At 67.1% G+C, this 57,208-nt stretch carries 52 protein-coding genes and 3 tRNA genes (2 of these 55 cut by a window edge); 22 read left to right on the top strand and 33 right to left on the bottom strand.

The annotated features are described in order from the left end of the window. Positions 1-222 carry the 3' end of an acyl-CoA carboxylase subunit beta gene (locus tag ABZ942_RS08160; RefSeq protein WP_357380368.1) on the top strand. The gene continues 1,281 nt to the left of window position 1, outside the view, so the window shows 222 of its 1,503 coding nt (coding positions 1,282-1,503); its start codon lies off the left edge, out of view; it ends in the stop codon at positions 220-222. 59 nt (positions 223-281) lie between these two features. Here the strand turns inward: ABZ942_RS08160 and ABZ942_RS08155 are convergent, their stop codons facing one another. Beyond that, entirely contained in the window at positions 282-785 is a 504-nt protein-coding gene (locus tag ABZ942_RS08155; protein ID WP_357379996.1) for a peptidylprolyl isomerase, read from the bottom strand. A 364-nt stretch (positions 786-1,149) separates the two neighbouring features. On the opposite strand from ABZ942_RS08155, the gene ABZ942_RS08150 reads away from it, so the two are divergent. Together ABZ942_RS08150 and ABZ942_RS08145 are read left to right on the top strand one after the other, a co-directional pair. Next, positions 1,150-4,497 carry an arabinosyltransferase domain-containing protein gene (locus tag ABZ942_RS08150; RefSeq protein ID WP_357379995.1) on the top strand — a complete coding sequence of 1,116 codons (3,348 nt, stop codon included), beginning with the start codon at positions 1,150-1,152 and terminating at the stop codon, positions 4,495-4,497. A gap of 95 nt (positions 4,498-4,592) precedes the next feature. Beyond that, complete coding sequence (locus ABZ942_RS08145; protein ID WP_357379994.1) at positions 4,593-5,180, top strand: Uma2 family endonuclease; 588 nt, start codon at positions 4,593-4,595, stop codon at positions 5,178-5,180. A gap of 6 nt (positions 5,181-5,186) precedes the next feature. Here ABZ942_RS08145 and ABZ942_RS08140 read toward each other — a convergent pair whose 3' ends face one another. From ABZ942_RS08140 to ABZ942_RS08110, 7 genes are all read right to left on the bottom strand, one after another. After that, positions 5,187-5,369: a hypothetical protein gene (locus ABZ942_RS08140; RefSeq protein WP_357379993.1), complete on the bottom strand. Its 183-nt coding sequence runs from the start codon at positions 5,367-5,369 to the stop codon at positions 5,187-5,189. A 124-nt stretch (positions 5,370-5,493) separates the two neighbouring features. Continuing rightward, on the bottom strand, positions 5,494-5,655 hold the full coding sequence (locus ABZ942_RS08135; protein WP_191093775.1) for a hypothetical protein: 162 nt from the start codon (positions 5,653-5,655) through the stop codon (positions 5,494-5,496). A gap of 140 nt (positions 5,656-5,795) precedes the next feature. Further along, positions 5,796-9,167 (bottom strand): arabinosyltransferase domain-containing protein, encoded by a 3,372-nt coding sequence (locus tag ABZ942_RS08130; protein WP_357379992.1) that lies wholly within the window; start codon positions 9,165-9,167, stop codon positions 5,796-5,798. 47 nt (positions 9,168-9,214) lie between these two features. Then, the gene (locus ABZ942_RS08125) at positions 9,215-11,047 is read right to left on the bottom strand and encodes a glycosyl transferase (RefSeq protein WP_357380367.1); all 1,833 of its coding nucleotides are present in this window, start codon (positions 11,045-11,047) and stop codon (positions 9,215-9,217) included. 195 nt (positions 11,048-11,242) lie between these two features. After that, positions 11,243-13,249 carry an arabinofuranosyltransferase gene (locus ABZ942_RS08120; protein WP_357379991.1) on the bottom strand — a complete coding sequence of 669 codons (2,007 nt, stop codon included), beginning with the start codon at positions 13,247-13,249 and terminating at the stop codon, positions 11,243-11,245. Between the two features lie 234 nt (positions 13,250-13,483). Next, positions 13,484-14,245, bottom strand: coding sequence for a decaprenylphospho-beta-D-erythro-pentofuranosid-2-ulose 2-reductase (locus tag ABZ942_RS08115; protein WP_357379990.1), 762 nt, complete (start codon positions 14,243-14,245; stop codon positions 13,484-13,486). Further along, complete coding sequence (locus tag ABZ942_RS08110; RefSeq protein ID WP_357379989.1) at positions 14,242-15,729, bottom strand: FAD-binding oxidoreductase; 1,488 nt, start codon at positions 15,727-15,729, stop codon at positions 14,242-14,244. The genes ABZ942_RS08115 and ABZ942_RS08110 overlap by 4 nt, the downstream gene beginning before the upstream one ends. 93 nt (positions 15,730-15,822) lie before the next feature. On the opposite strand from ABZ942_RS08110, the gene ABZ942_RS08105 reads away from it, so the two are divergent. Beyond that, positions 15,823-16,278, top strand: a complete 456-nt coding sequence (locus ABZ942_RS08105) for a GtrA family protein (protein ID WP_357379988.1) — start codon at positions 15,823-15,825, stop codon at positions 16,276-16,278. A 6-nt stretch (positions 16,279-16,284) separates the two neighbouring features. Here ABZ942_RS08105 and ABZ942_RS08100 read toward each other — a convergent pair whose 3' ends face one another. From ABZ942_RS08100 to ABZ942_RS08090, 3 genes are all read right to left on the bottom strand, one after another. Beyond that, entirely contained in the window at positions 16,285-16,914 is a 630-nt protein-coding gene (locus ABZ942_RS08100; RefSeq protein ID WP_357379987.1) for a pyridoxamine 5'-phosphate oxidase family protein, read from the bottom strand. Between the two features lie 223 nt (positions 16,915-17,137). Continuing rightward, positions 17,138-19,351, bottom strand: a complete 2,214-nt coding sequence (locus ABZ942_RS08095) for a molybdopterin-dependent oxidoreductase (protein ID WP_357379986.1) — start codon at positions 19,349-19,351, stop codon at positions 17,138-17,140. Positions 19,352-19,590: 239 nt separating this feature from the next. Further along, complete coding sequence (locus tag ABZ942_RS08090; protein WP_357379985.1) at positions 19,591-20,073, bottom strand: hypothetical protein; 483 nt, start codon at positions 20,071-20,073, stop codon at positions 19,591-19,593. Positions 20,074-20,388: 315 nt separating this feature from the next. On the opposite strand from ABZ942_RS08090, the gene ABZ942_RS08085 reads away from it, so the two are divergent. Together ABZ942_RS08085 and ABZ942_RS08080 are read left to right on the top strand one after the other, a co-directional pair. Then, on the top strand, positions 20,389-20,964 hold the full coding sequence (locus tag ABZ942_RS08085; RefSeq protein WP_357379984.1) for a DUF4282 domain-containing protein: 576 nt from the start codon (positions 20,389-20,391) through the stop codon (positions 20,962-20,964). A gap of 245 nt (positions 20,965-21,209) precedes the next feature. Beyond that, a complete protein-coding gene (locus tag ABZ942_RS08080) occupies positions 21,210-22,058 on the top strand; it encodes a helix-turn-helix transcriptional regulator (RefSeq protein WP_357379983.1) in 849 nt (282 codons plus the stop codon). A 25-nt stretch (positions 22,059-22,083) separates the two neighbouring features. Here the strand turns inward: ABZ942_RS08080 and ABZ942_RS08075 are convergent, their stop codons facing one another. Continuing rightward, positions 22,084-22,509, bottom strand: coding sequence for a MarR family transcriptional regulator (locus tag ABZ942_RS08075; protein WP_357379982.1), 426 nt, complete (start codon positions 22,507-22,509; stop codon positions 22,084-22,086). An 85-nt stretch (positions 22,510-22,594) separates the two neighbouring features. Between ABZ942_RS08075 and ABZ942_RS08070 the strand changes: the two genes are divergently transcribed. Then, the gene (locus tag ABZ942_RS08070) at positions 22,595-24,061 is read left to right on the top strand and encodes an MFS transporter (RefSeq protein WP_357379981.1); all 1,467 of its coding nucleotides are present in this window, start codon (positions 22,595-22,597) and stop codon (positions 24,059-24,061) included. Positions 24,062-24,130: 69 nt separating this feature from the next. Here the strand turns inward: ABZ942_RS08070 and rfbC are convergent, their stop codons facing one another. Continuing rightward, on the bottom strand, positions 24,131-24,679 hold the full coding sequence (rfbC, locus tag ABZ942_RS08065; protein ID WP_357379980.1) for a dTDP-4-dehydrorhamnose 3,5-epimerase: 549 nt from the start codon (positions 24,677-24,679) through the stop codon (positions 24,131-24,133). A 2-nt stretch (positions 24,680-24,681) separates the two neighbouring features. Then, positions 24,682-25,554, bottom strand: a complete 873-nt coding sequence (gene rfbA / locus ABZ942_RS08060) for a glucose-1-phosphate thymidylyltransferase RfbA (RefSeq protein ID WP_357379979.1) — start codon at positions 25,552-25,554, stop codon at positions 24,682-24,684. A 237-nt stretch (positions 25,555-25,791) separates the two neighbouring features. On the opposite strand from rfbA, the gene ABZ942_RS08055 reads away from it, so the two are divergent. Further along, positions 25,792-26,784, top strand: a complete 993-nt coding sequence (locus ABZ942_RS08055) for an alpha/beta hydrolase (RefSeq protein ID WP_357379978.1) — start codon at positions 25,792-25,794, stop codon at positions 26,782-26,784. A 135-nt stretch (positions 26,785-26,919) separates the two neighbouring features. Here ABZ942_RS08055 and ABZ942_RS08050 read toward each other — a convergent pair whose 3' ends face one another. Together ABZ942_RS08050 and ABZ942_RS08045 are read right to left on the bottom strand one after the other, a co-directional pair. After that, positions 26,920-27,639, bottom strand: coding sequence for a hypothetical protein (locus tag ABZ942_RS08050; protein WP_357379977.1), 720 nt, complete (start codon positions 27,637-27,639; stop codon positions 26,920-26,922). Positions 27,640-27,813: 174 nt separating this feature from the next. After that, entirely contained in the window at positions 27,814-28,533 is a 720-nt protein-coding gene (locus ABZ942_RS08045; RefSeq protein WP_357379976.1) for a hypothetical protein, read from the bottom strand. Between the two features lie 308 nt (positions 28,534-28,841). Between ABZ942_RS08045 and rfbB the strand changes: the two genes are divergently transcribed. Then, on the top strand, positions 28,842-29,846 hold the full coding sequence (gene rfbB / locus ABZ942_RS08040; protein WP_357379975.1) for a dTDP-glucose 4,6-dehydratase: 1,005 nt from the start codon (positions 28,842-28,844) through the stop codon (positions 29,844-29,846). Here the strand turns inward: rfbB and ABZ942_RS08035 are convergent. Together ABZ942_RS08035 and ABZ942_RS08030 are read right to left on the bottom strand one after the other, a co-directional pair. Then, on the bottom strand, positions 29,843-31,423 hold the full coding sequence (locus tag ABZ942_RS08035) for a DUF2142 domain-containing protein (RefSeq protein WP_357379974.1): 1,581 nt from the start codon (positions 31,421-31,423) through the stop codon (positions 29,843-29,845). The two genes, rfbB and ABZ942_RS08035, sit on opposite strands and share 4 nt — an antisense overlap. Then, positions 31,420-32,412 carry a glycosyltransferase gene (locus tag ABZ942_RS08030; RefSeq protein ID WP_357379973.1) on the bottom strand — a complete coding sequence of 331 codons (993 nt, stop codon included), beginning with the start codon at positions 32,410-32,412 and terminating at the stop codon, positions 31,420-31,422. Before ABZ942_RS08030 ends, ABZ942_RS08035 begins: the two co-directional genes overlap by 4 nt. A 147-nt stretch (positions 32,413-32,559) precedes the next feature. On the opposite strand from ABZ942_RS08030, the gene ABZ942_RS08025 reads away from it, so the two are divergent. Both ABZ942_RS08025 and ABZ942_RS08020 read left to right on the top strand, forming a co-directional pair. Then, a complete protein-coding gene (locus tag ABZ942_RS08025; protein ID WP_357379972.1) occupies positions 32,560-33,105 on the top strand; it encodes a GtrA family protein in 546 nt (181 codons plus the stop codon). Positions 33,106-33,229: 124 nt separating this feature from the next. Further along, entirely contained in the window at positions 33,230-35,143 is a 1,914-nt protein-coding gene (locus ABZ942_RS08020; protein ID WP_357379971.1) for a glycosyltransferase, read from the top strand. A gap of 57 nt (positions 35,144-35,200) precedes the next feature. Here the strand turns inward: ABZ942_RS08020 and ABZ942_RS08015 are convergent, their stop codons facing one another. The 6 genes from ABZ942_RS08015 to ABZ942_RS07990 all read right to left on the bottom strand — a co-directional run bounded on the left by ABZ942_RS08015 (position 35,201) and on the right by ABZ942_RS07990 (position 41,189). After that, complete coding sequence (locus ABZ942_RS08015; RefSeq protein WP_357379970.1) at positions 35,201-36,073, bottom strand: NAD(P)-dependent oxidoreductase; 873 nt, start codon at positions 36,071-36,073, stop codon at positions 35,201-35,203. 175 nt (positions 36,074-36,248) lie between these two features. Beyond that, a complete protein-coding gene (gene rsgA, locus ABZ942_RS08010; RefSeq protein WP_357379969.1) occupies positions 36,249-37,295 on the bottom strand; it encodes a ribosome small subunit-dependent GTPase A in 1,047 nt (348 codons plus the stop codon). A 211-nt stretch (positions 37,296-37,506) separates the two neighbouring features. Next, the gene (locus tag ABZ942_RS08005; protein ID WP_357379968.1) at positions 37,507-38,604 is read right to left on the bottom strand and encodes a glycosyltransferase; all 1,098 of its coding nucleotides are present in this window, start codon (positions 38,602-38,604) and stop codon (positions 37,507-37,509) included. Continuing rightward, positions 38,601-39,458, bottom strand: coding sequence for an ABC transporter ATP-binding protein (locus ABZ942_RS08000; RefSeq protein WP_357379967.1), 858 nt, complete (start codon positions 39,456-39,458; stop codon positions 38,601-38,603). The genes ABZ942_RS08005 and ABZ942_RS08000 overlap by 4 nt, the downstream gene beginning before the upstream one ends. 10 nt (positions 39,459-39,468) lie before the next feature. Further along, positions 39,469-40,431, bottom strand: coding sequence for an ABC transporter permease (locus ABZ942_RS07995; protein ID WP_357379966.1), 963 nt, complete (start codon positions 40,429-40,431; stop codon positions 39,469-39,471). Positions 40,432-40,583: 152 nt separating this feature from the next. Further along, complete coding sequence (locus tag ABZ942_RS07990; protein ID WP_357379965.1) at positions 40,584-41,189, bottom strand: bacterial proteasome activator family protein; 606 nt, start codon at positions 41,187-41,189, stop codon at positions 40,584-40,586. Between the two features lie 285 nt (positions 41,190-41,474). Here ABZ942_RS07990 and ABZ942_RS07985 point away from each other — a divergent pair, with 285 nt between their 5' ends. After that, entirely contained in the window at positions 41,475-42,677 is a 1,203-nt protein-coding gene (locus tag ABZ942_RS07985) for a cysteine desulfurase-like protein (RefSeq protein ID WP_357379964.1), read from the top strand. Positions 42,678-43,016: 339 nt separating this feature from the next. Here the strand turns inward: ABZ942_RS07985 and ABZ942_RS07980 are convergent, their stop codons facing one another. Further along, complete coding sequence (locus ABZ942_RS07980; protein ID WP_357380366.1) at positions 43,017-44,003, bottom strand: NAD(P)H-quinone oxidoreductase; 987 nt, start codon at positions 44,001-44,003, stop codon at positions 43,017-43,019. A gap of 138 nt (positions 44,004-44,141) precedes the next feature. Between ABZ942_RS07980 and ABZ942_RS07975 the strand changes: the two genes are divergently transcribed. The 4 genes from ABZ942_RS07975 (at position 44,142) to ABZ942_RS07960 (ending at position 46,435) form a co-directional block, all read left to right on the top strand. After that, positions 44,142-44,642, top strand: coding sequence for a MarR family transcriptional regulator (locus ABZ942_RS07975; RefSeq protein ID WP_357379963.1), 501 nt, complete (start codon positions 44,142-44,144; stop codon positions 44,640-44,642). Between the two features lie 25 nt (positions 44,643-44,667). Beyond that, positions 44,668-44,752: transfer RNA gene (locus tag ABZ942_RS07970), tRNA-Ser, on the top strand. A gap of 129 nt (positions 44,753-44,881) precedes the next feature. Next, the gene (locus tag ABZ942_RS07965; RefSeq protein WP_357379962.1) at positions 44,882-45,316 is read left to right on the top strand and encodes a hypothetical protein; all 435 of its coding nucleotides are present in this window, start codon (positions 44,882-44,884) and stop codon (positions 45,314-45,316) included. Between the two features lie 198 nt (positions 45,317-45,514). Then, the gene (locus ABZ942_RS07960; protein WP_357379961.1) at positions 45,515-46,435 is read left to right on the top strand and encodes a hypothetical protein; all 921 of its coding nucleotides are present in this window, start codon (positions 45,515-45,517) and stop codon (positions 46,433-46,435) included. Positions 46,436-46,471: 36 nt separating this feature from the next. On the opposite strand, the gene ABZ942_RS07955 is transcribed toward ABZ942_RS07960, so the two are convergent. Both ABZ942_RS07955 and ABZ942_RS07950 read right to left on the bottom strand, forming a co-directional pair. Then, a complete protein-coding gene (locus ABZ942_RS07955) occupies positions 46,472-47,557 on the bottom strand; it encodes a nitric oxide synthase oxygenase (RefSeq protein ID WP_357380365.1) in 1,086 nt (361 codons plus the stop codon). 710 nt (positions 47,558-48,267) lie between these two features. Beyond that, positions 48,268-48,549, bottom strand: coding sequence for a hypothetical protein (locus ABZ942_RS07950; protein WP_357379960.1), 282 nt, complete (start codon positions 48,547-48,549; stop codon positions 48,268-48,270). On the opposite strand from ABZ942_RS07950, the gene ABZ942_RS07945 reads away from it, so the two are divergent. After that, the gene (locus tag ABZ942_RS07945) at positions 48,548-49,366 is read left to right on the top strand and encodes an alpha/beta hydrolase family protein (RefSeq protein WP_357379959.1); all 819 of its coding nucleotides are present in this window, start codon (positions 48,548-48,550) and stop codon (positions 49,364-49,366) included. The genes ABZ942_RS07950 and ABZ942_RS07945 overlap by 2 nt on opposite strands. 4 nt (positions 49,367-49,370) lie before the next feature. On the opposite strand, the gene hisC is transcribed toward ABZ942_RS07945, so the two are convergent. After that, positions 49,371-50,450, bottom strand: coding sequence for a histidinol-phosphate transaminase (hisC, locus tag ABZ942_RS07940; RefSeq protein WP_357379958.1), 1,080 nt, complete (start codon positions 50,448-50,450; stop codon positions 49,371-49,373). Between the two features lie 117 nt (positions 50,451-50,567). On the opposite strand from hisC, the gene ABZ942_RS07935 reads away from it, so the two are divergent. The 3 genes from ABZ942_RS07935 to ABZ942_RS07925 all read left to right on the top strand — a co-directional run bounded on the left by ABZ942_RS07935 (position 50,568) and on the right by ABZ942_RS07925 (position 51,580). Then, positions 50,568-51,293, top strand: coding sequence for a dienelactone hydrolase family protein (locus ABZ942_RS07935; RefSeq protein ID WP_357379957.1), 726 nt, complete (start codon positions 50,568-50,570; stop codon positions 51,291-51,293). A 91-nt stretch (positions 51,294-51,384) separates the two neighbouring features. After that, positions 51,385-51,474, top strand: a tRNA-Ser gene (locus tag ABZ942_RS07930). 33 nt (positions 51,475-51,507) lie between these two features. Beyond that, positions 51,508-51,580 (top strand) — tRNA-Arg (locus ABZ942_RS07925). A gap of 78 nt (positions 51,581-51,658) precedes the next feature. Here the strand turns inward: ABZ942_RS07925 and ABZ942_RS07920 are convergent. Continuing rightward, positions 51,659-51,886: a hypothetical protein gene (locus ABZ942_RS07920; RefSeq protein WP_357379956.1), complete on the bottom strand. Its 228-nt coding sequence runs from the start codon at positions 51,884-51,886 to the stop codon at positions 51,659-51,661. A gap of 277 nt (positions 51,887-52,163) precedes the next feature. Then, complete coding sequence (locus ABZ942_RS07915; protein ID WP_357379955.1) at positions 52,164-53,114, bottom strand: helix-turn-helix domain-containing protein; 951 nt, start codon at positions 53,112-53,114, stop codon at positions 52,164-52,166. Positions 53,115-53,202: 88 nt separating this feature from the next. On the opposite strand from ABZ942_RS07915, the gene ABZ942_RS07910 reads away from it, so the two are divergent. Then, positions 53,203-53,517, top strand: a complete 315-nt coding sequence (locus ABZ942_RS07910) for a cupin domain-containing protein (protein WP_357380364.1) — start codon at positions 53,203-53,205, stop codon at positions 53,515-53,517. Positions 53,518-53,631: 114 nt separating this feature from the next. Here ABZ942_RS07910 and ABZ942_RS07905 read toward each other — a convergent pair whose 3' ends face one another. Together ABZ942_RS07905 and ABZ942_RS07900 are read right to left on the bottom strand one after the other, a co-directional pair. Beyond that, positions 53,632-54,363, bottom strand: a complete 732-nt coding sequence (locus tag ABZ942_RS07905) for a maleylpyruvate isomerase family mycothiol-dependent enzyme (protein WP_357379954.1) — start codon at positions 54,361-54,363, stop codon at positions 53,632-53,634. Between the two features lie 71 nt (positions 54,364-54,434). Continuing rightward, complete coding sequence (locus ABZ942_RS07900) at positions 54,435-54,827, bottom strand: RidA family protein (RefSeq protein WP_357379953.1); 393 nt, start codon at positions 54,825-54,827, stop codon at positions 54,435-54,437. Between the two features lie 118 nt (positions 54,828-54,945). Here ABZ942_RS07900 and ABZ942_RS07895 point away from each other — a divergent pair, with 118 nt between their 5' ends. After that, positions 54,946-56,520, top strand: a complete 1,575-nt coding sequence (locus tag ABZ942_RS07895) for an esterase-like activity of phytase family protein (protein WP_357379952.1) — start codon at positions 54,946-54,948, stop codon at positions 56,518-56,520. Here ABZ942_RS07895 and ABZ942_RS07890 read toward each other — a convergent pair whose 3' ends face one another. Then, on the bottom strand, positions 56,521-57,208 hold the 3' portion of the coding sequence (locus tag ABZ942_RS07890) for a DUF998 domain-containing protein (protein ID WP_357379951.1). 14 nt of this gene lie beyond the right edge of the window; 688 of the gene's 702 nt are visible here — the last part of the coding sequence; the start codon falls outside the window, past its right edge; the stop codon is at positions 56,521-56,523. It lies immediately after the preceding gene.

Below are 57,208 nucleotides of genomic sequence, written 5' to 3'. Positions count from 1 at the left end.
ATCGAGGCCGCGCCGGAGGAACAGCGGGCGGCCATGCGCCAGCAGATGATCGACTTCTACAACGCCACCATGGCGACGCCGTGGGTGGCCGCCGAGCGCGGCTACATCGACGCGGTCATCGAGCCCGCCAACACCCGGCTGGAACTGCGCAAAGCATTGCAGCTGCTGCGCGACAAGTCTCTGGCGCGCAATCCGCGCAAGCACCACCTGCTGCCGCTGTAGAACCGGAATCGGGCCGCATCCCGTTGGGGCGCGGCCCGATTCACCCGAGTCGGGCTACCTCAGCCGAGGCTGGCGGATTCGATGATGACGTCGTCGGTGGGCACGTCCTGGTGCCCGCCCGCGCTGCCGGTGGACACGGCGGCGATCTTGTCGACCACCTCGGTGCCCTCGATCACCTTGCCGAACACCGTGTAACCCCAGCCGGACGGGGTCGGCGCGGAGTGGTTCAGGAACGCGTTGTCGGAGACGTTGACGAAGAACTGCGCGGTCGCCGAGTGCGGGTCGTTGGTGCGCGCCATGGCCACCGTGTACTTGTCGTTCTTCAGGCCGTTGTTGGCCTCGTTCTGGATCGGCGCCTGCACGCCCTTCTGCCGCAGGCCGCGCTCGAAGCCGCCGCCCTGAATCATGAAGCCCGGAATGACGCGGTGGAAGATGGTGCCGTTGTAGTGACCCGCGTTCACGTAATCCACGAAGTTCTGCACCGTGTTCGGCGCCTTCTGGTCGTCAAGTTCCAGGACGATCGGTCCGTAATTCGTCGAGAGATTCACCTTGGTCATACCCACACCTTGCCAGCCCGCCGTCGCGCGCCTTTTGCCGGTCTCGAGATGCAGCCCGACTAACGCTTGCGGCGCGTGTCCGGGAACAGTGGCCCATGCTGGGCGTGTCCGGCGAGTCGGCTGCCTTCGTACATGATCAACTGTGATGTTTGTCCAGGTCGGCGGGCCCAAAGTTCATTTCGCATTTCAATTGATCTAGAAACGGACAACTGATCTCGCGAGAACGCGGGCGCCCCCACAACGCGATTCGGCAGTTATGCGCCGGACGCCCTCGAAACTTACGGTGCACCTAAGTCGGCCTAAAGACTCGGAGCATCGGACCAGCCTGGCCTGAAGACGTGGGGAGGTGGGGGAGCTAGCATTGCCAATCGTGCCCGACGCCGCTACTGCTGTCCTGACGAAACCGCCCTCCGTGCCAGCGGCCTCTCCGGCCGATTTCCGGACGGCGCGAATAATCGCGCTGGTCGCCGGATTGCTCGGCGCGCTGTTCGCCTTGGCCACCCCGTTCCTGCCGGTGACACAGACCACCGCGGAGCTGAACTGGCCGCAGGGCGGGACGCTCGGCAATGTGCAGGCCCCCTTGATGTCTCAGGTCCCGATCGACCTGCGCGCCACCATCCCGTGCAGCGCGGTCGCGCAGCTGCCGGAGCGCGGCGGCATGCTGCTGGCCACCGCGCCGCCGCAGGGCGACCGGGCCGCGCTGGAGGCGTTGTTCATTCGGGTGTCGGACACCTCGGTGGACGTGGTCGACCGCAACGCGGTGGTGGTGTCGGCCCAGCGTTCGGACATGGACCGGTGCTCGGTGCTGGAGCTCACCTCCGACAACACGAGCACGCACGCGGAGTTCACCGGCCTCACCCGGATGGTCGACGATCCGAAGGTGCCGGGGCAGCAGGTCGAGGTGCCGGTCGAGGGCACGATGAACAGCGACCTGCGCCCGCAGGTGGTCGGCGTCTTCTCCGAGCTCAAGGGCGCGGTGCCGGCCGGGCTGTCGTTCAACATGACGGTCGATACCAGGTTCTCCAGCAGTCCCACCGCGATCAAGCTGATCGCGATGATCGCGGCGGTGCTGTGCACCCTGGTCGCGCTCGCGGCGCTGGCTCGGCTCGACGGTAGTGACGGGCGCGGGCACCGCCGGTTCCTGCCGTCGAACTGGCTGAAGCCGACCTGGGCCGACGGCGCGATCATCGGCACGCTGCTGGTGTGGCATTTCGTCGGCGCCAACACCTCCGACGACGGCTACATCCTGAGCATGGTGCGGGTCGCGCCGCACGCGGGTTACATGGCCAACTACTTCCGCTGGTACGGCGTGCCGGAGGCGCCGTTCGGCTGGTACTACTACGTCATCCAGCTCTTCGCGGAGTTCTCCACCGCGAGCGCGTGGGTCCGAGTCCCCGCACTGCTCTGCGCCATCCTCTGCTGGATGGTGATCAGCCGCGAGGTGGTGCCGCGCCTCGGTCGCGGTGTGCGCAACAGCAAGGTCGCGCTGTGGACCGGCGGGCTGGTGTTCCTCGCATTCTGGCTGCCGTTCGACAACGGCCTGCGGTCCGAGCCGATCGTCGCGCTGGGCGCGCTGCTCACCTGGGTGTCGATCGAGCGAGCCATCGCGACCGGCAGGCTGCTGCCCGCCGGTGTCGCGGTCTTGGTCGCGGCGTTCACCCTGGCCGCCGCGCCGACCGGATTGATGTGTGTCGCCGCGTTGCTCGCCGGTATCCGGCCGCTGGTGCGGATCGTGGTGCGCAGGCGACGGCAGTTCGGCTCCGAAGGGGCGAAGTGGTGGTCGACGCTGCCGCTGCTCGCGCCGATCGCCGCGGCCGGGCTGCTGGTGCTGATCGTCGTGTACACCGATCAGACCTTCGCGGGCATCCAGGAGGCCAACCGGGTGCGTCAGGTGACCGGGCCGAACCTCGCCTGGTACGAGGACTACTTGCGCTACTACTACCTGTTCGTGGAGACCGTCGATGGCTCGCTGGCCCGCCGGTTCGCCTTCCTGGTGATGCTGCTGTGCCTGTTCACCACCATGCTGGTGTTGTTGCGGCGCAGGCAGGTTCCAGGCATCGCGAGCGGGCCGACCTGGCGGTTGATGGGCGTCGTCTTCGGCACCATCTTCTTCATGATGTTCAACCCGACCAAGTGGACGCACCACTTCGGCGCGTACGCGGGCATCGCCGGTTCGCTGGCCGCGGTGACCGCGGTCGCGGTCTCGGCCTCGGCGTTGCGAGCGCGCAAGAATCGCGCGATCTTCCTCGCCGGGTTGTTGTTCGTGCTCGCGCTGTCGTTCTCCGGCATCAACGGCTACTGGTATGTGTCCAGCTTCGGCGTGCCGTGGTTCGACAAGCGGATCTCGCTGCACGGCTACCAGTCCAACACCCTGATGCTCGGGTTGTTCGGTCTCGCACTGGCTTTGGTCGCCTGGCACTCGTTGCGTGAGGGTTACGCGAAGCCGGAGGCCTCGCCGAAGTCGGCGCGCGGCAAGCGGATTCGCAAGTTCGCCGCGATCCCGCTGACCGTCGTCGCGGCGCTCATGGTGTTGCTCGAGGTGCTCTCACTGGTCAAGGGCGCGGTCGCGCAGTACCCGGCGTACTCCATCGCCCGGTCGAACCTCGACGCGATCGGCGGCAGCAGCTGCGGTCTCGCCAATGACGTGCTGGTGGAACCGAATCCGAACGGCGGCGCGTTGCAGCCGATCGCCGATCCGGCCCATCCGCTCACCGATCCGAACGACCCGCTGGCGGGCACCGACCCGGTCGGCTTCGATCCGAACGGGGTGCCGAACGACCTGTCCGCCGACAGCGTCGAGGTGAAGCCGGGCACCGGCAACACCTCTACCCAGTCGGTCGGCGCCGCGTTCGCCGAGGGGCAGAGCGCGGGCACCGGCGGCGGTCAGGGCGCGCGCGGCGTCAACGGCAGCACCGTGGCCCTGCCGTTCGGGCTCGACCCGGCGACCACGCCGATCCTCGGCAGCTACCAGAGCGGCGTGCAGCAGCCGGCGCACCTCACGTCCAGCTGGTACGGCCTCGCGCCGCGCTCGGCGGACAAGCCGCTCGTGGTGATCTCCGCGGCCGGTCGCATCCTGTCGGTCGACGACACCGGTGACACCAAGTACGGCCAGTCGCTCACCGTCGACTACGGCAAGCGGCTCCCGGACGGCAACATCGAGAAGCTCGGCACCTACCTGCCGCGCGACATCGGCCCGTTCCCGTCCTGGCGCAACCTGCGTGTCCCGCTCGCCGAGATCGCGCCGGACGCCGATGTGGTGCGCGTCGTCGCCAACGACCCGATCCTGATCGGCGACCAGTGGCTGGCGTTCACCCCGCCGCGGATGCCGAAACTGGAGTCGCTCAACAGCTTCATCGGCCCCGACCAGCCGGTCCTGGAGGACTGGGCAGTCGGCCTGCAGTTCCCCTGCCAGCGCCCGCTCTACCACAAGAACGGCGTCGCGGAGGTCCCCGGCTACCGCATCCTGCCGGACCGCCCGCTGGCCATCAGCTCCACCAACACCTGGCAGGCCGAGGAATTCGGTGGCCTCCTCGGCTTCTCCCAGATGCTGGCGAAGTCGGTAACGGTCCCGACCTACCTCAAGGACAACTGGGCCCGCGACTGGGGCTCCCTCGAGCGCTACGACCAGTACGACCGCAGCGCCACCCCCGCCCAGCTCGAAACCGGCACAACCACCCGCTCCGGCTTCTGGTCCCCAGGCCAACTCCGAGTGTTCTAAGTCATGCACTAGAGGCGGCGGTCGATGAGTTTCATCGACCGCCGCTTTGCTGTCGACCTGGAAAGAACTCGTTCGGCGCCCGGTAGGCTCACGGCATGACGAGCGGCGCTCCCAGCGACTGGTACCGGTGGATCCCGGAGCAGATCACCGCGCGGGACTATGAGCTTCTCCCAGAAGACTTCTGCCGCACGATCGAAGTCGTCGACGGCCATATCGTGAAATGCGAGCGCCCGTCACGCCTGCACAATCGGGTGGCGCGACGCATGGCCACGCACATGGAGGCCGGGCGTAAACCGGAGCCCTGCCTTATGGTCGACACCGATGTCGACGTCCGAATCAGCGATGTTCCGTTGAGCCTGCGCAGGACCGATGTGATCGTGTATCGCTGCCTCGATGACGATGCGAAGCTCTACGCGGGCGACACGGTCCTTGCTGTCGAGGTCGTATCGCCCGACAGTTCCTTCCACACCGACACCGTGGAGAAGAAGGCCGCTTACGCCACAGCCGGGATCCCGGTGTACCTCATAGTGTTTCTGACCGAAGCAGGCGACGGCATCGAGCTGATCGAGGAATATCGCCTGTCCGAAGGTCGATACCACCTCGTCTGCCTGCACACTCGCCGCCTGACATTGGATTCACCCATCCCGGTCGACGTCGCGTTCGGTGACCTGGTGGCAGGGTAAGGCGAGTCAAGAACAGTCGACGCCGCCGAGCTCACGCCTGAGCACCTCTTGTGAGGTGCCGGCGAAGTCGGTTGTCGCCTCGACTGTTCCGACGAAAGACAGGCCGACTGGCTCGGGCGGGTCCGTGTCGTCGAAGGCCACCGTCATGGTTTCGAGCCTATCGTTCGCGAACCCCGCGATGCTGGTCATTGTCGTGGCGGGCATAGTCCGCAAAGGTGTCGCCCCTGCGTGATTCTGCTCGGGTTCGGTGGACGGTTGACCGATTTGAGACCGTGGCTCAGTTCGGTCTGTAGACCGGTCGCCGAAGAGTTGCTCAGACCTTTGTCATACGCAGACCGAGTTCGCGGCGGAGGACCTCCTGGGAGGGGAGGCGGTCGAGTACGCGCAGCACGGCGGGGCGCAGTTCGCGTTGCTCATCTGCGGTGAGCAGACCGACGAGGTCGCGCAGATCCATGTGGTCGAAAGCCGACGTCATAGTGCACAGGTTACGGATTTCTGTGGGTTTCGTCCTGCGATCGTGCGGTGTTTTTGCCGTCCAACCGGTCTGTTTACAACATCTTTGCGGCACCGCAACACCGAACCGGCTGGTCCGGTGTCGCGGAACGGCAACGGAGTCTAGCGAACCCGGATCGGATCGTCCTTGGCCAGGCCGGTCCGGGTTTCGACCGTGACGCCGATCTCAGCGGGCCGGGCGTTCGTGTCATAGGGGGTGAACTTCTCCAGGGATCCCCAGTCGCGCGACCAGTCGTGATCGAGGTAGCTGGGGATGGTTTCCGACTTCAACAGCAGCCCGGTCCAGCCGAGCGGCCCGCCGCCGATATCGTCCTGCCAGGCGTTGGACGCGTCCGAGCCGACCCGGTCGGGCAGGATGCGCCAGTTCGGCACCTCGGCGACGCCGTCGTGGTGGTCGAACGGGCGCTGGCACGGGAAGGCGAGTCCGACGTGCCAGTCGAGCAGCACCGGATTCTTCGAGCCGACAACGGAATTCAGCGTGGCCAGCTTGGGCAGCCGGGGCGGGGTGACCGCGAGCCACTGCTTCTGCGTGATGTCGTTGTCCACCGCGACCAGCCGCACCGCGTTCGCCTCGGCCGGCAGCCGGTCCAGCGGCACCCGCAGGTTGCGCCAGGACGGCGCGGGCCCGATGTCGATCGGGTCGACCGAGCCGAGCTTGCGCACCGAGCCGTCCGCCTCGTGCACGCCGTATTCCAGGTGCAGTTCCTGGCCGTAGGTGACGACGCCGTCGGCGTCGACGTGCCGGATCCGGCCCGCCGCGGTGATGGTGAGCACCTGGTAGGCCGGGTCGTGGCGCATGCTGTCGGCCAGGTCCAGGTGGTACCACTGCGAGGTCAGCGAGGCCTGCCGCTGCTCGTCCTCCTGGTAGCTGCCCATGATCGGCGTGGTCGCCGGGTCGAGGCCGAACGGCAGCGCGACGGTGCTGCCGTTGCTGCCGGTCTGTGTGGTGGTGCCGCCGCCGGTGCCCGCCCCGGTGGTCTTGGTGGTCTTGTTCTTGGAGTCGGAGTTGACCGAGTTGGCTCCGCCGGATACCGTTTCGTCCGCGTCGGCGGTGAGGTCGCTCGCGACGCCGTTGGGCGTGAATCCCTTTGATTCGGCGGCCAATCCGTCAGCGGGCGAGCCGGAGTAGGGGAGCAGCAGCGAGTTACGCGTGTCGGTCTCCACCAGCACCTCGTTCGCCAGCGCGCACGAATCTCCCTTCAACGACTGGAGATTCGACTTTGCGACGGAGTACGCGGGGTACTGCGCGACCGCCGCCTTGGCCAGCGACGCGACTTCGAACAGCACGAGCAGCGCCACCGCGATGGTCAGCGGCGCGCTCGCGAACCGATCGAAACGCCGCGGCGCGGTGCGTGGCCGGCGATACGGCTCTCGATAGTGCAGCCACACCGCGGCCACCAGCGCGACCCCGCTGAGCCCGAGGAACAGCGTGGAGAAACCCTTGCCCGCGAACAGCGGCGCCTTGTCCCACCACGGCACGCCGTAGCTGGACACATACCACCAGCCGTTCGATCCGGTGAACGTCACCGCGAGCAGGAAGAGCACCGCCGCCGCGAACAGCGCCCGGTTGCGCGGCGAGCGAATTCCCTCGGTGCCCACCGCAACCGCCGCGAGCGCGGCCAGCGACCCGGCCAAGCCCGCGTACACGCCGAAGTGGTGCGTCCACTTGGTCGGCGTGAACATCATCAGCACCAGCGACGCGAACACGATGCCGAGAATCCGCACCGACGGCCCGCGCGAGGTGCCGGGGATGCGTCCCTTGCGCAGCACCTGCAGCACGCAGACCAGCAGGCACAGCAGCATGACCAGCACGCCGAACCGGCGGGCCAGCGACCCGTCCGGCGAGAGCATCAGCAGCGAATCCCACCGCGTGCGTTCATCGAACCAGGCCACGTTCGGCCCGACGATGGTGCGCACCCGGGTGGCTTCCAGCACGGTCGACAGCGTCTGATCGGCGAAAACCACCACCAGTACGAGGGTTCCGGCGGACAGGCCCGGTGCGAGCAGCGCCAAGTAACGGAAAAGCGTTGTCACCCACGACGGTCGCGCGTCGCTGGTGTCGTGTGCGCCGGACTTCGTAGCCGGAACAGCGTCCGCGGCATCATCGAGCCCCATTGCACCCGAAGGACTTTCGGCGACCCCACCACCGGCGGCAGGAACCACCCCGCGCGCCCGCTTGATGATGATCTGCAGCACCGGCCGCGATCCCGCGATCAGCGCGCCGATGCAGATGAGCCCGGTCGGTCCGGCGGCCAGCGAGAACCCGGCGATCAACACCGCGACGGCCGCGGGCAACAACCGCCCGGTGGCAATGGCGCGTTCGATCGAACACCAGGTGAGCAGCGCACCCGCCGCGATCAGCGGCTCGGGCCGCAGGCCGTTGTCGTAAGGCAACCAGAACGCGAGGAACACCAGCCCGGCCGTCCACAGCGCGACCTTGTTTCGTCGCACCCGGGCGCCCAAGCGCGGCAACACTTCCCGGCTGATCACCAACCAGCAGGTGACGCCCGCGAGCAGGGCGGGCAGCCGCATCCACGGGCTGGCGTCGGAGATCCGGGTCATCCAGGCCAGCACCTCGTACGACCAGCCGAACGGCGCCTCGGGCACCCCGAACCAGCGGTAGTAGTTGGCCATGTAGCCCGCGTGCCCGGAGGCGCGCGCCATGTTCAGGATGTAGCCGTCGTCAGAAGTGTTGGCGCCGATGAAGTGCCACAGCCCGAGCGTGCCGAGCACCACCGCGTCGGTCGCCGTGAACCGCCACCAGTGCGCTGGCAGGAACCGGCGCGCCCGGCGCCGGTCGCTGGTGTCCAGCAGGTGCAGTGCGAGCAGCGCGATGATGGTGCAGACGACGGCCGCGACGATCGCGGCAAGCTTCAGCACCGACGGCGACGAGGAGAAGCGCGAGTCGATGTCCGCGTGCAACCGGGCACCGTCCAGCCGCCCGGCTTCGAGATCGGTGAACACCCCGACCATTTGCGGCCGGATGTCCCGAGTCACGGTGTTGCGGAACGGCGTCCCGTCCTGCCGAGTCGCACCGGTGATCTCGGTGGACGTCGCGGCGGCCGTCGAATCGACGGTGAGCGCGGTACATCCGGCCGCGGTGATCTCGGCGACGGGCGCGGACAGCAGCGGCACGTCGCGCAGCACCACCGACAGCGTGCCGTCGGCGACCGACACCACCAGCCCGGTGGCGGTCGCCTGTCTCGACGAGACCGGCACGGTGGACACCACCGTGCCCGATCCCACCGCCTGGATCAGCGAGCACGGCAGCGTCGCGCTCAGTCGCAAGGGCTGATACGACACCAGCGGCGCCTCGACGCTGCTGAGGCCGGCTTGCGGCCAGTCCAGCGTGGCCTGGTCCTGCCGCACCGGCAACAGCGGTGTCAGCAGCGCCAGCACGAATCCGAGGAGCCCGGAGACGAGGGCGATCAGGCGGTAACGGGTGAACGCTCGAGTTGATCGGTCCGGTCGCACGGGGGTTGATGCTAGCCACCCGATGCGCCGGAGCCGGTGATCACCACCTATCGCATCGCGCGAACGTCCCAAACCCACACGTCGGCGACCCGGGTCGGCCCGAAGCCGAGCAGCTGCGTCATGGTGGTGCGCAGCGTGTCGACATTCCTGGTCGCGGGCAGCACGAACACGTCGGCCCGCCAGAAGTTCAGGTCGGCGCGGATCTGTTCGCGGGCCTCGTCGGTCAGCGGCGGCACGGTGCCGGTGTCCTGCGCCCGCACCAGCAGCGCGGTGGTCGGCCGGAACTCGGGGCCGTAGATGCCCTTCTTCTGCGTGCTGGTCGGGCCGACGAAATAGCCACCGGCGAGCGGGAAGTCGAAGTCCGTGTCGGCCTGCCAGCGCAGCGCGCCCGCGTCCATCGGCCGCGACGGCGGCACCATCACCACCGACCCGGTGTTGACGTAATCGCGCACCATCCCGTCCGCGAAGAACGCGGGCGTCGGCGGTCGCTGGACCACCGGGAGCACGGTCGGGATCAGCGGCAGCAACGCGAAAAGCAGTGCGCCGAACCAGGCCAGCGGCCGCCAGTCGACCGGCGACTCCCGCCACCAGCCGATCGCCCGCTGGGTCGCCAGGGCGAGCACCGCCGCGATGGCCGGGATCGCCGCCATGGTGAGCCGGGTTTCCAGCACTGTGCTCAGCAGCGGGACGTGTTCGGCCCAGCGCCACGGCAAGGCGAACCCGGTGTCCCGCTTGCCGAACATGGCGACCGCGCCGAGCGACAGCACACCGAACACCGCGATCACCACGGCGGCGGCCCGCACCACCCGCTCCCGCCGGAGCAGCACGACGGTGCCGGCCAGCACCAGCAGCAGCGGCCAGCCGAAGTAGGCGTTCTGCTCGGTGTCGTTGATCGCCACGTACTGTCCCGGCGAGAAGAGACCGCCGAGCGACTCGGACGGGAACTGCGTGATCGCCTTCAGATCGTTGCCCATCGGGCCGTGATCGATCGAGCGGTAGCTCTGCGGCCCGAAGAACTGGTACCACAGCGGTATCACGGTGCACAGCAAGGCGATTGCCCCGGCCAGCATGATCGCCGGGGTGATCCCGCGCAGCACGCGCAGGCCTTGTCGCGGTGTGTGCAAGTAGTACACAACTGTGAACAAGCCGAACGACAGCGCGAAGATCAGCAGCGGTTCCTCACCGAGCGCGATCTGTAGCGCCACCAGGAATCCCAAGAGAACGGCATCGCGAACACGCCGGCGCCGCCGGTCCGGATCATGGACCCCGGCTCGCCGCGCCATCCGGATCAGCAGCCCGGCCATGATCGGAAGTAGCAGCAGCACAACGAAATTCGGGTGCGCGTTGGCATGGGAGATCATCGCGGGCGCGAAACCACAGAACAGCCCGCCGATCCCGGCCGCGATCCTGGACTGGACCAGCTCACGGGAGAACAGCCAGTACCAGGCCAGCGCGGTGGTAGCCAGCCCGAGGGTCAGCACCAGCACGAACGTCACGGTGGGCCCGAACAACAGGGTGATCGGAGTCAGCGGCACCCCGACCCCGAACATGGCCGTGTTGGCCATCATGTTCACCCCGGCCGGGAAGTTCTGCAGCGTGGTGCCGAGCGGGTTCTCCAGATGCGCCACCGAATGCGCGGTGACCGCGAAGAACCATTCCCACATGGTCTGGTCCTGACCGCTCTTGATCAGGTATCCGCTCTGCGTGTTGCGCCACTGCCCGGACAGGACGACGACCGCCAACGCGAGGTAGCCGAACGCGGCGACCAGATCGATCGGGTTCACCCGGATGCGCGGGAGCCTGCGCTTGCGGACCGGCGTCGACGTCGCGGTGGTGCGCACGCCGGTCGCGACGGCTTCCCGTTCCGCGGCTCCTACCACCGACCCGTCCTGCGTGCCCAGATCGACCTGTCGTGCCCGTACCACCTGCAAACCGCTCCTGTAACTAGCTGCAACTCAGCCGCCCACGCTAACCGAACACGCTGTGTTGTGCCTGGCAACGGGAGCCGCGCGCAGCCGAAAACAGGGCGGAGGCGCAGGTCGAGACGCGCTTCTGCCCTGTTTTATTCGAGCTGGCTATCGGCGGACGGTGACCAAGGTGAAGGGGCCGATATCGGTGGTGGTGAAGTGCGGGTCGTTGAAGAGGTCCTTGGGGAACGCGACGGTGTAGCGCTGCACGTTGGGATCGTTCGGGTAGACGTCCCTGGCGAGGCGCAGCGTGTAGGTGTCGCCGCTGTCGCGGAACAGGAAGGCGTCCGGCGCCCGCCACGGGCTGGCCGCCAAGGCGTCGAGCAGCGCGCCGGAGGACTTCAGCTTGCTCCAGCTCTCGATGGTCGCGGCCCGGCCGGGGAAGTCGGCGAGCATGTTCGCGTAGTGCGAGGTGAGCGCCTGGAAGCCGTAGTACGGATAGAAGGACAGGAAGCTGGTGTCGGCGGTGAGCAGCACGGTGTCCGAGCGCGGCCGTCCGGTCTGCGCGAGCAGCGCCTCGTCGATGGCGCGGTAGTGCGCCACGGCCGAGGGCGGGCGCTTGTCGGCGCGCTCCCCGTTGCCGTCGGTGTCGGTGTAGGCGGTGGTGATCTCCGGCGCGAGGATGTGCGGGATGTTCTGGGTGAACGCGAGCGTGCCGACGATCGCGACCGCCACCGCGGCGAGCCGGAAGCCGCCCGGCTCGTTCAACGCCTGATAGATCGCCCTGGCGCCCTCGACGAAACCGAACGCGCCCGCCGCGGCGAGCAGCGCGAGCAGCACCGATTCCAGCCGGAACGACAGCAGCGTGGTGCCCGCCGCGGTCGCCGCCATGGACAGCAGCGACCACAGGTAAACCGCGAGCACGCCGATGCCGAGCGCCTGCGCGCGCCGCGACGAGGCGGCCCGCAGCACCAACCAGAGCAGGCCGACCAGGCACAGCGCGCCGCGCAGCGAGAATTCGGCCATCGGCAACGGCAGTTCGGAACCGGACTCCGGCAGATAGTGGAACGCGGAGCCCGAGGTCGCGACCTTTCCGCTCAGCGTCTTCAACAGATACGGCAGCCACACGATCAGCGCGACCAGCGCGGCGATCGCCGCGACCACCACCAGCCGCACCAGCGGCGGGACGGCCGCCCGCCACGGCCGGACGGTGTCGTCGTAGCCCCTGGCACGTCGCGGCTGCGCGGCGGCGTACTGTTCGCGCACCGCGAGTCCGGCCGCGATGAGGCCCATCAGCCCGACGGCGAAGGCCGCGAAGCCCGCGTACAGGGTGTAGAACGTGGCGGCCATCCCCAGGAACAAACCGGTGCCGAACACCGCACCCCAACCACCGAGGGTGTTCCCCCGTTCGCCCGGCCGGTGCAGCGCACCCCAGGCGAGCACCAGCGCCGGAGGCAGCAGGATCACGATCACCGCGCTGTACGCCTCCGGCGAGGCGTAGGCGACCGCGAGCGCGGTCACCGCCGCCGTGACGGCGATCGCCCAGTCCGCGCGAATCAGCTTGGACCACAGCACGAGTGAGATCACCGCCGCCACCGCGATCGATCCGATCGCGTACGGCTTGAACACCTCCCACCCGTCCATGCCGAGGACATTGGCGACCCGTCCGCCGATCCAGAACCACCCGGCCGGATAGAACGGCGGCAGATCCGCATAGGTCATGTCGTGCAGCGCCGCGGAATCGGTGAGCCGGGTCAGGTATTCGGTACGGAACTCCTGATCCACCGAGACGCCGAGCAGATACAGCTTGGTCGCGCCGAGCGGCATGCCGAGCGTGAACGTGACGAACGTCGAAATGCCAACCCAGGACAGCAGTTTCGCCACCCACGGCCGAGCGAACCACTTACCCGGCCGCAGCCGCGTCAGCGCGATCGCCGCCACCACGAAGACCGCGGCGACAACCTGCCCGACCGTCGTCAACGCGCGAGTCACATTGGAGGAGTTGAACGCGGGCCACTGCACCATCGAGAACGCATAGAGCCCGATCGCGGTCACCACTATGGCGACGAGCGCCGCCAGCGCAGCCTCACCGACACCCGATCCGATCTGCCTGGCGAACAGAGATCCTCGTCCGCGTAAGGGTGTCTCACCGCGCTCCACCACCGTGGCCGTCATCGACCGGCTCCAGCGACGTGCGAGAGGCACGCCGTGCTGCGACTTTGTCGGCTTACTCGCATGACATCTCCGGGTTCACTCGGCTGGGCATTCGCACGGACGATCGGCGATCATGCTGCCAGGTCCGGGTTCGGATGTGGCAACGCATGCCGTCGTGGCGAAACGAAAAAGCCGCACCTCCCGACCCACGCGATAGGTGCGGGTCGGATCGAGGTGCGGCTCAGGGAACAGCTCTCAGATGGGGAGCTTGCGGAAGATCGGGCGCGGGATGTGGCGCAGGATCATCATCACGTAGCGGAAGGCGCCCGGCGCCCAGATGAGCTCCTTGCCCTTCTGCGCGGCCGAAACCGCAAGCACCGCAATGTCTTCCTTGTCGACCGTGAGCGGCGCCTCTTTGACGTGCGCGGAGAACCGGGTCCGCACCATGCCGGGCCGGATCACCAGCACCCGCGGGCCGTGCGGGCGCAGCGCCTCGCCGAGTCCGAGGAAGAACCCGTCCAGGCCCGCCTTGGTGGACCCGTAGACGAAATTCGAGCGGCGGACCCGCTCACCGGCCACCGAGGACATGGCGATGATCCGCCCGAAGCCCTGCGCCTTCATCTTCTCGCCGACCAGCACGCCGACCGAAACCGATGCGGTGTAGTTGATTCCGGCCACCTGCACGGCCTTGCGCTGGTTCTGCCACAGCTCCTCAGGATCGCCGTCCAGCGCGAACGCGACGATGGCGATATCGATGTCGCCGCCGTCCCAGGCCGCGTCGATCACCTTCGGGTGGCTGTCGGTGTCGAGCGCGTCGAAGTCGATGACGTCGACCTGGCTCGCGCCGGCCGCCTTCAGCTGCGCGACCGCGTCTTCGCGTAGCGGATCGTTCGGCAGTGCGGCGAGCACGATGCGCGCGGGACCCTTCTTCAGGTATTCCGTGCAGATCGCCAGACCGATCTCGGAGGTCCCGCCCAGCAGCAGGATGGCCTGCGGGTTACCTACGGCATTGATCACTGCAGCTCCAGCCTTCTCGCCATGTCGGACATGAAAACGCCTGTGGGATCGACACTTCGGCGGATCTTGATCCACTCGTCGATCCGCGGGTACATCTGGTGGAACGTCTCGGCGGTGGTCCGCGAGTCCTTCGCGGTGTAGAGCCGCCCGCCGAACTCCAGCACTCGCCGGTCCAGCTCGCTGACCAGCTCGTTCAGGCCGGGCTTGATCGGGAAGTCGACGCAGATGTTCCAGCCCGGCATCGGGAAGCTCAGCGGCGCCGGGTTGCTCGCGCCGAACAGCTTGAACACGTTGAGCGCCGAGTAGTGGCCCGAGCCCTGGATGTCGATGATGATCCGCTTGAACTCCTCGACCGCCTCGGTCGGCACCACGAACTGGTACTGCAGGAATCCGTTGGAACCGTAGCCACGGTTCCACTCCGCGATCATGTCCAGCGGGTGATAGAACTGCGTCAGGTTCTGCACCTTGCCGGTGTAGTTGCCGCCCATCGCGTAGTACGCCTCGCCGATGGACCGCAGCGTCAGCTTGTTCATGGTCCAGTTCGGGAAGATGTCCGGCACCGTCATCAGTTGCGGCGCATCGAATTTCAGCGGCTTGGCGCGCAGCCGCTTGGGCAGCTCGTCGACCTTGGCCAGCCGGCCGCGGGTGATGGTGGCCCGGCCGAGCTTCGGCGCGGGGCTGATCACGTCGAACCAGGCGCTCGAGTAGGTGTAGTTCGCCTCGCTGCCGTCGCTGTGCGCCGCGATCGTCTCGTCGAGCGTCGTGGTCTTCACGCCGTCGTTGAGGAAGTAGGCCGATTCGGTCGGCGTCATCTCGATGGTCGCGCGCAGGATGATGCCGGTGAGCCCGTTGCCGCCGACAGTCGCCCAGAACAGCTTGGCGTTGCGCTTCGGCGTGAGGTGCTGCACCTGCCCATCGGCGGTCAGCAGATCGATCGAGCGCACGTGGTTGCCGAAGCTGCCCTCGCTGTGATGATTCTTACCGTGGATGTCGGAGGCGATGGCGCCGCCGATCGTCACCTGACGGGTGCCGGGCAGTACCGGGACCCACAGCCCGAACGGCAGTGCCGCCTTCATGAGCTGGTCCAGGCTGACGCCGCCGTCCACGTCGACGATCCGCGAGTCGCGGTCGATCCGATGGATGTTGTTCAGCGCGGTCATGTCGACGACCAGGCCGCCCGCGTTCTGCGCGTGGTCGCCATAGGAGCGGCCGAGCCCGCGCGCGATCACGCCGCGGCGCAGATGCGGGGGCTTCGAGTCATTGTCCTCGGCGACCATGGCGACAGCCTTGGCGATCAGTTCCGGATCGCTGGTCGAGAGCACTTCGGACGAGGTTGGTGCGGTGCGACCCCACCCGGTCAACGTGCGGGTGTGCGTCGGCAATGCGAACGCGTTCCCGGCGTCGGCCCCATCGTTTGTGACGGTGGCGCCGCTCTCGTTACCGGTTGTCGTGGTGGCGGTCGGAGCTTTCGTGGACATCGGCATAGAGGCTACAGGTATGACCCGACATCGGCGTCGATGTCTCTTACTCCGGAGTAGTGATCTACATATCGGTTTAGCGACCGCTACGCTCGTCGCGTGCATGCCGAACCCCACCTGCCGCTGCCGGCCGAGCTGCCGCTGGTCGACGAGCCGGGCGGTACCGACGTCGACCTGAAGACGCAGATCGTCCGGTTCACCCTGACCGGCGGGCTGTCGGCGATCGTCGACTTCGGGCTGTACAGCCTGCTGTTCAACCTGCTCGGGCTGCCGCGCGAGGTGGCCAAGTCGCTCAGCTTCATCGTCGGCACCACGACGGCGTATCTGATCAATCGCCGCTGGACCTTCCAGGCGCCGCCCAGCCGGGCCCGTTTCGTCGCGGTGGTGATCCTCTACGCGGTCACCTTCGCCGTCCAGGTCGGCATCAACGCGGTGCTCTACGACGCGCTGCCCGACGCCGCCTGGCGTCAGCTGCTGGCGTTCGTCGTCGCGCAGGGCACGGCCACGGTCATCAACTTCGTCGTGCAACGCCTGGTGATCTTCAAGATCCACTAGGCCGCGTCAGTGGTTGACCAGGGCTCCGGCCCGGTCGCTGCTCTCGGCCTTGGCGCCGAAGTAGTCGCCGCCCTTGGCGCGGACGTTGTCGGTGCCCCAGTCGCGCCGCTCGCGGTCGGCGGGCACCAGGTGGGGAATGTGCTTGCGGCAGTGGATGTATGCCTCTTCGATGTCGACGACCACCCAGCGTTCGGCGGTGCGGCCCTTGATGTTCTCCGGCAGGCCGGGGGTCGCGCTGCGCAGCGTGGCGTCGGGGACGATCCTGGCCGAGCCGTTGATGTGCAGGCCGATCAGATCGCGGACGAAATCGATGAGCAGGATGCCGACGTGCGGGTTCTCCAGAATGTTGCCCAGGCTGGCCAGCACGCCGTTGCCCCGGTATTCCGGGTACGCAATCGTGCGTTCGTCGATGACGTGCAGAAAGCCGGGCTCGCCCGCACGGAAGCTGGAATCGCATTCGCCGTGCTTGTCCGAGGTGGCGATGAAGGCCATCTCCATCCGGCCGATGAATTCGATCATCGTGGGATTCAGCTCTTCGAGCACCTGGTCGTTATAGAAGCGGGCGGCTCTGTCCTGGGTGCCGTACCGATCCTGTAGCTCGTGCTCACCGTCGCTGCCGCACTGTGTACCGGGCATCTTCGCCACCCTCTGGTCGCCGGAATCCGGGTCCTTCGAGGGTCGTCGTTGAGCCCGCGACTAAACCGAGATCCTGTCCATTTTAGTCCGTTCGGCCTGGCAAAAACTGGGAAATCAACGTTGAGAATGCACTGAATGCGTAGTTAGCGCAAGGGATTCCGAGGTTCGACAACAAGCCGACCGGCCGGGATGGTTGTCCCACTCCGGACCGCACCGGCCGCTGTCATGCCGGGGTCAGCGTCACCGGGACGCCGTTGAAGATCGCGTTGCCCGACGGCACATCGACCACCGAATCATCGGTCAGCACGTTGGCGCTGACACCGGCGTGTGCCCTGGCGACCGTCTGCGTGCTGTCGGCGTGGCCCCATCCGTGCGGCAGGCTCACCACCCCGGGCATGATCGTCTCGGTCGGCTCCAGCGGCACCGTCAGCGTGCCCGCGGCCGACTTCACCACCGCGTGCTCGCCGAGCCCGAGCCGGGCCACGTCGGCCGGATTGATATGCAGCGTGCAGCGATTGGACCCGCTCACCAGCTGGCCGATGTTGTGCATCCAGCTGTTATTGGACCGCAGCTGGCGCCGTCCGATCAACACCACGTCCGGCGCGATATCGGCCAGCCGCGCCCGCATCCTGGCCACGTCGTCGAGCAGCGGCTGCGGGGCCAGTTCCACCTGCTTCGACGCGGTCCGCAGCACGCCGGGCAGCCTCGGCTGCAACGGGCCCAGGTCGATGCCGTGCGGATTGTCCAGCAGCACTTGTAGATTCAGCGTGCCGCCGTTCCATTCGCCGAATGGGCCGAGTCGAAGCATCAGGTCGAGGCGTTGCTCGGTGGTGTCCGCACCGACCAATTCGCCGCGCCGGTCGGCCATTCCGGCCTTCTGCAGGGTGCCCGCCATGATCAATTCGTCCACGCCGGTGATCGGGTCGACCCCGTCCACCCCCTCGTGCGGCATGCCGGAGACCGCCGCGGCGAGGCGGACGAGCACCGCCGATTCCGAGGGCCGATCATCCAGTGGCACCAGGGGCCGGGAGTAGCGCGCGTAGTTGTGTACCGCGAACTGCAGCAGCGCGAAGTCGTAGTGCGGCGACTGCACCGGCCGCGGCGGCGGCAGGATCACGTCGGCGTGCCTGGTGGTTTCGTTGAGGTAGCGGTCGACGCTGACCATGAAGTCGAGTTGGGCGAAGGCGGCGTCCAAGCGGGGGCCGCTCGGCGCGGACAGCACCGGGTTTCCGGCGACCGTGACCAGCGCGCGGATCTGCCCGTCGCCCGGGGTGCGGATCTCGTCGGCCAGGGTCGCGACCGGCAGTTCGCCCATCGCCTCGGGCATTTCGCGGACCCGGCTGGTCCAGCGGCCGAGCCGGAACGGCTTGCTGCGCGTGATGCCGCCCGCCGCCGCGGTGGCGAACATCGCGCCGCCGGGTGCGTCCAGGTTGCCGGTGAGGGTGTTGATCGCGTCCACCAGCCACTGGGTGATGGTGCCGAATTCCGCTGTGCAGGTGCCGATTCTGGCGTACACCGCCGCCGTCGGCGCCGTGGCGAGTTCGCGCGCGAGCCGAATCACGGTTTCCGCGGGTACTCCGGTGCGCACCGCCACCGAGTCCGGGCTGAATGCCGCTGCGGCCGTCCGTAGTTCATCGAGTCCGGCAACCGCGACCCGAACGTCGGTCAGGTTCTCCGCGAACAGCGTGTGCACGATCCCGAACAGCAGATACGCGTCGCTGCCCGGCCGGATGAACAGATGCTCGTCGGCCAGCTTCGCAGTACGGGTGACCCGCGGGTCGACCACCACGAACCGGCCGCCCCGGCGCTGCAAAGCCTTCAACCGGCCGGGGAAGTCCGGTGCGGTGCACAGCGATCCGTTCGATTCGAGCGGATTCGCGCCGAGCATCAGCAGATAGTCGGTGCGATCGAGGTCCGGCACCGGCACGGTCAGCGGATCGCCGAACATCAGCCCGCTGGACACCTGCTTGGGCATCTGATCGGCGGTACTGGCCGAGAAGATGTTCTTGGTGCTCAGCGCACGCAGCAGCACCGGTACGTACAGCGCGCCCGCCACGGTGTGTGCGTTCGGATTGCCCAAATACACTGCCGCCGATTGTTTTCCATATTCGGCTATAACCGCAGGAAAACGCTCGGCGATCAGATCGAATGCCTCATTCCATGAGGCGGCCCGCCAGGTATCGGTCGCCCGATCCCGAATCATCGGCTCGGTCACCCGATCCGGATCTTCATCCAATCGGCCAAAGCTCGCCCCCTTCGGACAGATGAAGCCCTTGCTGAAGGGATCCGCTTTGTCACCACGGACCGAGGTCACGTGATCGTCGGGATCGAGAGTGATTTCGAGTCCACACACGGCCTCGCAAAGCGGGCAGGTGCGCAATAGGTTGCGGGATGCTTGTCCGCCTCTCCGCGTATTCAGGCCAGACTTCTCTGCCACGACTGTGACGTCGGCGGCCTGCGGTGATGTTGCTTGCGGGGCTGAGCCCGTACCCGGTGAGTTACCCATGTGCTCGCGAAATCAGTCCTCGCCTTGGGGAGTGCCTTATTTCACAGCGTAATCGAGACGGGCGCCGACTCTGCGGTATCGATCGGATCTACAACGACAAAACGACCGATACCGGCGATTCGGTATCGGTCGTGGTGGCCGGACGATCAGCCCGGCCGTCGTGCCTCAGTTCAGCAAGCGACGCTGGTGAGCGCCGAGCCCTTGCGGGCGGTCGCGGCGCGGACGGCGGCGCTGATCGCGACGACCGGCGGTACCCAGCGGGCCTCACCCGGCGCGACGCTCCAGCAGGCCGAACCGGCCGAGAGCTGGGTGGGCGGCAGCGGGACGCCCGCGCCGTCGGTGTAGACGGTGGCACCCGCGGCGGTCAGCGCCTCGAGCGCCATGGCGGCCTTGCGGACGCCGGTGACCAAGTGGATCTCGCGACGCTCGGCGCCGGGCAGCTCGATGACCGGGCCGGACAGGTTGTTCGCCCGCAGGAAGCGGCGAACCTCGCCGGCCAGCTCGCCGCTGACCTCGATGGCGGAAAGGTCGTCATCGGTGATCAGGCAGAGACCGTTGGCCGTTTCTGCGACCGTCCATCCGCGCTGGGTGTAGTCCTGCGCAGCGGCGGTCATTGCGGCCGCCGAGACGGAAGTCGGAAACGTGGTGCGCACTGTTCTCTCCATTCCCCGGTAGATCTGGGTCCTGCATCTTCATGGGGCGTATCGGTGCCTGTGGGGCGCAGCGTTACGCGATCTTCAAAACTTCTTCAGGACTGTTGGCTACGTCTCTTTCAGTCCTACTTGAAAGCTAATTGCTATGACGTTGCTCGAACTCGTCAAGAGTTGTTGTCCCGCCGCTACTTTCGGCCGCTGACCTGTTCTTTCGCTGTGCCGTTCCTGCGAGGCAGCTGTGGATGGTGGGACTCGTGTGGTCTGCGACGAGGTTACGGCTGGCCCGGATGTGGGATTACGGGGAGGATTTCGATCATGAGTGATGAGTCCAACGGCACCGGCAGGGGAAGTGAGCTGCCGGACCCGGAGGAGTACGAAGCCGAATCGCGGTGGATCACTTGGAAGGAGTCGGCGGCGCGCCGGTTCTCTCGCGGCACCCCGGTCGCGGACGAGCAGCCGCCGGAGCCGTTCGAGAGCCCGCGCGCCTTCCGGCAGTGGAGCGTCGAGGCGGCGCGCGGTCTGCTCGATGTGCAGTTCCGGCGCACGGCGACGCGCACGCTGCTGCCGCTGGTCTACATGCTCGGACTGGTGTTTGCCTTCGCGGTGCCGATCGCGCTCACGGTGTCCATATGGCGGGTCTCGGCGGTGCTCGGGGTGCTGGCGGCGCTGATCGGGGTGCCGCTCGGGCTGACCATCGCGGCCGCGGTGCGTCTCATCCTGGAATTCCTGGCGAACGCCTCGCGTCTGGCGACCAGGATGGAGCACATCAGCGAGCTGGCCGACGATCTGTTCCAGGCGCTGTCCGATGTCGCCGAGCCGGTCAACCAGCTCTCCGAAGACGTTCGCGCGGTGCAGTTCTGGCGCTTCCGCAAGGGCGGCTCGCGCAGGTAGTGGCGGCAAACCGCACTGGCCAAACATGTTTGGCGTCGTGAGGCCATCGGCCTAGCTGAGCCACCGATCGTGACCTGTGTCCGATTTGCTGTGAAACAATGCTGTTCGGATGCTCAGATACCGAAACGGGCATCAGCTAGGGATGGTCGCGAGGGCGGACCCGGATGGGTTCGGGAGTGCGACCGGCGCACGGCAACGAGGGGGGAACACCTATGGCTTTACCGCAGGGGACGACTGGATCGACCATGCCCCGGCGCCAGCTCGGGCGCCATCTGCGCGACCTGCGCAACCGGGCGCGGATGACCACCAGGACGGCCGCCCAGCAGCTGGAATGGTCGGAGGCCAAGATCTGGCGGATCGAGACGGGCCAGACCTCACTGCGCAGCCTCGATGTCGAGGCGATGTGCAAGGTCTACGGCGCGCCGTCCGACCTCATCGCGCCGCTGACCGCCTTGGCGCGGGAGACCAAGGCGCGGGGGTGGTGGACCGCGTACGGCGACGTGATCGCCGAGGGGTTCGAGGTCTACATCGGCTTGGAGGAGGCGGCGGCCCGGCTGTCGACCTACGAGAACGAGTTGGTGCCCGGTCTGTTGCAGACCGAGGCCTACACGCGTGCGATGCTGCGCACCGCGCGTCCCGAGATGTCGGCGAGTGAGATCGATCGCCGGGTGCAGCTGCGCCGAGCCCGGCAGGCGTTGGTCACCAGGGCCGATTCGCCGCTGCACCTCGACGCGGTGATCAGCGAGGCGGTGCTGTGGCGGCGCATCGGCGGCGCCGACGTGGCGGCCGGGCAGCTGGAACACCTGCGGCGCATGTGCGACCTGCCCAACGTCCGAATCCGGGTGGTGCCACCGGATTCCGGCTACCACGAGGGCATGGAGTCGGGCCGATTCGTCATGCTCGAGTTCCCCGAGCTGCGGGTCGGCGAGCAGCCCGAACCGCCGGTGGTCTACGTCGAGGCGTTCACCGGGCCGGTCTACCTGGACAAGGAGATCGAAATCGACCGGTACCGAAAGGCTTTCACGAGCCTTGGCGCGGTCGCGGTGGACGCGCGCGCAGGCATCGAGGAAGCGCGCGACAGCTCTCGCGTGTAGTGCTGAGCTCGGGTGCCTTTGTGCCTCAGCACTTTTGGCCGGGCGAGCCCCAGGTATCGCTCAACACGGAGCGGTGCGTGGGCAGCGCCCGCTCGTAGACCTCGCGGCCTTTTTCGGTGAGGCAGACGAACACCGCGCGGCGGTCGTCGGTGCACATGGTGCGCGCCACCAGGCCGTCACGCTCCAGCCGCGCCACCGCACGCGAGAGCGCGCTCTGACTCAGGTAGATGTCGTTGGCCAGATCGCTCATTCGATAGTCGCCACAGTCGGCGTCGATCAGCCGGTCCAGGGTCTCGAACTCGCTGAGTCCGATCTGATGCTGTCCCTGTAGCGCTTTTTCCAGTGCGCAACTCACCGTCGCGTGCCGGTCGAGCAGCTCGCGCCACTCGCCAATCAGCCCGGTCTGCGCGACGGTGCGGCGGGCTGTCTCGATTGTCGACGGGTTCGACATGGCCCCATCCTAGTGGTCAGGGCTAGTCCATGCAACTGCATTAAATGTGTTGGCATTTAATGCGTGTGCATGTAATGTACCCCGCATGACTTCACCAGCAACCCTGGCGGCCGCTTCCGCGACCGATCCGACCAGATGGACTACCCGCCTTTGGGGCATGCTGATCACGCTGTGCATCGTGCTGTTCCTCGACGGCCTCGACGTTTCGATGATCGGCGTGGCGCTGCCGTCCATCGGCAACGAACTCGATCTCTCGACCTCGACACTGCAGTGGCTGGTGAGCGGCTACATCCTCGGTTACGGCGGCCTGCTGCTGCTCGGTGGCCGCACCGCCGACCTGTTCGGCCGCCGCAAGGTCTTCCTCATCGCACTGGCGGTCTTCGCGGTCGCCTCGCTCGCCGGCGGTCTGGTGAGCACCGGCCCGCTGCTGATCCTCACCCGTTTCATCAAGGGGCTGGCCGCCGCGTTCACCGCGCCGACCGGTCTGTCGATCATCACCACCAACTTCGCCGAGGGCCCGGCCCGTAACAAGGCGCTGTCCATCTACACCGTGTTCGGTGCCGGTGGCTACTCGTCCGGCCTGCTGTTCGGCGGCCTGATGACCGGCGTCGGCTGGCGCTGGACCTTCCTGCTGCCCGTCCCGATCGCGCTGGCCGCGCTGGCCGCCGCGTGGGTGCTGGTGCCCAAGGACAAGCCCGCCGAGGGTGGCGGCCACGACCTGTTCGGTGCGCTGCTGTCCACCTCCGCGATGCTGCTGCTGGTCTACACCGTCGTCACCGCGCCGGAGGCCGGTTGGGCGTCGGCCCGCACGCTCGGTTCGTTCGCCGCGGTGCTCGTCTTGTTCGCCGGGTTCATCGCGGTGGAGAAGCGGGTCAAGCACCCGCTGGTCCGGCTCGGCATCCTGCGCAAGGTGTCGCTGCTCCGGGCGAGCCTGGCGATCGTCGCGGTGGCCGGTTCCTACTTCAGCTGGCAGTTCATCGTGACCCTGTACATGCAGGACTCCCTCGGCTGGTCGCCGCTGAAGCTGTCGATGGCGCTGCTGCCGGTCGGTCTGATGGTCGCGTTGTCGGCGGTGTTCTCGGACAAGCTGGTCGACCGGTTCGGCACCGGCCCGATCATCGGCGTCACCATGGCCGTGATGGCCGTCGGCTACCTGCTGTTCCTGCGGCTGGACACCGCGCCGTCGTACTGGACCATGCTGCTGCCCGCGATCCTGCTGATCGGCATCGGCTGGGTCGGCTTCCCTGCCATCAACATTCAGGCGACCAACGGAATCGACGACGACGAACAGGGTCTCGCGGCCGGCGTGCTGCAGACCTCCATGCAGGTCGGTGCGGCCATCGTGCTCGCGGTGACCACCGCGATCATCGCGTCGGGTACGCACGGTGACACCTCGCCCACCGCGATGCTCGACACCTACCGTCCGGGTCTGATGTTCGCCGCGGCCGTCTCGATTGTCGGTGCGCTCGTTGCCCTTTCGGCCTTCTTCGTCAAGAAGCGCGACAAGCAGGCCGAGGCGGCTCCGGAGCCGGAGCTCGAACTCGTCGGCTGACCCTCGCGGCCGACTCGAAAAAGCCGACCGGCGCCACTGTGGGGTGGTGCCGGTCGGCTTTCGTGTTGCTCAGGAAAAGGGTGGCGCCGCAGTGTCTTTGGCCGAGCGGAGGAAGGTCAGCGGACTGCCGTCCCGGCCCACCGTCGGCCATTCGATACCCAGCCGCGGATCGAAAGCGTCGATGTCCCTGTCGAATTCGGGCGTGTACTCCAACGAGCAGAGATAGGTGACGGTGGAGTTGTCCTCCAGCGAGAGGATCGCGTGCCCGAGGCCCTCGGACAGGAACATCGAGCGCCGGTCGACATCGTCGAGCAGCACGCTGTCCCAGCGTCCGTAGGTCGGTGAGCCGGGACGCAGGTCGACGACCACGTCGAGAAACGCGCCGCGCACACAGGTCACGTACTTCGCCTGCCCCGGCGGATCCTCGGTGTAGTGGATGCCGCGCAGCACGCCCGCCGCCGAGACCGACAGGTTCACCTGCCGCAGATCGAACGGCCGGCCCGTCACCTTCTCGAACTCCGAGGCCTTGAAGCCCTCGAGAAACATGCCGCGGCCGTCACCGAGCTGGCGCGGGGTGATCACCCAGGCGCCGGGCACCGCGAGTTCCCTGAACTCCATGTTCACCAGTCCCGGCCGCGTTCGAGAATGTCGAGCAGGTAGCTCCCGTAGCCGGACCGGGCCAGCGGTTCGGCGAGCTTGCACAGCTGTTCGTCGTCGATGAAGCCCATCCGCCAGGCCACCTCCTCGGGCACGCCGATCTTGAGGCCCTGCCGTTCTTCGATGGTGCGCACGTAGTTGGCGGCGTCGAGCAGCGAGTCGAAGGTGCCGGTGTCGAGCCACGCGGTGCCGCGGGCGAGCACGTCGACGCGCAGTCGATCCTGTTCCAGGTACGCCCGATTGATGTCGGTGATCTCGTATTCGCCACGCGCGGAAGGCCGCAGCGTGCGGGCGATCTCGATGACGTCGTTGTCGTAGAAATACAGCCCGGGGATGGCGTAGTTCGACCGCGGCGTCTTCGGCTTCTCCTCGATGGACACCGCGCGTCCGTCGGTGAACTCGACCACGCCGTACGCGGTCGGATCCGACACCCGGTAGGCGAACACCGCGCCGCCATCGATCCCGGCGAACCGGTTCAGGCTGGTGCCGAGCCCGGGGCCGTGGAAGATGTTGTCGCCGAGCACCAGTGCCGCCTCGTCGGTGCCGATGTGGTCGGCGCCGAGCACGAAGGCGCGGGCCAGGCCGTCCGGTTCGGGCTGCACGACGTAACTGATCGAGAGGCCGAACTGCGCGCCGTCGCCGAGCAGCCTGCCGAACGCGTCCGCGTCCGCGGGCGTGGTGATGACCAGGATGTCCCGGATGCCCGCGAGCATCAGGGTGGACAGCGGGTAGTAGACCATGGGCTTGTCGTAGACCGGGACCAGCTGCTTGCTGACCCCGCGCGTGATCGGATGTAACCGGGAGCCGGTGCCACCAGCCAAGATGATTCCCCGCATGACCAGGAGTCTGCCAGCTCGGCCCGCACTAGGCGTCGGCGAGGTTCCGGGTGCTCGTCGAATTGATTACGGAATGGGCTTTCTCGGTTTCATGAGCCGCCGATTCGGCGATTATGTTGCTTAGGTCACACAACGCATGGTGTTCTGAAACATCATTGTGTGAGATGTCAGCGCCGACAGCTCGCCTGGGACCGCTCGGTCGTGGCTCGGCGCGCCAGTTGGTGAGGTAGGTGCGCGATGGCAGCGACCAGCGTCGGCGAGCCCGGCAATGTGATGAATCCGGAAAATTTGAGTGCCCCTGCGCGTCTGGTGCTGGCGGCCTGCCTCGGCGTCGTCCGGCCCGCCCTGCGTGCCGCACCGATCACCCGCGCGACCATCCCGATCGGCGCGCTCGCCATCGACACGCTCGCGCGGCTGCGGCCCGAGCCGTCGGGGATCGATCGGGAGCAGGTGTCGCTCAACGGTTTCCGGATGGAGATCCTGCGCCCGGCGGGCGCGGCACGGGCGCTGCGCCACGGTGCCCTGCTGTACATGCACGGCGGCGGATTCGCGGTCTGTGGGCTCCGCACCCATCGACCGGTCGCGGCGAGCCTGGCGCGGCGTACCGGGCTTCCGGTGGTGAACGTCGACTATCGCCAGCTGCCGAGCAAGCGCATCACCAATTCGGTCGACGACTGCCTCACCGCGTACCGCTGGCTGCTCCGGCACGGCGCCGACCCGAGCCGGATCGTGTTCGCCGGCGATTCGGCGGGCGGTTACCTGACTTTCGCCACCGCGTTGCGCGCGATCGAGGTCGGCCTGCCCGCGCCCGCCGGGCTGGTCGGGTTGAGCCCGCTGCTCGATCTGGACTACGCGGCCAAGAGAACTCACGTCAATGTCCGGCGCGACCCGTACATTCCGCTGCTCGCGCTGGAGGCGGTGGTCCGCATCGGCGCGGAGATCGACGGCAAGCTGGACCCGCTGCTCTCGCCGGTCAACGGGATCCTGGCCGGCCTGCCGCCGGTGCTGCTGATCGCCGCGGAGGACGAGGTACTGCGCTACGACTGCGAGCTGATGGCACAGCGGCTCACCGCGGCGGGTGTGCCGAACGCGGTGGAGCTCTGGCGCGGTCAGGTGCACGCGTTCATGAGCATCGCGCCGAACCTGCCGGAGAGCCGGGCGGCGCTGGCCAGGGTTTCGCGCTTCGTCCGTGCTCGGATCGAGGAGGGCCAGCAGGCACGGACTGCGTAAGCCGTCCGGCCTGTCCAGGCGAGCCCCGTTCCGCTTGTGGCCGGGACGGGGCTCGCGCATGCCGGGAACAGGCGAAACCCCGCCCGGCACAGGGCCGAGCGGGGTTTCGACGGTGTATTCGGTTGTGCGCGTTGCCTACTTGGCGGGCGCGGGCGCCGGGATGGACGGCTGCGCCAGGGTGGCGAAGTACTGGATCGCCGCACCGATCGCGACCGGGGCGGTCACGAAGATCTGACCGGCGACGGTGCCGAGGGCGCCGACGGCGATGATGCCGCCGAGGCAGCCGATGGCGGCGGCCGGGATGAACGGGCCGAACAGGCCGATGATGGTGGCCGAGGCCGCGGTGGCGCCGAGGATGCCGCCGAGCACACAGCCGACGGCCGCGCCGCCGAGGCCACCGACCAGGGTGCCGATGGTGGCACCCATGGAGATGGTGCTCGTCATCCGGCTCCAGGCCGCCTGCTCACGGTCGTAGTCGCTCTTCCACGGCGCCTTGTCCTCGAACGGGAGGGCGACCGGCTTGTAGGTCGCCTTGTCCATCTCGAACTGCGGGGTCAGCGTCGCGGTGTGATCGGCGATGTCCGCGGCGATCGGGAACTCGAACTCGTCGACCCGGAACTTCAGCGGCGTGCCCGCGACGGTGGTGCCGTTGGCGGCCTTGATCTTGAAGACACCGTCCTCGACGACCATCGAGCCGGCATCGGTCTTGATGATGGACGTCGAGTCGACGGCCTGGGCGGTGAAGTTGATGGCATCGCCGGCCTCGGGGGCCGGAGCCGCGTTAACGGTGCCAGCGGTGACACCGAGCGCGGCGATAAGTAGGGCCGAGGTGGCGGCAAACTTCTTGATGATCATGCGTTTTGGTCCTCATCCAGGTGCTTTTGGCAGGGGGTGGGGGCCGGAAACTGAGGTCGCAAACTTTCAGTAACACGGCCGGCTTTGGGAAACCCGCTCGACGGACAGTCGAGCGGGTTCCTGGCTCGTTTTCTTCAGTTGTGCGAATTCAGTTGTGTTAGAGGAACGTTCGACTTACTTCGGAGCCGGCGGCGCGTTGAACGGGCCGGAGGTGGTCGCGAAGTACTGGATGGCCGCACCGATGGCGACCGGCGCGGTGATCAGGATCTGGCCCGCGACGGTGCCGAGCGCGCCGACGGCGATGATGCCGCCGAGGCAGCCGACGGCCGCGGCCGGGATGAACGGACCGAACATGCCGATGATGGTGGCAGCGGCAGCGGTGGCGCCGAGGATGCCGCCGAGCACGCAACCGACGGCAGCGCCGCCGAGGCCACCGACGAGGGTGCCGATGGTGGCGCCCATCGCGATGGTGTCCTTCATGCGGTTGAAGGCGGCCTGCTCACGGTCGAACTCGTTCTTCCAGGGAGCCTTGTCTTCGAAGGGCAGGGCGACGGGCTTGTAGACCGCCTTGTCCATCTCGAACTGCGGGGTCAGCGTCGCGGTGTGATCCGCGATGTCGGCCGCGATCGGGAACTCGAACTCGTCCACGCGGAACTTCAGTTCGGTGCCCGTAAGGGTGGTGCCGTTGGCAGCCTTGATCTTGAAGGCGCCGTCTTCGACGACCATGGAGCCGGAGTCGGTCGAGACGATGGTCTGGGTGGGGGTGGAGCTCGCCGTGAAATTGACGGCTCCGTTATCGGCCTCGGGGGCCGGAGCCGCATTGACGGTGCCAGCGGTCACGCCAAGAGCGGCGATCAGCAGCGCCGAGGTCGCGGCGAATTTCCTCATCAGCATTTTGTTGAAAACCTCGATGTGAAGCGTTCGGAGGGGACTAGACGATCGAAATCTAGACCAGCTAACGCGTGGTGAACCGGTTGTGACCTTTTATTCAAATTTTGTTCACCAAGGAGACTCATGGCATGGTGGGGTTGTGGAAATATGCACGCCTGCCGGGGTTTTGGCCCGCAAAGCAGACTGGGCGTCCTATATCTACCGGAGAGTATGAGACCAAGGTCACAGAGCGCAACTCTGGCGGATCGGCCGAGATCGTCTGGTGCTGCGTCGATCCCGCTCTCGCGCACCCGTCGACGTAGAGTCATGGCGTGCGATTGCTTGTCACCGGCGGAGCCGGATTCATCGGAGCCAACTTCGTCAAGCAGACCATTGCCGACCGTCCCGACGCCACCGTAACGGTTCTGGACGCGCTGACCTACGCCGGAAATCGCGCCTCGCTCGACCCGGTGGCCGACCGCATCGATTTCGTGCACGGTGATATCGCCGATCTGGATCTGGTCGACGAGCTCGTCAGCGGTGTCGACGCGGTGGTGCATTTCGCCGCCGAATCACACAACGACAACTCCCTCGCCGAGCCGTGGCCGTTCGTGCAGACCAATATCGTCGGCACCTATTCGCTGCTGCAGGCCGTGCGCCGCTACGACGTGCGCTACCACCACGTCTCCACCGACGAGGTCTACGGCGACCTGCTGCCGGACGAGCCCGCGTTCACCGAACGCACGCCGTACAACCCGTCCAGCCCGTATTCGGCCACCAAGGCCTCCAGTGACCTGCTGGTGCGCGCCTGGACCCGCTCGTTCGGCGTCCGCGCCACGCTGTCCAACTGCAGCAACAACTATGGGCCGTATCAGCATGTGGAGAAGTTCATCCCGCGCCAGATCACCAACCTGATCGACGGCGTCCGGCCGCGGCTCTACGGCGCGGGCCATCAGGTGCGCGACTGGATCCACGTCGACGACCACAACCGCGCCGTGTGGGACGTGCTGGAGCGCGGGCGGATCGGGCAGACCTACCTGATCGGCGCGCAGGGCGAGCTGGACAACAAGTCCGTGGTGCGGATGATCCTCGAGGCCTTCGACCGCGACCCGGACGACTTCGACCACGTCACCGACCGCCCCGGCCACGACCAGCGCTACGCGATCGACGCCACGCTGTTGCGCACCGAACTCGGCTGGACCCCGCGCTACGCCGACTTCCGCGCCGGCCTGGCCGCGACCGTCCAGTGGTACCGCGACAACGAATCCTGGTGGCGCCCCTACAAAGCCATCACCGAGCGTGCCTACGTCGCCGCGGGCGAGCAGACCCTCGACTAGCCCCAGACGATGTCGTAGTACTTCCAGACCGCGCCGATCAGCGCGATGACCGTTGCGACGATGACCGTCACCGCGGGACCGAGCGTCGGGGTCCGTCCGGCGATGTTGGTGAGCCGCAACGGCATCCAGCGCAGCAGCACCGCGAAGGCGACGATCGCCAGCGGCACGAAGTAGCGGCCCTGCACGCCGTCGATGATGTAGTAGCCGACCGGCGTGAACGACATGTACAGCGTCACGTAGATCATCGCCACACTCGCCGCCACGGTGAGCGCGACGAGAAGCGTGCGCCGGAAGGTGGCGGCGGTCATCCGATCCGCCACACCGATACTCACCGCGAACGCGAACAGGCAGGCCAGCATCGTCAAGGCGGGCACGTCGATGTAGGAGAAGCCGAGCTCGCCGAAGAACTGGCTGAACCACCGCTCGTCGCGCAGCGCGATGCTCTCGCCGAACACGTTGATGAAATGGCCAGGGTCGGTGAGGATTCCGCGCAGCTGCTCACCTGGCTTGACCGAATGCCATTGGTGCTCGGGCCGCATCAGGCCCATGCCGTCGCCGGTCGGCGCCGCGATCTTCATCCAGACGGCGAAGACCAGGCCGCCCAATACCGCGAAACCCCAGGGGATTCCGCGCTTCCAACCGGTGCAGCCGAGCCGGTCTGCGGGCACAAGTACGACGAGCATCGCGAGCAGCACGTAGGTCGGCTTGCTCACCGGCAGCAGGATCGTCGCGGCAAGCAGCGCACCGGTTTCCAGCCGACCGAGCCGGTCGCCGAGGAACAGCGCCTTCACCAGCAGCGCCGACACCATGATGGCCAGCGCGTTGGTCATCGTGTCCGCGGTGACGGTGCCCGCCTGGAACACCGCGATCGGCAGCACCGCGACGGTGAACGCCAGCCACTGCACCCGACGCTTGCGCAGCGCGTACAGGCCGAAGCCGACGACGACGAGGTACGCGACCAGCCCGGCCGACCTGGTCAGCGCGATCGTCCCGCCGACGTCGAGGCCGAACAGCTCGGCTGCTCGAATGCCAACGGCGGCAGGGATATACGGCACCGGCGAGTAGGCGGCGGTGTTGGTGAACCAGACGGGTTCCTTGGCGTCGGACACGGCAGCGCCGCCGAGCCGGTCGTAGGCGCCCGGATCCTCGACCATTGCGCCGGGCTCTTCGGGGTTGTTCTGGTAGTCGTGCAGCGCGTAGCCCATCAGGGCGGTGATGCTCTTCGGCACGTCACCGCCGTAGGCGACGCCGCGATCGTCGTGAATCTTTTGCGGCAGCAGCCCGCCGTGCGCGACCTGATAGGCGCGGCCGAACTGGGTGATCTCGTCATGACCCCAGAAGGCGGGTGTCAGGAACGTGAACAGGCCGCCGAAGATGGCGACCAGCACCGTGAAGGCGATCGTCGCGCCGCCGAAGCGGGTCACCACGCGGCCGCCGAACGAGCTGTCGGAAGTCTTGACCGACAAGGGCTTCGCCGCGCCGTTGCCGTTGGCCGACGCGGGGGTCGTCTCGTCCAACGTCTGGGCGGGTGTCGATTCGTTGTCTTCCGCTGTGGCTCGGTCCGCCGCGGCGGTCACTGCCGGTCTCCGCCGGTGCGGGCGTCACCGCCGTTGCCGTTCGGATGAAAGTCGTCCGCACTCACCGCGGAGTAGCGCAGATACACCAGCCGCGCGGCCTCGTGCCGCGAACGCCGGATGCCGTCCAGGATCAGGCCCGCGGTCCAGGCGAGACTGCCGAGCAGCAGCAACGTGAACGCGAGGAACAAAGTCGGGAACCGGGGCACCGTGCCGGTGTGGTAGAACTCGACGACGATCGGGATGCTCAAGATGATCGACACCAGCCAGCTCAGCGTGCCGAACAGGCCGTAGAACATGACCGGCCGCTCGTGCCTGGCCAGGCCGATGATCAGCGCCAGGATCTTCAGGCCGTCGTGATAGGTGCGCAGCTTGCTCTCGCTGCCCGCCGGGCGGTCCCGGAAATCGACCGGCACCGCGGTCCGCGGCACCCGCAGGTGCAGCGAGTGCACCGTCAGTTCGGTCTCGATCTCGAACTCACGCGATACCGCGGGGAAGCTCTTCACGAAGCGGCGGGAGAACACCCGGAAGCCGCTCAGCATGTCTTCGACGTTCTCGCCGAACACCTTGCCGACCACGCCGTTGAGCACCTTGTTACCGGTCTCGTGCCCGGCGCGGTACGCCGAGCCGCTCTCGTCCTGTCTGCGCACGCCGAGCACGTGGTCGTACGGGCCGTCCAGCAGCGTCTTGATCATCAATGGCGCGGCCGACGCCTCGTAGGTGTCGTCGCCGTCGATCATCAGATAGACATCGGCCTCGATGTCGGCGAAGGCGCGGCGGACCACATTGCCTTTGCCCTTGGTGTACTCGTGGCGCACGATCGCACCGGCGGCGCGGGCGCGCTCGGCGGTCTGGTCGGTGCTCAGATTGTCGTAGACGTAAACGACGATCCCCGGCACGGCGGCCTGCAGGTCGGCGACGACCTTGGCGACGGACGCTTCTTCGTTGTGGCACGGCACCACGGCGGCAATACGAAGCTCGGTGGAGTCCACCCGGGTCAATCCTCGCGATCGGTGGTGAATGTGGGAACACCGGGAGGGTACAGGGAACCCAGGGTGGACGCGTGGCCGACCTCACCGCGTCGGGGGCGGAATTTTCGGTCGGGGCACGACGCACGCGGGCTGCGGTACCGTCGGGCCGTGCCAACCAGTGAGTCGACCGCGCAGGCGGGCGAGACCGTGCCGCCCGCCGAGGCATCGATCGTGCGGAAGGTGCTCACCGCACTGCGGCAGGGCAGCGCCTTCCTGGTGGTCGGGGCGATCGGTTTCCTGGTCGACGCGGGCACCTACAACCTCCTGGTGTTCTGGGGTGGCGAGGGGGTGCTCTATCACTACCCATTGCCCGCCAAGATCATCGCGATCGCGGTGGCAACGGTGGTCACCTACTTCGGGAACAAGTGGTGGACCTTCGCGCACAAGAAGACCGACAACCCCGGGCGTGAATACCTTCTCTACGCGGTCTTCAACGTCGTCGCGATCGGCCTGCAACTGGGTTGCCTCGGCTTCTCCCGGTACGTGCTCGACCTGTCCTCACCGTTGTCGGACAACATCTCCGGCACCCTCATCGGCCAGATCGTGGCGGTGATATTCCGCTACTGGGCCTACGACAAGTTCGTTTTCACCGGCGCGAGCGAGCCGGTGGGCCCGGCCGAGATCGATACTTCAGCGAACGTTCAGCAACAGTAAAAGACACGTCGGCACCACCACTGAGCAGGCAGCTAGCTACGCTGGTTGATATCCTCACCCCCGCCGCGAACGGCATCCAGGGGCAGTCTGTCCCGTCCGGCACGATAACGATTTCGAGGACTTCATGGATCAGTCGGCTACCCAGGCCGTGACCGAAACGAACGATCGAGCGCCGGCCGTTGCCGCCCCGGCCTCACTGCGCTCCGAGCACCTGGCCCCGGATCGGCTGGTGTTGCAGCGCGGCATCTTCACCGGTCCGTCGGCGAAGGTGAGCGACGAGCTCTATGCCGTCGTCAAGGGTCGCGCGCACCGGGAACGCCAGGTGCTGCGGCTGGAAAAGGGAACCGCCGCACACACCAACACCTATTTCGGCCGCTTCGCCGCGAGCTACTGGCAGCGCTGGACCACCGTCACCGAGGTGCGGGTGACCATGGTGCTCGACGTGACCAAGAAGGCCAGGGTTCGCCTGGTCGCCTCCGATATCGCGGGGCATCGCCGGATCATCGACACCGCGCAGGTCACCGCGAGCGGCCCGCTGACGCTCAGCGCGCCGCTGGATCAGTACGTCGACGGCGGCGCGATCTGGCTCGAATTCGACGCGATCGGCGGCGACCTCGGCATCACCGAGGTCAGCTGGACCACCGCCGCGCCGGACCATATTCGGCCGGTCGCGATCGCCATCTGCACCTTCAACCGGGCCGAGGACTGCGCGCACACGGTCGCGGCGCTGGCCTCCGACGAGGTCGTGCTGGCCGCGATCGACGCGGTGTACGTGGTGGACCAGGGCACCGATCTGGTGCAGAACCGGCCGCGCTACCAAGAGGTGGTGCCGGTCTTCGGCGACAAGCTGCGCTATATCCGCCAGCCCAATCTCGGTGGGGCGGGCGGTTTCACGCGCGGGCTCTACGAGGTGTCCGCGGCCAACGAGCACGCCGACGTCATCCTGATGGACGACGACATCCTGTGCGAGCCGGAAACGGTGTTGCGGCTCAACGCCTTCGCCAACATGACCGTGGAGCCGACCCTGGTCGGCGCGCAGATGCTGTTCCTGCTCAACCCCGACTACCTCAATGTCGGCGCCGAAGAGGTGCACCTGCAGCAGCTGCGGCACGGGCAGAAGGTGCCGAAGGCGTTGCGCAACACCAGCATGCTCAAGAAGAACCAGGAGCGCCGGGTCGACGCGGGCTACAACGCGTGGTGGACCTGCCTGATCCCGGCCGAGGTGGTCGCCAAGATCGGGCTGCCGGTGCCGATCTTCTTCCAGTGGGACGACGTCGAATACGGCATCCGGGCCCGCGAGAACGGCTTCGTCACGGTCACCCTGCCGAACGCGGCGGTCTGGCACGCGGACTTCTACTGGAAAGACTACGACGACTGGGCGCGCTACTTCAGCACGCGCAACTCGCTGATCGTCGGCTCGCTGCACACCGATCTGGACGCCAAGGCGATCACCCGCAAGCTGTTCCGCGAGCTGTCCGAGCAGCTGGTCGCCATGCAGTACGGCCTGGTGCACACCACGCTGCAGGGCATCGAGGACTTCCTGAAGGGGCCGAAGGTGTTGCGGGACGGCGGCATCGACGCGCTGGCCGCCGCCCGCGGCACCAGGTCCGACTACCCCGAGACGATCAAGCATCCGGCGTCCACGCCGCCGGTGCGCTCCGGTGACATCCAATTGCGCAGGGCCACCGGCGAACCGAGCCGCCCGGTGCTGGTGCTGATCAAGCGGGCCATCAACCAGTGGTTCGGCCGCACCCAGCACGGCGTCATCGGCGTCACGCGCGAAGACGCGTACTGGTGGCATGTTTCGCTGTTCGACCACGTGGTGGTCACCGACGCCTCGCAGTCCGGCGTCCGGGTCCGGCAGCGAGACAAGGCGCGGGCCCGTCAGCTGCTCCGCCGCACCATCCAGGTGCTGCGCCGGCTACGCAACGAACTGCCCGCCCTGCAGCAGGAGTACCGCGCCGCGGTGCCGGAGCTGACCAGCCGGGCCAACTGGGAACGGCTCTACGGCATCGAGAATGCCAAGCGCGACAACTGATCTCGGACATAGTTGAGGGGACGGGCAAGATTTTGCCCGTCCCCTCAACCGTCGGTGCTACCTGCCGAGCGGCGAGTCGTCCAGGAAGAGGTCGGTGGTGAGTTTGCCGTCGCCGGGCACGACGCGGTACTTCTCCAGATCCGTGATGCCATGCGCGGCAAGGACATCGTCATCGATGAAGAAGTTGCCCGAGGTCGACTTGGCCGGTGACGTGAGCACCAGGTAGGCGGCGTCGGCGTAGATGTCGGGGGTGCGCGAGGTGGCGATCATCTCCTCGCCGCCGAGCAGGTTCTTCACCGCGGCGGTGGCGATGGTGGTGCGCGGCCACAGCGAGTTCACGCCGATGCCGTCGCCCTTCAGCTCCTCCGCCAAACCCAGTGTGGTGAGCGACATTCCGTACTTGGCGATGGTGTATCCGAGCGCCATGCCTGCCCACCTCGGATTGAGGTTGAGCGGCGGGGACAGGGTGAGGATGTGCGGATTACGGTCGGCGGCCGCCGATTCGCGCAGGTGCGGGAGGCTCGTCTTGGCCAGCAGGAAGCTGCCACGGGTGTTGATGTCCTGCATCAGGTCGTACTTCTTCATCGTCAGCGCGTCGGTGGGCGACAGGTCGATGGCCGAGGCGTTGTTCACCACGATGTCGATGCCGCCGAACCGCTCGACCGTCTGCCGTACGGCCTCTTCCACCGATTCATCGATGCGCACGTCGCCGACGAACGGCAAGACCTGCGCACCGGCCGCCTCGAGCTCGGCCGCCGCGGTATGGATGGTGCCGGGAAGCTTGGGATGCGGCAGATCGGTCTTGGCGATCAGGGTGATGTTCGCGCCGTCGGCCGCGGCCCGCTTGGCGATCTCCAGACCGATACCCCGGCTACCACCGGACATGATCAGTGTCCGGCCCGCGAGCGGCTTGGATCCCGATTCCGTCATTGACCTGCTCCTGTCGTCGGCGCCGCAGGTAAGGCCCCGCAGCCTTCCACCGTTTGCACAATAAGCGTAAACCCTCGTCATATGCAACGGGTTGCATAGGGGTACGGATGGGCGGGACCGTAGCGCCGGGCGGGCGGTCACTGATCGCCAACCGCGTACCGCCCGCCCTGCGCGTTCAGCGGCGAGAGCCGCGTTCCCGATAGCCCTGCCGCTGCTGTTTGGCGATGACGCGCCAGTCACGTTTGCGCTCGGCCTCGAGGCGTTTGTCGGTGCGGGCCGCCATCCAGGCGTTCTCCTTGGCCAGCTTGCGGTAGCTGTCGAAGCGGCGCTGGGGGAGTTCACCGTTATCGATGGCGGCCAGCACGGCGCAGCCAGGCTCGCCGTTGTGCGCGCAGTCGCCGAATCGGCATCGAGCGGCAAGGGATTCGACATCGCTGAAGGTCTTCTCGATCCCTTCGGCGGCGTCCCATAGCCCGATGCCGCGCAGGCCCGGTGTGTCGATGAGCGTGCCGCCGTTCGGCAGCGGCCGCAGCTCACGATGCACCGTGGTATGCCGCCCCTTCTTGTCCGCCGCGCGAACGGCGTTGGTGGCGAACACTTCCTGCCCGATCAGCGCATTGGCGAGGGTGGACTTCCCGGCACCGGACGGACCGATCAGCGCGACCGTCCCGTCCAGCATGGCGGCGAGCACGTCCAGCCCGGCGCCGCTGTTCGCGCTCACCGCGAGCGCGCTCGCACCGGGCGCGACCGCCCGCACGTCCTCGATCGGAATATCCACTGCCGCATCGGCTTTGGTCAGCACCACGATCGGTTGCGCATTGCTCTCCCAGGCCAGCGCGAGCATCCGCTCGATCCGGCCGAGGTCGACATCCGCGTCGGCCGCCGTGCAGAGCAGCACGGTGTCGACATTGGCGGCCAGCACCTGCGCCTGCGAGCGCCCGGACACCGACGACCGCATGATCGCCGACCGTCGCGGAAGCAATTGCCGCACAGTCGATTCGGCATCGATCGTCACCCAGTCGCCGGTGCATAACCCACTGACCTCGGCATCGGCCCGAGGACACCGAGCACGGGCGAGCCCTGCCGAGGTGGCGACATCACATTCGCTGCGATCCATCCGGATGACCCGGGCGGGCACGCAGTTCTCCTCGATCAGCGAGGCGTATTCATCAGCTACGGCCGCGGTCCAGCCGTAGGGAACAAGAAGGTCGTTCTCGACCATGATGGAAGAAGTCTTTCGTTGGGCACCGAGCCCAACCCGGACTCAGCGACTGAAGAATGAGGTGGTGTTCCGTGCGACGGCGTGCATAAGCACAGCTCGTCCGGGCACGACAATCCGAATGTTCCTGACCACGGTCAACACCTCCTCGCTTCGCTCGCAGTTGCCCAACTTTGACATGGCTCCGCCACCCTGCACAACCGATTTATGACGGCTACGGACGCTGGTCGGGTTTGCCGAATTGCTCGTGCCGGCCGAGGGAGCGCAGGTGGAACCATTCGCGCAGGCCGGCCGGGTCGCGACGGGTGACCAGGAAGAACCAGGAGAAGCGGATCCATTCCTGGGGGAGGAGCTTGCGCATGCCGGGTTGGGACATGAGGTAGCCGCGGTTGCGGTAGGTGAAGTAGCGCTTGATCGGGTCGTCCGGGTACTGGGTGTGCATGCGGCCGCCGAGGATCGGCTTGAATTCGTCGGCGCCGTTGGGGTGCAGGTACGCGGTCTGCAGACAGGTGCCGAAGGGCAGGCCGGAGCGGACCAGCCTGCGATGCACCTCGACCTCGTCACCGCGCACGAACAGGCGCAGGTCGGGCACGCCGATCACGTCGACGACCTTGGCGGAGATCAGGGCGCCGTTGAAGAGCGAGGCGATGCCGGGCAGGAAGTCCTCGTCGCCGAGTTCGGAACGCCGCCGCCGCCACACCACGCCGCGACGCAGCGGGAAGGCGAGCTGATCGGGTTCGTTGATATCGCAGACCACCGGCGACACCTCGACCAGCCCGTGCCGTTTCGCGCAATCCAGCAGGGTGGCAAGCACTTCCGGGCCCTCGGGCCGACCGTCGTCGTCGGCCAGCCAGACCCAGTCCGCGCCGAGGCTCAGCGCGTGCAGCATGCCGAGCGCGAAACCGCCCGCGCCGCCGAGGTTGTGCGCCGAGCCGAGGTAGGTGGCCTCGATCGGCTGATCGCGCACCAGGTCGGCGACCTCGGACTCGTTGGCGTTATCGACCACGATCAGGTGATCCACCGGACGAGCCTGGGAGGCAATGACTTTCAAGGACTCCGCGAGCAGCTCGCGCCGCTTGTGCGTCACCACGACGGCCACGATGCGGGCCGCGGGGCCGGTCTCTGTCGGTCCGTAGCTCTGCGACCCCGGGGCGACGGAAACCGGCACGGCCACCTCGCCCGCCTGCGGCACTACGGTTTTCGAAGCGGAATCGCCGACGGGCCCCGTCGCGCCACCCTGCTCCGGCGCGGAGTCGACCAGGGCATCCGCCCCGGCCTCGATCGGGGTGTCCTGCCCGGTCGGCTCACTCATGCCTTATTCCGCTCCAGTTCTCGTTCGGTTCCCATGGTCTTTCCGGCTTCCAATTCACGCTCGGCTTCCAATTCGCGCAGCACGGTCGCGACATGGTTGCCCGCGTCCGGACCCTCGTAGGCGCGTACCACTTCTTCGATACCGCCGCGCTGGCGGATCCGGCCGTGATCGATCCACAGCGCGGAATCGCAGAGCTGCGCGAGAAATTCGTTGGAATGACTGGCGAATACCAGGATGCCCGATCGGGCCACCAACTTCTGCAGGCGCAGCCGGGCCTTCTTCATGAATTCGGCGTCGATTGCGCCGATGCCCTCGTCGAGCAGCAGGATCTCGGGGTCGATCGACGTCACCACGCCCATCGCGAGCCGTACCCGCATGCCGGAGGAGTAGGTCCGCAGCGGCATGTACAGGTAGTCACCGAGGTCGGTGAAATCGGCGATTTCATCGACCTTGGCCAGCATGGACTTGCGCGTCTGCCCGAGGAAAAGGCCGCGGATGATGATGTTCTCGTAACCGGAGATCTCCGGGTCCATGCCGACACCGAGATCGAATACCGGCGCCACCCGGCCGCGGATGCGCGCGCTACCCCGGCTGGGTTCGTAAATGCCGGCGAGCAGCCGCAGCAGCGTCGATTTGCCCGCGCCGTTGTGCCCGACCAGGCCCACCCGGTCGCCTTCCTTCAGCGACAGCGTGATGTCGTTCAATGCCTCGACGACAACGACATCGGACTGGTTGCGCCCGATCGCGCCGCCCGCCTTGCCGAGAAACGCCTTCTTCAGCGACCGCGACTTGGCGTCGAAGATCGGGAATTCCACCCAGGCATGACGGGTTTCGATACTCACATGGTCGGTCATCGATGCCCTCCTAAACCCAGTACGGCACGCGCGAGCGGAACTGCTTCATCGCGAAGATCGCGACGAGCCAGCCGACCACGGTAATAGAGCCGACGATCACCCAGTGATACAGATGTTGATCCTGGCCGAGCAACGGCGCGCGAATGATCTCCAGGTAGTGGAACGTCGGGATGATCTCGGCCAGCTTCGCGCGCTCGCTGACCTGACCACCCTGCGACGTCAGGCTTTTCGTATTCCACATCACCGGGGTCAGCACGAACAGCATCAGCGTCAGGCTGCCGAGGATCGGCGCGATATCGCGGTAGCGGGTGCTGAAGATGCCGAACACGATCGACACCCACATCGCGTTGAGGAACAGCAGCCCGAGCGCGGGGATGGCGAATATCGCGGTCCAGTGCAGTTTCTCCCACACGCCGAACGCGACGAGCACCACGAAATAGATCACCATGTTGTGCGCGAAGAACAGCAGCTGGCGCCAGACCAGGCGATAGACGTGCACGCTCAGCGCCGAGGGGAGCTGCTTGATCAGCCCCTCGTTGGCGATGAAAACATCGGCGCCCTCGAGAATGCTCGCGTTGATCACATTCCAGACGATGATGCCGATCGCCACATAGGGCAGGTAGTCCTTGATCGGCTCGTTCAGCAGCGCGGCGTACAGCAGGCCGATCGCCGCGGCCTGCACACCGGTCGCGATGGTGATCCAGAACGGCCCGAGCACCGAGCGCCGGTACCGCTGTTTGATGTCCTGCCAGCCGAGCGACAACCACAGTTCCCGCTGCCCGAAACCGACGCGGAAATCCTTGAACGCACGGCGGTAGGTCTGCGAATCCGAGGGGAACGGCTCGGTGTCCACCGGTTCGGCAAGCGCAGTCGCCGTCGAGGTCTCGCTGGGGGTCACCTGATCCTCTTCCGCCGCGCTGTTGTCTTCGGAGCGCACCGCGCTGCCGTCGGAGGGATCGTCCTCCGAGCGCACGGATTCATCTGAGCTGTCATCTGAACGCACTGAGCTCTCTTCAGGACGCCCCGAACCCATGTCCGAGTCGGGGCGGGCGGCAGCGGCGGGCACGGTGCTCGACACTACCCTTGGACATTCCTACCGACCCGTCTGGACGCGGGTCGGGCACCTCACAAATACTGCCCGGACCCGCCGGTCACATGGTTGGCCGGACCGCCGCGTGGGTCGACCGCGTGGATGCCGGGCGGCAGCGCGCCCTGGCGCATCTGCTCCAGTTGCGCCCGCGCGGCCATCTGCTGCGCGAACAGCGCGGTCTGGATGCCGTGGAACAGTCCCTCCAGCCAGCCGACCAGCTGCGCTTGCGCGATCCGCAGTTCGGCGTCGGACGGAATGGCGTCGTCGGTGAACGGCAGCGTGAGCCGCTCGAGCTCGGCGCGCAGTTCCGGGGCAAGGCCCTGTTCCAATTCGCGCACCGACGACTTGTGGATCTCCTTGAGTCCGCTGCGGCTCGCGTCGTCGAGCGGAGCCGCGCGCACCTCCTCGAGCAGCTGCTTGATCATGGTGCCGATGCGCATGACCTTCGCGGGCTGCTCGACCATGTCGGCGAGCGATTCGCCGGTATCGTCCCGGTCGTCCGACTCGTCCTTCTTGTCCTCGTCGGTCACCACCTGCGCGGTGAAGGGCGCGTCCGCCGCGGCCTCCGCTGGGATGACCAACGGGCGGCCGTCCGGTCCGACAACGACGATGTGGTCCGGGGCCTCATCCGATTGCGTCATGGTCCCTATCATGTCGCGTCGTTCCCGAACGCGCTAAGTCGGTGTTCAGCGGGCCGCGGATAACGGGCTGCGAGCAGGTTGCCCCCGGTACTCGGGAGCGCTTGCGAGCGCGAATGCGCGAGGCCGCGCGTGGTGACCGGGTGGCGTTCTATTCTGTTCGGGTCGTGTGGTTCGGATTTGCTGAAAGTCGGTTGCCATGCTGAGTCCCAGGTCGCTGTGCCCCCGCTATGAAGCGGAGGGGAACGCGGTTACACAGGCTCGCCCGCTGCCCTTAGAGTGGCCAACATGACTTACGACGTCGCGAGGGTTCGGGGCCTGATACCGTCCCTCGGCGACGGCTGGATTCATCTCGACCCGCAAGCGGGCATGCTGGTGCCCGATGCGGTATCTCGCGCCGTCTCAACAGGATTCCGAACTTCCTCTTTTTCGCATATCGGTCGCAATGGTGCGGCGGTGCGCAGCGCCGCCATTCTGGACGCGGCCCGCGAGGCGGTGGCGGATCTGGTCGGCGGCGATCCGGCGGGCGTTGTGCTCGGCCCGGATCGAGCCGTGCTGCTCGCCTGGCTGGCCGAATCGCTGAGCTCGCGGCTCGGGCTCGGCACCGGCATCGTGTTGTCCCGGCTGGACGACGAGGCGAATGTCGCGCCGTGGTTGCGGATCGCCAATCGGTACGGCGCGCACGTGCGCTGGGCCGAGGTGGAGATCGAGACCTGCGAGATGCCGTCCTGGCAGTTCGAGGAGTTGATCGGGCCCACCGCGCGGCTGGTCGCGCTCACCGCCGCCTCGCCGATCGTCGGCTCCGCGCCCGCGGTCCGGGTGGCCGCCGACCGGGTGCACGAGGTGGGCGGCCTGCTCGTCGCGGACGCGTTCGGTGCGGCGCCCTACGCGCTCATCGACATCGATGAACTCAATGCCGACGTGGTCGCGCTCAGCGCGCCCGCCTGGGGCGGCCCGCAGATCGGCGCGCTGGTGTTCCGCGATCCGGCCTTCCTCGACCGGATTCCCTCGATGTCGCTGAACCCGTATGCGAAGGGGGCCGAGCGACTCGAGGTCGGCGGCCACCAATACGCCCTGCTCGCCGGGCTGACCACCTCGATCGACTTTCTCGCCGGACTCGACGAGCGGGCGCGCGGCAGCAGGCGCCAGCGGCTGGAAATGTCGATCACCTCGCTGCAGGACTACCACGATCAGTTGTTCGAGCATCTGATGGATGTGCTGGACAAGATCCCGAACCTGACCGTGATCGGCCGCGCCTCCACCCGAATCCCCACTGTCAGTTTCACTCTCGCGGGCATGCAGGCCGAGAAGGTCGCCGCCAAGCTCGCCGACAACCGCATCGGCACCCTCAGCGGCGTGCACGGCGGCAGCCGCCTGCTGGACGCCCTCGGCGTCAACGACGAAGGCGGCGCGGTAACCATCGGCCTAGCCCCCTACACCACCAGGTTCGAAATCGACCAGCTCGGCCGCGCCCTCGCCACCCTGGAGTAGCCCCGCCGCGTTCGGATTAGCCTCCCGCGCAACGATTCTCGTGCCGCGCTCGAAATAGTCGTCAATTCCGTACGCACCGAGCCGATCCGTGCGCGGCACCGAAGACCGTCGGTGCCGACCTACTCACCGCAAGGTTTCCGTCGCGCATCCCTTCTCGCGCTGCGCTCGAAATGGTCGGCAATTTCCTGCGCACCAAGCAAATTCGCTCGCGCCGCGCTCGAGATCGGCGGCGCCGTGCCACGTGCTTGTGGCAGGGGCTGTGTGCCGCGCATCAATTTGCGTGCTGCGCCCGAAGCGGTCGGCAATGTGGTGCGCGCCAAGCGAATTCGTGCGCGGAGGTTAGAGGTCCTGTACTCGCAGCACTACTTTGCCGAAGGCCTCGCTGGATTCCAGGAGTCGGTGCGCCTCGTTCGCGTCGGCGATCGGGACTTCCGCGTGGATGATCGGTGCGATGGTGCCGTCGGCGACCAGCGGCCACAGGTTCTTACGCACCTCGGCGATGATCTCGGCCTTGCTGCCGTGGCCGGTGGCCGGGCGGTTGCGCACATTGGTGGCGTGCACGGTGCCCCACTTGCGCAGTAGCGCAGCGACATTCAGCTCACCGTTGACGCCGCCCTGCATGCCGATGATCGTCAGGTGCCCGAAATTCGCCAGCGCATCGACGTTGCGGGACAGGTAGGCCGCGCCCATGTTGTCCAGGATGACGTCGGCGCCGCCTTCGGCCTGCACCGCGGCGACGAAATCGTCCTCCCGGTAGTTGATCAGCACGCTCGCGCCTAGGTCCTTGCACCGCGCCAGCTTCTCGGCCGAGCCCGCGGTGACCGCGACCCGCGCGCCGAGGCTGCGCGCCACCTGGATGGCGTGCGTGCCGATCCCGCTGCCGCCACCGTGAATCAACAGCAATTGGCCCGACCGCAGCCCAGCGGTCATCACCAGGTTCGACCACACCGTCGCCGCCACCTCGGGCAGCCCGGCGGCCGCACCGAGATCCAAGCCCTCGGGCACCGGCAGCAGCTGAGTGGCCGGCGCGACCGCCTTTTCGGCGTACCCGCCACCGGACAGCAGCGCACAGACCCGGTCGCCGACCTGCCAGTCGTGCACGCCGTCGCCGAGCTCGGTAATGACCCCGGAAACCTCCAGGCCGATCACCTCGCTGGCCCCCGGCGGCGGCGGGTAAAGCCCCTGCCGCTGCATCAGGTCGGCCCGATTCACTCCGGCAGCCGCGACCGAGATCAGCACCTCACCATGCCCCGGCACCGGATTCGGTGCGTCCGCCCACACCATCGCGTCGGGCCCGGCGGAACCACTCACCTTGATCGCACGCACAGACTCCATACTGCCCCCGTCCACCCCGCTGCGAACCGCGGGCCCCTCGCGAGCGCCGGGTTCGATCAGGTCCGGTGCTGTCCGCTGACTGATACGTCTTTCCCCACAGCGGGTTTCCGCAGTTGGGGGCGACATAGAATGAGCGGCGTGCATTCCGAACCGAGCAGTCCCGTGGCAGCCGAGCCGAGGTGGCTCTCCCCGGCGCAGCAACGGGCCTGGCGGGCCTATATGGACGGGCACCAGCGTCTGATGGCCACGTTGAACCGGCAGCTACAGCGCGACAGCGAGCTGAGCGTTGCCGAATACCGCATCCTGGTGCTGCTGTCCGAGGCCCCCGGCCGCGCGCTGCGGATGAGCGAGCTGGCCGACGGCGTGCTCTCCTCCCGGAGCCGCCTCACCCACCAGATCCGTCGCCTGGAGGCCGAGCGCATGGTGCGCCGCAACACCTGCCTCGAGGACGGCCGCGGCGTGCTCGCCGAGCTCACCGACGAGGGCATGCGCCGCCTCGAAGCCGCCGCTCCCGGCCACGTCGAAGCCGTCCGCCGCGACTTCGTCGACCTGCTCACCCCACACCAGCTAGAGGTCATCGCCGAGGTCTTCGCCCGCATCGATCAGGAAATCGGAACGCGCCCCACCTGAGCCGTCCGCTACCATCGTGATCCGAGGAGACGTGGCAGAGCGGCCGAATGCACTCGCCTTGAAAGCGAGCGTCGAGAGATCGACCGGGGGTTCAAATCCCTCCGTCTCCGCTGAGTAGGTCGCAGGTCGGGGCTGGTTTCTCCAAACCATCCCCGGTCTTGCGGTTGCTGGTTGAATGGCTTTGGTGCGACGGAACCCGTTGTGCTCGAAGCCATTAGCGGGCAGGATCCGGTCGTGTGATGAACAGACGAATCCATGGATCCATCCTGCTCGCCGCGTCCGTCGCGGCCGTGACATTCGCACCCTTTACCGCCGCCCCCGCAATCGCGGCGTCACCGTTCAAGGCCCCCGAGGTCACCTTCGAGGTCACCGCGCCGGGAACGGTCACGGCGACCCTGCACAACACGAACGATCGCGGCCAGTGCTGGGCGGAAGCCGGCGTCGGTCCCGACAAGAACCACGTCTTCTTCGGCGAGGGCAAGCTGGAGTCGCTGGCCCAGCCCGGCCAGACGATCAAGACCACGTTGACCGGTCTCGAGCCGGGCTCCACCATCACCGCGCGGGGCGGGTGCGCCGACACCAGCCCTGCGGGCGGATACGAGCTGGGCGCGCCGGTCGACATCGTCGTCACCCCCGCCGCCCCCAAACCGCCGACCGGTAGCTTCGGGAGCTAGCCTCCCCGACCGCCGCGACGAGTGGCGCAGGGGTTCGGGGGTGCCCACCGCCGACCCTCGCGCCCCTCGCCCGTCGCTCCGAAAACGGCAGCGCGTGTTTGTCTCCCGCGCCGCCGGGTAACCGCCCGTCGACTGGGCGGTGGCGTGCTCGCCTTGGGGCGAACGCGACATCGACGCCATCAAGGACGGGAGACGCCGATGAGCGACGAGGAACGCCGCGCCGACGACGCGACTGAGGCCGACAAACCGATTGTGCGCGGGCCGATCGACGAGGAGGCGCTGCGCGCGGATCGTGATGGGGCCAGAGAGGAACTCGGGCAACCGGTTTCGGAGTCAACCGGCAAACCACGCGACACTGCGGACGCCGCACGCGAGACGGTGCGCGACACCGCGGACACCGCGCGGGAAAAGGTCCAGGAAACCGCGAACGTCGCACGCGCGCAGGTGTCCCAGGCCACAGACGCTGCACGGGAAAAAGCCACGGAGACAACCGAAGTCGCCGCCGCGAAGACCGATCAGGCGCAGGCAGCCGCGAGCCGGAAGACGGCCGAGGCAGCGGCGAGCAAGAAGGCCACCGAGACCAAGACGGTCGCGAGTAAGAAGGTCGCTGCGACCGAACGGGCCGCGAGCAAGAAGGTCGCGCAGACCAAAGAATCCGCGAGCGAGGTCGCCGCGCAGACCAAAGAATCCGCGAGTCAGGTTGGTGCGCAGGCCAAGGAGTCCGCGAGCAAGGTCGCCGCGCAGGCCAAGGATTCGGCAGGCCAGCTGGCCGCCGAGGCCAAGGAGTCCGCGAACCGCAAGGCCGCCGAAGCAAGGGCAGCCGCCGGCCGCGACGCCGCCCAGGCAGCGGCGGCCGCGCGCGAGCAGGCCGCGCAGGCAACGGAATCCGCGAGCCGATCGGCCGCGCAGGCCAAGCAGGTGCTCGCGGAGACGACTCAGCGGGCCAAGGCACAGACCCGAGAACTCGCCGATCGGGTCGAGGCCGCAACACCCGAGCCGGTGGTCGAACGCGGCAGGCAGGCCGCCGACGTGGCCCGCAGCCAGCCGGCGGCAGTCGCCGGTGCCGCGGTGCTCGCAGCCCTCCTCGTCTGGTGGATCCTGCGTCGACGGCAATCGTAAGGTGACAGCCCCGCCGACCGGCGGGGTCGTTCACCTTCACTCGTCGGCGTCCCCGCTGAAATCCCGGCGGACGAAGTTAGGTCGGATATCGGGATCCGGCGGGTCGTAGTACCGATGGAAGGTCGGCGTCAGCCCCGAGGAGATCGGCGGGTTGATCCAACTCCAATCGGTGGGGCAGGTCCGCCCTGCGGCCTCTTCCCGTTGCACGTGATCGCAGAACTGCTTGGCCACCGTGTGGTGGTCGACGATGTACACCCCCGCCTTGCGGAAGCTGTGCAGCACCGCGCGATTGAGTTCGACCAGGGCGGAGTCACGCCACAGGTTGCGCTCGGATCGGGTGTCCAGGCACATCATTTCGGCGATCAGCGGCAGCATGTTGTAGCGATTGGTGTCGCTGAGATTGCGTGCGCCGATTTCCGCGCCCATGTACCAGCCGTTGAACGGCGCGAACGGGTACGTGACGCCGCCGACTTCGAGGTTCATGTTGGAGACCGCGGGCAGCGCGTGCCAGCGCAGGCCGAGCCCGGCGAACCATTCGAACTCCGGGTGCTCCAGCTCCACCTCACGAGCCAGCTCCGGCGGAATGTCGAACCAGCGGATCGGCTCGTCCGGCGTGCTGATCAGCAGCGGCAGTATGTCGAATGGTGTTCTGGCACCGCGCCATCCGAGTTTCATCGCGAATTCCGTGAGCGTCACGTTCGCCGCGTCACCGGTCACCGTGCCGTCGCCGTTGCGGTAGCCCGCGTACCGGATGAGCTGCGGGCTGACGACGCGGAATTCCCGCCCGTCGGGCTGGCGCGGCGGGCCGACCGTGATCATCGATTGAATGGCGCCGCCATTGGTGGCCATCTGCAAATGCTGCCAGCAGACCTCGGCCAGGTCGCGCGCGGACCGCACGCGCCGCGCGTCGAGCAATTTCAGTGAGCGCCAATGTTTTCGGCCGACACAGCGGGCGTGGTTGCGCCAGGCGAGTTTGGCGCCGATCAGGATTTCCTCGGCGGTCTGCAGGTAGCCACCGGTTTGTTCGAGCTGCTCCAGCGCGATGCGGCGGCGTTGGGACGACAGGTGGGCCAATTCCGGCATGCGGAAGAATTCATCGCACTCACGTAGCCGGCGCTTCAGGTCGGTGCTGAAAGGCTTTGTGTCCGGCGAGTTTTCGAGCGGCGGTACAGGTAACACAGGATTCACGGTTTTCTCCGGTCGGGCATAGGTACTGCGGTGAAACAGACGAGTTCGAGCGGGAGAATTCGCGTAGGCGCGCAGCCGACACCGTCACCCGGCGGTGGCCCGCGAGGGCGGGTCGGCGCGGTGATGCCGCGAAATAGCTTCGGCTCGAAGCGAAGTGCGGTGCATCCGGGACTGTCGCGACTGCGTACCGAGCGGCCGGTCTGCTTGCTGTACTTAAGCGCAGCGAGTTGACCTCGGTGCCGATGGTGCGGATCCACGATCATGCTCGTCCTTGTTCATGCCCGGAAGAGGCCCGGAGAGTAGCGTACGGCGGGTGTGCTGGCAGTGTGCCCAGATTTGCTGGATTTGCTGGGTCGGCCCAAGTCGCGGCTTGAAATCGGGTGTCGTCGAGTCCCATTGACGACGTTCGGTGCTCCGATAGCCAGGGTTTGCTGTGGTCTGAATCGAGTGCCTGAGGCGCGCGGAACGGGTGACATCCGCTACAGCACTGCCGGGCCGACCGCGCTCACCAGATGGGATCGCCGTCGCGTCGCGCAGGCTCGCCGGCGGGCAACGGCGCTGGCAGTGCCGAATTCTGGCACCCCAGAAGCTCAAACGTGGCCCTGGTCACATCTTATGGCGACCCGCTATGGCCGCCCGTTTGATCAGGGCATTTCTGGCAGGATGGGTCGCATGCTGTCTCGGCGCAGGGTGCGGCGCTGGGTTTCCAGCGTCTTGGTCAGCGCGGCACTGGTTTCCGGTGCTGTGGCGTTCGGCGCTCCCCAGTTGTCCGCGGCCCCCTCTGAACCATCCAAACCAAGTAGCGGCTCCTCGGACGGCCCTGGCCCGGCCGAGCCGACCACGGACCGACCGGCCAAACCGGCGATCGACCGCATCGAACCGATCAACGATCGGTGGCTGCGGGTCTTCGTCGAATCACCCGCCATGAGCCGCACCGTCGAGGTGCAGGTGCTGCTGCCGCGCGACACGTCGAAACCACGCCCGACCGTCTACATGCTCGACGGTCGCAGCGCGAACCCGACCAGCAACAACTGGACCGATATGGGCCACGCCGACCGCTTCTTCGAGGACAAAGACGTCAACGTCGTGCTGACCGTCGGCGGCCCGGCCAGCTTCTACACCGACTGGAAGAAGCCGGATCCGGTGCTCGGCACGAACATGTGGGACACCTTCCTGGCCCGCGAGCTGCCGCCGCTGATCGACGCGAAGTTCAAGGGCAACGGCCGCAACGCCGTGATGGGTGTGTCCATGGGCGCCGAAGCCGCGATGATGCTGTCCATCCGGCACCCGCAGCTCTACACCGCGATAGCGGCGCACAGCGGCTGCTTCTCCATGGGCACCGACCTCGGCCAGGCGCAGGCCAGGGCCGTGATCGCCACCTATCAGGGCGAGCCGGACAACATGTTCGGCGCGCAGGACGATCCCGCTTGGCTGGACCACGACGTCACGCTGCACGCGGAAGCGTTGCGCGGCAAGACGATCTACATGTCCGTCGGCAGCGGCGTGCCCGGCATCCACGACGTGCCCGGCGAGCCGGACGTCGACGTGGCCACCGCGATCAGTTTCGGCGGGCCGCTGGAGGCCGCCACCAATGCCTGCACCCGCAGGCTCACCGATCGGCTGCGCGCCCTCGGTATCCCGGTGACCGCCGACTTCCGGGCGACCGGAACCCACTCGTGGCCGTATTGGGCCGACGAGCTGGTCCAGTCGTGGCCGGTCGTGGCGGGCGCCCTCGGCGTCTGAGGGCTTATCCCAGGAAGCGTTCGAGCACCGCCGGATCGGTGGCGAAGCTCAGGAACAGGTCGTTCTCGTGCGGATCGCCGGTGGTGATGCGCACCCCGTCGGCGCCATAGGGCCGAACCAGCACGCCCGCCTCGGCGCTCGCCGCACCGAACTCGGCGCTGCGCTCGCCCAGCGGCAGCCAGACGAAGTTGGTCTCGCTCTGCGGCACTTCGTAGCCCGCCGCCAGCAGGGCGTCGCGCACGCGGTCTCGTTCGATCACCAGCGTGTGCGTGCGGTCCAGCAATTCGTGCCGCGCGTCCAGCGAGGCGATCGCCGCGGCCTGCGCGACCCGGTTCACGCTGAACGGGATGTGCACCTTCATCAGCGCCGTGATCACCGCAGGATCGCCCACCGCGTACCCGGCGCGCAGCCCGGCCAGCCCGTACGCCTTCGAGAAGGTGCGCAGCACAATGACATTGGGCCGGGTGCGACCGAGCTCGATGCCGTTCGGGAAGTCCTCTTCGGCCAGCCGCATGTACTCGAAGTACGCCTCGTCCAGCACGACGAGCACCCGCTCGGGCACCGCGTCCAGGAAACGGGTCAGCTCGGCCGTGCCGACCGCGGTGCCGGTCGGATTGTTCGGATTGCAGACGAAGATCAGCTTGGTCCGCTCGGTGACCGCCGCGGCCATCGCGTCCAGGTCGTGCCGATAGTCCGGGGCGAGCGGCACCTGAACGGCGGTCGCGTTGCCCACCTTGGTGACGATCGGATAGGCCTCGAACGAGCGCCAGGCGAACAGCACCTCGTCGGTCGGTGCGTCGCAGGTGATCTGCACCAGTTCCTGGCACAGCGCGACGCTGCCGCAGCCGACCGCGACGTTCGCCGGCATGACCCCGAGAAAATCGGCCAGCGCGGCACGCAGCTCGACAGCCTGGTTGTCCGGATACCGGTTGGCCAACTCGGCCGCCTCGGCGATGGCCTTGGCGGCGGCGGGCAGCGGACCGAAGGTGGTCTCGTTGCTGGCGAGCTTGACCGCGCCGGGATGGTTGCGGCCTGGGACGTACGCCGGAATCGAGTCGAGGTCCGGCCGGGTTGACGCTGTCACACACCAACCATAGGTGGCCTGGTGCAAAGCCTGACTCGCGTACCGAAAATTCTGTGGCCGATAGGCCCTCAACAGCAATTTCTACCGAAGATCAGGAAGTCGCCCTACGCTGGTTTCATGTCGGGCACCTACAACGACCTAGCCCCCCTGCGCTGCGACGACCGGTCGCCGGGACCTGCGACCGACTCGATGCATCAGGCCGCCGATACCCAGGTGCCCATCATCGTGGTCGAACCCGAGGGCAATGCCCGGGGCGGCATCGTGATGCTGCACGAAGCCCGCGAGTTCACCGGCGCGCTGCTGGCCCTGATGAGCGCGCTGGCGATGGAGGGCTGGACGGTGGTCGCGCCCAACCTGTTCCATCGGTCCAGTCGCGAGTCGGCCGTCGAGGTGTTCGGCGACGAACTCTTCGACGACTTCGACGCCTGCTTCGACTGGCTCACCCGGCACGGTGTGTTCCCCGACACCATCGGCGTGCTCGGCTTCGATTCCGCGGGCACCGCCGCGTTCCTGGTCGCCACCAACCGTCCGGTCGGCGCGGCGGTCAGCGTCGCGGCACCCGGCATCATCGAGCCGCTCACCGACCAGGCCGACGCCCTGGTCCGGGTCGCCCCACATCTGCAGGCCCCCTGGCTCGGCCTGTTCGGCACCGACGACCCGGCCACCCCACCGGTCGAGGTCGAGCGACTGCGCGACGCGACCGGTCGCGCCGCCGTGGCGAGCCTGGTCGTCAGCTACCCGGGCCTGCGTCATCGCGCCGACCATCCGGCCACCGAGGACGACTACGGTCTGGTCGACTCACAGACCCGTATTTTCGACTGGTTCGACAGCAACTTACGCTGATAACCAGCCGTTTTGCGATCTGGACAAGGGCTACTGTAATCTTCATGCTCGGCGGTTCGAAAGGACCGGTGCCCTCGAAGAGAAGGCTCCAGGAGGCGTGCCAGAGCGGCCGAATGGGACTCACTGCTAATGAGTTGTCCCTTCACGGGGACCGGAGGTTCAAATCCTCTCGCCTCCGCCACAACCCGGGAAACCGGTACAACTGAATACCCACGCGGCTGTAGCTCAACGGATAGAGCATCTGACTACGGATCAGAAGGTTAGGGGTTCGAATCCCTTCAGCCGCACAGAATCAAAGCCCTGACAGTCTCACTGTCAGGGCTTTGATCATTCGCGGAGCGTCCTCGTCGTGCGGAGCAATCGACCTACGGGCTCGTGACCGGCTGCTCGGGTGCGTCGGTAGTCCGACTCCTCCCGAATAGCCTGGCGAACAGCCGAAAGATCTTCGAAGACAGGTAGAACACGATAGATGCCGCAACGATCAAGACGGCGAAGTCGCCCATCAGAAACGGGGCGAGTGCGAGCAAGCTCAATGGCAGCGTCACGTAGGTGAGGGTTCGCCTCAGGTCGACGTCCCATGTCCGGTAGTTCACGTGTTCTCCTCATGGGCGGCGGACTCGACGGTGGTATCGCGAGAGTCGGAGAGCCGGGATGACTCGATAGCGCCATTCCTCAGTACAGATCTCGAGCCTATGGCGCGGATTCTGACGTACAAAACGCTTCGAGCTGCACGATGATCCTCGAATGATCTGGCCACGGGCCTCGCTACCGATGCGAGTCGCCGGGAACTTCGTGAGCGCGAAAACTATTGCATCAACGATTCATCCGGCACCTGCGGGAAGCGTCGAAACCACCGCGGCTGAACACCTGTCACTGTGGGTCTGTTCGGAACGCCCTGCGGTAAGCGCCGGGGGTGGTGCCGAGGGCGCGCAGGAAGCGTCGGCGGAGGTTGGTGGCGGAGGAGAGGCCGACGCGGCGGGCGATGGCGTCCAGGGGCAGGTCTGAGGTTTCCAGTAGTTCTCGTGCGACGGCGATCCGTTGGGCGAGTAACCACTGGCCGGGGCCGATGCCGAGTTGGTCGGTGAATCGGCGGGCGAGGGTGCGGGGTGAGACGGCGGCCTGTGCGGCCAGGTCCTCGACCGTGAGTGGTTCGTCGAGCCGGGCGGTGATCCACTCCAGTAGTGGTGCGAGCGAGCCATCGATCTGAGCGGGGTGTGGTGGTGCCGCGTATTGCAACTGTCCGCCCTCGCGATGCGGCGGCATGACCATGCTGCGTGCGACCTGTGCGGCGTAGCCGGCTCCGTGATCCGTTCGGACCAGGTGCAGGCACAGGTCGATGCCCGCGCCGGCGCCGGCGCTGGTGGCCACGTCGCCGTGATCGACGTAGAGCACGTCGCGGTCGACGGATATGGCGGGGAAGCGTTCGGCCAGCTCGTCTGCGCGGGCCCAGTGTGTGGTCGCACGGCGTCCGTCCAGCAGACCGGTGTGGGCCAGCGCGAAGACGCCGGAGCAGATGCTGACCAGCCGCGCGCCGCGGTCGTGTGCACCTTGCAGGGACCGGATAACGGCCGGGGAAGGTGCTTCCTCAGTAGGTAGCCACCCAGGGACGATCACGGTGTCGGCCTGGTCGAGCGCGTCGAGTCCGTCGGTCACGTGCATGGCGTATCCGGCGTACGTCGCGACTGGTCCGGGGTGCTCGGTGCACACACTGAATGTGTATCGCGTCGGCAGCCCGCCGCGCTCGATCCCGAATACCTCTGCCGCGCAACTGAGCTCGAAGGTCGACTGAGGCGGGTGGACTAGGGCTATGACGCGGTGCATGGCAGAAAAGTACCCCGAGATGTCATTTCTGACACTCGGCAGCGGCGGGTTGTGCGGCAAGGCTGGCTACATGACAACAGACTTGAACATGGCCGGCTACGAATGGTCGACCGCGCAGGACGCTCCGGTTCGCGAACTCTTCCCCGGCATCCGCTCGCGTTCATTGTGGCTCGGCGGTAGTGGCGCGAAGGCATACCTCCTCGAGATGGATCCGAACTCCTGCTGGCAGGGAATCGACGTTCACGAACCGGGGCCCGAGGAGGTATTCGTGGTTTCCGGAGTCTTCAACGACGGCGTCAGGGACTATCCCGCAGGCTCCTTCATCCATGCCCCAGCGGGTTCCTCGCACATTCCACAGACGACGACCGGCTGCACGCTGTTCGTCTTCTATCCCGAGGGCTAGCACCGCCCCCATCAGGCCCGGCCCGTATTCGGGTGCGCCGTCCGCTGACCCGAGCAACAAGCAGCCCCGCCCCTCGAATCTCGATGAGGGGCGGGGCTTTTCGCTCGAGCAGAGCTACTTCCAGGCGGGCAGCGCGGGCAGGTCGCCGGTCAGGTCGGCACCGTCCGACCGGCCGAGCAGCCAGGCGGCGAGCGACGCGGCCGGGCCGGCGATGGTGTTGGTGGGGGAGTCGGTGCCGACGATGCCGGTGAAGTCGGTGTCGGTGGCGCGGAGCGCGAACGCCGGGACCGGTTCCGTTGCGGCAGCGGTGATTCGGTTCATGTCGACGGTCGCCTGGCCGAGCACCCGCGCGACGAACGTAGCGGGCCAATCTGCCGGGGTGTATCCGGAGTTGAGATCGACATGGTGAATCTCGACCTCCTGCAACCGCATCCACCGCACTTCACTGGCCGGAATCGGACGTCCCTGCCGGGTACGAACTTCCGCGTGCCAGGTGTCCTCGGTCAGCGAATTCGCCACTGCCGACCACCGTTTCGCCGCAGCCTCGTTGTCGGCGAGTTGCTCCGTGGCGGGCCGTGGTGCACCGGCTTCGATGTCGAAGCCGCGCAGATACATACTCGCGTACTGCGGAATCTCCACACCCGTATGCGCCCACAACAGCAGATTGAGCAGACTGTCGGCATTGCGGGCGATATGGGCGAGCAGATGTCCGCGACTCCACCCCGGCAGCAGCGACGCCTCGGTCATGTCGTTGTCGCCCAGCTTTCGCATGGTGTCGAGGAGGCGATCGGTCGCTTCGGCGAGGGTGTCGAGGGAGACGGGATCTTCCGGAGCAGCACTTGTCACAGCTGCGACCCTAGCGATCCAGACCATGCCCCGCCGAACTTCTTGACGATCGGCGGGACACGTCCGCGGGCCTATTCGCTGACGATGGCGTCGGCTTCGATCTCCACCAGCAGGGCTGGGGTGATGAGGGCGCTGATTTGGTACATGGAGGTGGCGGGGCGGATGTCGCCGAAGACCTCGGCGTGCGCCTTGGCGACCTCGGGCCAGCGGGCGATGTCGGTGACGAAGATGCGGGTGCGGACGACGTCGGCGAGGCTCGCGCCGGCGTCGGTGAGGGCGGTGGCGATGCGGCGCAACGTTTCCCGGGTCTGTTCGCCGATGTCGTCGCCGCCGACCGCGGTGCCGCCGGTGACCGAGGCGGTGGTGCCGCTGACCGCGATGGTGTTACCGACCCGGACGGCGCGGCAGTAGCCGACGATGTCTTCGAACTCGGAGCCGGAGGAGATGTTCACGCGTGTGGTCATGGCGTCAGCATCACACGCGCATCATCGTGGAGCCAACGGCCCAGGATTCGGCCGGATCGGCACCGAGTTGTCACCTGCGCGTCGGCCAGATTTCGGATCGGCGCGGTAGGCAGTCCCAGTGAAAGCTCTCGCTCGTCCTCGCGTCACCGCCGTCGCCGTCCTCTGTGCCGGCGTGCTGGCCGCAGGCTGCTCATCGTCGGACTCGGCCGCGGACTTCACCGCGACCATGGACCAGCCGCTGGTGATCTCCCTGGATGACCTGCTCGCCAAGACGGGCGGCAGCGCTGCCGTCCGCATCGCCGATCCGGAACACGGCAAGCTGAGCCGTCGCATCGACGGCGCGCTCGTCTACACCCCGAGCGCCGGTTACATGGGATCCGACAGCTTCAAGGTGACCACCACCGACGCGGTGCGCCTCTACACCACCGACATCCCGCCGCTGGGCGAGTTCGGCGGAACGACGGTGCAGAGCAGCGGTTTCGGCTCGGCCTGGACCCCGGTGCCCGGCAGCAAGGACGAGTTCTACGGGCTGACCGACCGCGGCCCGAATGTGGACGGTCCCGGCAAGAACGAGAAGCTTTCGCCGACACCGAGTTTCGTGCCGAAGATCGGCCGGTTCAAGCTGATCGGCACCCGCGCGGTGCCGCAGTCCAGCCTCGACCTGCACACCGCGGCGGGCGTCCCGTTCAACGGTCAGGTCGACGTTTCCGCGAACACCGGCGAAACCATCAAGGACCTCGCCGGAAATGTGTTGCCGCCCACCGATCACGGCCTCGATCCGGAAGGCCTGGTCGCATTGCCCGACGGCACCTTCTGGGTGTCCGACGAATACGGCCCGTTCCTGGTGCATTTCGACGCCAAGGGCGGCGAGCTAGAACGCCTGGCCCCGGGATCGGGCCTGCCCAAGGAACTTTCGCTGCGCACCCCGAACCAGGGCATGGAGGGCCTGACCATCACGCCGGACGGCAGCACCCTCGTCGGCGTGGTGCAGAGTGCGCTGAACACGCCCGGCCTCAACGGATCCGCCAAGGACGTGCCGTTGACCCGCATCGTCACCGTCGATCTGAAGACGAAGGCGCAGAAGGAATTCGTGGTCCCGCTGGAGAACCCGAAGAGCAGCAAGGTCGCCGATTCGGAGATCACCGCGCTGAGCGCGACCACCTTCCTGATCGACGAACGCGACGGCAGCCTGGCGCCCAAGGCGGACAAGAAGCTGTGGACCGTCGACATCACCAACGCCACCGACGTCGGCCCCGACTCGAAGGTGCCTGGCGCGCACTACGATCCGGAACACGGGGGCCTCCAGATCGACGGCAAGGCGCTGGAGACCTTGGTCGGCACGGCCACGACCACCGACGGCGTCGCCGCGCTGACCAAGGCGGGCGTCACCCCGGCCGCCAAGCCCAAGAACCTCGACCTCGCCGGCCTCGTCAAGGCTCTCGATGCCGACGGAAAGTTCTTCGGCCACGACAAGATCGAGGGCGTCGCCACCCTGGACGGCGGCAAGACGCTCTACATCTCCAACGACAGCGACTTCGGCCTGCTCGGCAGCACGGGCGACCAGCCGCCGTTCGGGCTCAAGCCCAAGATGCTCCCCAACGGCGTGCAGGACAGCGGCGAGATCCTCGTCGTCGACACCACCAAGCTGCCCGCGAAGACCGACGAGCACACGATCGAGCTGAACGTGAAGTAGCTAGTCGCCCGGGTCGATCCACTCCCGGCCTTCCAGGATCACCGCCGCGGCCAACGTGATCAGCCACAGCGACATCGAACCGACCTGGATCCGCTGGGCGATCCCGAGCGCGTAGTTGCCGGGCAGGTTGTCGGCGACCAGCATCCACACGGTCGCCGCCGACCCGACCACCAGCACGACCAGCCCGGCCTCGCGCAGGATCCGCCAGCGGTGATAGCGGAACGCGGCGACGCTGAACGCGAAGGTGGCGACGGCGATCGAGGTGACCGCGATGGTGCTCGACAGTGCGTGCGGCTGGTGCAGTTGCGGGAAAAGTTCGCTGCTGCCGCCGCACGCATTGTCGTTCGCGGTGCAGTCCTTCAGCGGCAGCAACACATCGGCGATCGTCGCCGCGCCGAAGCAGAACAGCGCGACCCAGCCGATCGTGGTGAACCGGCGGCGCGGGAAAAGCAGCAGACCGCCGATCGCGGCGGGGATGAGCATGACCCCGACGATCTTGTCGGCGGTCGCGAACACCGCACGGTACGGCTTACCTTCGGCATCCAGCTCGCTGAGGAACGAGTTGACCGGGTCGACGTCGATCTTCAGCACGAACTCCAGCACCCAGGACGAGTAGCAGACTCCCGCGATCAGGATTGCCGCTGCGATCACCAAGGACGCCACCCGCACGCGCCATTCGGCGATCTTT

Source organism: Nocardia sp. NPDC046473 (assembly GCF_040645995.1).
Classification (GTDB): domain Bacteria; phylum Actinomycetota; class Actinomycetes; order Mycobacteriales; family Mycobacteriaceae; genus Nocardia.
Note: the sequence above shows the minus strand (reverse complement) of the source record. Positions and strands in the feature narration are given on the sequence as shown.

Coding starts and splice junctions, on each gene's coding strand:
- ABZ942_RS08145 (WP_357379994.1), top strand. CDS start 4,593: ATGACGAGCGGCGCTCCCAGCGACTGGTACCGGTGGATCCCGGAGCAG.
- ABZ942_RS08140 (WP_357379993.1), bottom strand. CDS start 5,369: ATGACCAGCATCGCGGGGTTCGCGAACGATAGGCTCGAAACCATGACG.
- ABZ942_RS08135 (WP_191093775.1), bottom strand. CDS start 5,655: ATGACGTCGGCTTTCGACCACATGGATCTGCGCGACCTCGTCGGTCTG.
- ABZ942_RS08120 (WP_357379991.1), bottom strand. CDS start 13,249: ATGACGGCCACGGTGGTGGAGCGCGGTGAGACACCCTTACGCGGACGA.
- ABZ942_RS08110 (WP_357379989.1), bottom strand. CDS start 15,729: ATGCCGATGTCCACGAAAGCTCCGACCGCCACCACGACAACCGGTAAC.
- ABZ942_RS08100 (WP_357379987.1), bottom strand. CDS start 16,914: ATGCCCGGTACACAGTGCGGCAGCGACGGTGAGCACGAGCTACAGGAT.
- ABZ942_RS08085 (WP_357379984.1), top strand. CDS start 20,389: ATGAGTGATGAGTCCAACGGCACCGGCAGGGGAAGTGAGCTGCCGGAC.
- ABZ942_RS08080 (WP_357379983.1), top strand. CDS start 21,210: ATGCCCCGGCGCCAGCTCGGGCGCCATCTGCGCGACCTGCGCAACCGG.
- ABZ942_RS08075 (WP_357379982.1), bottom strand. CDS start 22,509: ATGTCGAACCCGTCGACAATCGAGACAGCCCGCCGCACCGTCGCGCAG.
- ABZ942_RS08070 (WP_357379981.1), top strand. CDS start 22,595: ATGACTTCACCAGCAACCCTGGCGGCCGCTTCCGCGACCGATCCGACC.
- rfbC (WP_357379980.1), bottom strand. CDS start 24,679: ATGGAGTTCAGGGAACTCGCGGTGCCCGGCGCCTGGGTGATCACCCCG.
- rfbA (WP_357379979.1), bottom strand. CDS start 25,554: ATGCGGGGAATCATCTTGGCTGGTGGCACCGGCTCCCGGTTACATCCG.
- ABZ942_RS08055 (WP_357379978.1), top strand. CDS start 25,792: ATGGCAGCGACCAGCGTCGGCGAGCCCGGCAATGTGATGAATCCGGAA.
- ABZ942_RS08050 (WP_357379977.1), bottom strand. CDS start 27,639: ATGATCATCAAGAAGTTTGCCGCCACCTCGGCCCTACTTATCGCCGCG.
- ABZ942_RS08045 (WP_357379976.1), bottom strand. CDS start 28,533: ATGCTGATGAGGAAATTCGCCGCGACCTCGGCGCTGCTGATCGCCGCT.
- ABZ942_RS08020 (WP_357379971.1), top strand. CDS start 33,230: ATGGATCAGTCGGCTACCCAGGCCGTGACCGAAACGAACGATCGAGCG.
- ABZ942_RS08015 (WP_357379970.1), bottom strand. CDS start 36,073: ATGACGGAATCGGGATCCAAGCCGCTCGCGGGCCGGACACTGATCATG.
- rsgA (WP_357379969.1), bottom strand. CDS start 37,295: ATGGTCGAGAACGACCTTCTTGTTCCCTACGGCTGGACCGCGGCCGTA.
- ABZ942_RS08005 (WP_357379968.1), bottom strand. CDS start 38,604: ATGAGTGAGCCGACCGGGCAGGACACCCCGATCGAGGCCGGGGCGGAT.
- ABZ942_RS08000 (WP_357379967.1), bottom strand. CDS start 39,458: ATGACCGACCATGTGAGTATCGAAACCCGTCATGCCTGGGTGGAATTC.
- ABZ942_RS07990 (WP_357379965.1), bottom strand. CDS start 41,189: ATGACGCAATCGGATGAGGCCCCGGACCACATCGTCGTTGTCGGACCG.
- ABZ942_RS07985 (WP_357379964.1), top strand. CDS start 41,475: ATGACTTACGACGTCGCGAGGGTTCGGGGCCTGATACCGTCCCTCGGC.
- ABZ942_RS07975 (WP_357379963.1), top strand. CDS start 44,142: ATGAGCGGCGTGCATTCCGAACCGAGCAGTCCCGTGGCAGCCGAGCCG.
- ABZ942_RS07965 (WP_357379962.1), top strand. CDS start 44,882: ATGAACAGACGAATCCATGGATCCATCCTGCTCGCCGCGTCCGTCGCG.
- ABZ942_RS07960 (WP_357379961.1), top strand. CDS start 45,515: ATGAGCGACGAGGAACGCCGCGCCGACGACGCGACTGAGGCCGACAAA.
- ABZ942_RS07945 (WP_357379959.1), top strand. CDS start 48,548: ATGAGCCGCACCGTCGAGGTGCAGGTGCTGCTGCCGCGCGACACGTCG.
- ABZ942_RS07950 (WP_357379960.1), bottom strand. CDS start 48,549: ATGGCGGGTGATTCGACGAAGACCCGCAGCCACCGATCGTTGATCGGT.
- ABZ942_RS07935 (WP_357379957.1), top strand. CDS start 50,568: ATGTCGGGCACCTACAACGACCTAGCCCCCCTGCGCTGCGACGACCGG.
- ABZ942_RS07915 (WP_357379955.1), bottom strand. CDS start 53,114: ATGCACCGCGTCATAGCCCTAGTCCACCCGCCTCAGTCGACCTTCGAG.
- ABZ942_RS07910 (WP_357380364.1), top strand. CDS start 53,203: ATGGCCGGCTACGAATGGTCGACCGCGCAGGACGCTCCGGTTCGCGAA.
- ABZ942_RS07900 (WP_357379953.1), bottom strand. CDS start 54,827: ATGACCACACGCGTGAACATCTCCTCCGGCTCCGAGTTCGAAGACATC.